This is a genomic window from Pseudomonas sp. rhizo66, assembly GCF_031931925.1.
Classification (GTDB): Bacteria; Pseudomonadota; Gammaproteobacteria; order Pseudomonadales; family Pseudomonadaceae; genus Aquipseudomonas.
The window spans coordinates 112,557-170,227 of the sequence record NZ_JAUJWZ010000011.1 but is presented as its reverse complement, the minus strand read 5'-3'; the positions used below and the strand labels follow the sequence as shown (position 1 = coordinate 170,227).

General features: G+C 59.5%; 49 protein-coding genes, 1 pseudogene and 1 riboswitch (2 of these 51 cut by a window edge). Of the genes and pseudogenes, 30 read left to right on the top strand and 20 right to left on the bottom strand.

The window, feature by feature from the left end; translation table 11 throughout:
- Positions 1 to 573: pseudogene (locus QZR14_RS15230) on the bottom strand (GlxA family transcriptional regulator); it reaches 427 nt to the left of the window's first position.
- A 207-nt stretch (positions 574 to 780) separates the two neighbouring features.
- On the opposite strand from QZR14_RS15230, the gene QZR14_RS15225 reads away from it, so the two are divergent.
- The 6 genes from QZR14_RS15225 (at position 781) to QZR14_RS15200 (ending at position 6,325) form a co-directional block, all read left to right on the top strand.
- Positions 781 to 1,725, top strand: coding sequence for a choline ABC transporter substrate-binding protein (locus QZR14_RS15225; protein ID WP_311997003.1), 945 nt, complete (start codon positions 781 to 783; stop codon positions 1,723 to 1,725).
- Between the two features lie 106 nt (positions 1,726 to 1,831).
- Entirely contained in the window at positions 1,832 to 2,719 is an 888-nt protein-coding gene (locus QZR14_RS15220) for a 3-keto-5-aminohexanoate cleavage protein (protein WP_311997002.1), read from the top strand.
- 131 nt (positions 2,720 to 2,850) lie between these two features.
- On the top strand, positions 2,851 to 3,816 hold the full coding sequence (locus QZR14_RS15215; protein ID WP_311997001.1) for an L-carnitine dehydrogenase: 966 nt from the start codon (positions 2,851 to 2,853) through the stop codon (positions 3,814 to 3,816).
- Positions 3,817 to 4,044: 228 nt separating this feature from the next.
- Positions 4,045 to 4,521 (top strand): thioesterase family protein, encoded by a 477-nt coding sequence (locus QZR14_RS15210; protein ID WP_311997000.1) that lies wholly within the window; start codon positions 4,045 to 4,047, stop codon positions 4,519 to 4,521.
- Between the two features lie 24 nt (positions 4,522 to 4,545).
- Positions 4,546 to 5,709, top strand: coding sequence for a gamma-butyrobetaine dioxygenase (locus tag QZR14_RS15205; RefSeq protein ID WP_311996999.1), 1,164 nt, complete (start codon positions 4,546 to 4,548; stop codon positions 5,707 to 5,709).
- A 352-nt stretch (positions 5,710 to 6,061) separates the two neighbouring features.
- A complete protein-coding gene (locus QZR14_RS15200) occupies positions 6,062 to 6,325 on the top strand; it encodes a hypothetical protein (RefSeq protein WP_250605865.1) in 264 nt (87 codons plus the stop codon).
- Between the two features lie 88 nt (positions 6,326 to 6,413).
- Here QZR14_RS15200 and QZR14_RS15195 read toward each other — a convergent pair whose 3' ends face one another.
- Together QZR14_RS15195 and QZR14_RS15190 are read right to left on the bottom strand one after the other, a co-directional pair.
- Positions 6,414 to 7,517, bottom strand: a complete 1,104-nt coding sequence (locus QZR14_RS15195; RefSeq protein WP_007949927.1) for a GlxA family transcriptional regulator — start codon at positions 7,515 to 7,517, stop codon at positions 6,414 to 6,416.
- A 556-nt stretch (positions 7,518 to 8,073) separates the two neighbouring features.
- Positions 8,074 to 9,450, bottom strand: coding sequence for an L-serine ammonia-lyase (locus QZR14_RS15190; RefSeq protein ID WP_250605864.1), 1,377 nt, complete (start codon positions 9,448 to 9,450; stop codon positions 8,074 to 8,076).
- Between the two features lie 436 nt (positions 9,451 to 9,886).
- Here QZR14_RS15190 and QZR14_RS15185 point away from each other — a divergent pair, with 436 nt between their 5' ends.
- The 3 genes from QZR14_RS15185 (at position 9,887) to choV (ending at position 12,918) form a co-directional block, all read left to right on the top strand.
- On the top strand, positions 9,887 to 10,831 hold the full coding sequence (locus tag QZR14_RS15185) for a choline ABC transporter substrate-binding protein (RefSeq protein WP_007918300.1): 945 nt from the start codon (positions 9,887 to 9,889) through the stop codon (positions 10,829 to 10,831).
- A gap of 66 nt (positions 10,832 to 10,897) precedes the next feature.
- A complete protein-coding gene (gene choW / locus QZR14_RS15180; RefSeq protein ID WP_095121426.1) occupies positions 10,898 to 11,743 on the top strand; it encodes a choline ABC transporter permease subunit in 846 nt (281 codons plus the stop codon).
- Complete coding sequence (gene choV / locus QZR14_RS15175) at positions 11,740 to 12,918, top strand: choline ABC transporter ATP-binding protein (protein WP_095112760.1); 1,179 nt, start codon at positions 11,740 to 11,742, stop codon at positions 12,916 to 12,918. Before choW ends, choV begins: the two co-directional genes overlap by 4 nt.
- A gap of 387 nt (positions 12,919 to 13,305) precedes the next feature.
- On the opposite strand, the gene betT is transcribed toward choV, so the two are convergent.
- The gene (gene betT, locus QZR14_RS15170; RefSeq protein WP_311996998.1) at positions 13,306 to 15,303 is read right to left on the bottom strand and encodes a choline BCCT transporter BetT; all 1,998 of its coding nucleotides are present in this window, start codon (positions 15,301 to 15,303) and stop codon (positions 13,306 to 13,308) included.
- 429 nt (positions 15,304 to 15,732) lie between these two features.
- On the opposite strand from betT, the gene betI reads away from it, so the two are divergent.
- From betI to yccS, 9 genes are all read left to right on the top strand, one after another.
- Positions 15,733 to 16,326, top strand: coding sequence for a transcriptional regulator BetI (gene betI / locus QZR14_RS15165; RefSeq protein WP_150693773.1), 594 nt, complete (start codon positions 15,733 to 15,735; stop codon positions 16,324 to 16,326).
- A 108-nt stretch (positions 16,327 to 16,434) separates the two neighbouring features.
- Positions 16,435 to 17,907 (top strand): betaine-aldehyde dehydrogenase, encoded by a 1,473-nt coding sequence (gene betB / locus QZR14_RS15160; protein ID WP_311996997.1) that lies wholly within the window; start codon positions 16,435 to 16,437, stop codon positions 17,905 to 17,907.
- A 180-nt stretch (positions 17,908 to 18,087) separates the two neighbouring features.
- Positions 18,088 to 19,791, top strand: a complete 1,704-nt coding sequence (betA, locus tag QZR14_RS15155) for a choline dehydrogenase (RefSeq protein WP_311996996.1) — start codon at positions 18,088 to 18,090, stop codon at positions 19,789 to 19,791.
- Between the two features lie 280 nt (positions 19,792 to 20,071).
- Positions 20,072 to 21,514, top strand: a complete 1,443-nt coding sequence (locus tag QZR14_RS15150) for a TldD/PmbA family protein (RefSeq protein WP_311996995.1) — start codon at positions 20,072 to 20,074, stop codon at positions 21,512 to 21,514.
- On the top strand, positions 21,514 to 22,851 hold the full coding sequence (locus QZR14_RS15145; protein ID WP_311996994.1) for a TldD/PmbA family protein: 1,338 nt from the start codon (positions 21,514 to 21,516) through the stop codon (positions 22,849 to 22,851). Before QZR14_RS15150 ends, QZR14_RS15145 begins: the two co-directional genes overlap by 1 nt.
- A gap of 141 nt (positions 22,852 to 22,992) precedes the next feature.
- Complete coding sequence (gene mdtD, locus QZR14_RS15140; RefSeq protein ID WP_311996993.1) at positions 22,993 to 24,420, top strand: multidrug transporter subunit MdtD; 1,428 nt, start codon at positions 22,993 to 22,995, stop codon at positions 24,418 to 24,420.
- A gap of 80 nt (positions 24,421 to 24,500) precedes the next feature.
- Positions 24,501 to 25,886 (top strand): ATP-dependent RNA helicase DbpA, encoded by a 1,386-nt coding sequence (dbpA, locus tag QZR14_RS15135; RefSeq protein ID WP_311996992.1) that lies wholly within the window; start codon positions 24,501 to 24,503, stop codon positions 25,884 to 25,886.
- A gap of 137 nt (positions 25,887 to 26,023) precedes the next feature.
- Positions 26,024 to 27,202, top strand: a complete 1,179-nt coding sequence (locus tag QZR14_RS15130) for an NAD(P)/FAD-dependent oxidoreductase (protein ID WP_311996991.1) — start codon at positions 26,024 to 26,026, stop codon at positions 27,200 to 27,202.
- Between the two features lie 254 nt (positions 27,203 to 27,456).
- Positions 27,457 to 29,640: a YccS family putative transporter gene (gene yccS / locus QZR14_RS15125; RefSeq protein ID WP_311996990.1), complete on the top strand. Its 2,184-nt coding sequence runs from the start codon at positions 27,457 to 27,459 to the stop codon at positions 29,638 to 29,640.
- A 148-nt stretch (positions 29,641 to 29,788) separates the two neighbouring features.
- On the opposite strand, the gene QZR14_RS15120 is transcribed toward yccS, so the two are convergent.
- Positions 29,789 to 30,526 carry a substrate-binding periplasmic protein gene (locus QZR14_RS15120; RefSeq protein WP_250605856.1) on the bottom strand — a complete coding sequence of 246 codons (738 nt, stop codon included), beginning with the start codon at positions 30,524 to 30,526 and terminating at the stop codon, positions 29,789 to 29,791.
- Between the two features lie 254 nt (positions 30,527 to 30,780).
- Here QZR14_RS15120 and QZR14_RS15115 point away from each other — a divergent pair, with 254 nt between their 5' ends.
- Entirely contained in the window at positions 30,781 to 31,233 is a 453-nt protein-coding gene (locus QZR14_RS15115) for a GNAT family N-acetyltransferase (protein ID WP_250605855.1), read from the top strand.
- A 188-nt stretch (positions 31,234 to 31,421) separates the two neighbouring features.
- Here the strand turns inward: QZR14_RS15115 and QZR14_RS15110 are convergent, their stop codons facing one another.
- From QZR14_RS15110 to QZR14_RS15100, 3 genes are read right to left on the bottom strand one after another with little or no spacing between them, the layout of a single operon-like run.
- Entirely contained in the window at positions 31,422 to 31,718 is a 297-nt protein-coding gene (locus QZR14_RS15110) for a winged helix-turn-helix domain-containing protein (RefSeq protein ID WP_007913779.1), read from the bottom strand.
- 24 nt (positions 31,719 to 31,742) lie between these two features.
- Entirely contained in the window at positions 31,743 to 32,237 is a 495-nt protein-coding gene (locus QZR14_RS15105; RefSeq protein ID WP_034153713.1) for a M48 metallopeptidase family protein, read from the bottom strand.
- A gap of 44 nt (positions 32,238 to 32,281) precedes the next feature.
- Entirely contained in the window at positions 32,282 to 34,405 is a 2,124-nt protein-coding gene (locus QZR14_RS15100; RefSeq protein ID WP_311996989.1) for a putative bifunctional diguanylate cyclase/phosphodiesterase, read from the bottom strand.
- A gap of 319 nt (positions 34,406 to 34,724) precedes the next feature.
- On the opposite strand from QZR14_RS15100, the gene QZR14_RS15095 reads away from it, so the two are divergent.
- Positions 34,725 to 35,393 (top strand): polysaccharide lyase family 7 protein, encoded by a 669-nt coding sequence (locus QZR14_RS15095; protein WP_016987239.1) that lies wholly within the window; start codon positions 34,725 to 34,727, stop codon positions 35,391 to 35,393.
- A gap of 101 nt (positions 35,394 to 35,494) precedes the next feature.
- On the opposite strand, the gene QZR14_RS15090 is transcribed toward QZR14_RS15095, so the two are convergent.
- Entirely contained in the window at positions 35,495 to 35,896 is a 402-nt protein-coding gene (locus QZR14_RS15090; RefSeq protein WP_311996988.1) for a hypothetical protein, read from the bottom strand.
- A 552-nt stretch (positions 35,897 to 36,448) separates the two neighbouring features.
- On the opposite strand from QZR14_RS15090, the gene QZR14_RS15085 reads away from it, so the two are divergent.
- Together QZR14_RS15085 and QZR14_RS15075 are read left to right on the top strand one after the other, a co-directional pair.
- Positions 36,449 to 36,811 (top strand): DUF6124 family protein, encoded by a 363-nt coding sequence (locus tag QZR14_RS15085; protein ID WP_273916221.1) that lies wholly within the window; start codon positions 36,449 to 36,451, stop codon positions 36,809 to 36,811.
- A 506-nt stretch (positions 36,812 to 37,317) separates the two neighbouring features.
- A complete protein-coding gene (locus QZR14_RS15075; RefSeq protein WP_311996987.1) occupies positions 37,318 to 37,668 on the top strand; it encodes a hypothetical protein in 351 nt (116 codons plus the stop codon).
- A gap of 215 nt (positions 37,669 to 37,883) precedes the next feature.
- On the opposite strand, the gene fba is transcribed toward QZR14_RS15075, so the two are convergent.
- From fba to tkt, 6 genes are all read right to left on the bottom strand, one after another.
- A complete protein-coding gene (fba, locus tag QZR14_RS15070) occupies positions 37,884 to 38,948 on the bottom strand; it encodes a class II fructose-bisphosphate aldolase (RefSeq protein WP_008081027.1) in 1,065 nt (354 codons plus the stop codon).
- A gap of 252 nt (positions 38,949 to 39,200) precedes the next feature.
- The gene (locus QZR14_RS15065; RefSeq protein ID WP_311996986.1) at positions 39,201 to 39,533 is read right to left on the bottom strand and encodes an MliC family protein; all 333 of its coding nucleotides are present in this window, start codon (positions 39,531 to 39,533) and stop codon (positions 39,201 to 39,203) included.
- 57 nt (positions 39,534 to 39,590) lie between these two features.
- Positions 39,591 to 39,812 carry a hypothetical protein gene (locus QZR14_RS15060; RefSeq protein ID WP_007913756.1) on the bottom strand — a complete coding sequence of 74 codons (222 nt, stop codon included), beginning with the start codon at positions 39,810 to 39,812 and terminating at the stop codon, positions 39,591 to 39,593.
- 34 nt (positions 39,813 to 39,846) lie between these two features.
- On the bottom strand, positions 39,847 to 41,010 hold the full coding sequence (locus QZR14_RS15055; protein ID WP_311996985.1) for a phosphoglycerate kinase: 1,164 nt from the start codon (positions 41,008 to 41,010) through the stop codon (positions 39,847 to 39,849).
- 12 nt (positions 41,011 to 41,022) lie between these two features.
- Positions 41,023 to 42,075: an erythrose-4-phosphate dehydrogenase gene (gene epd, locus QZR14_RS15050; RefSeq protein WP_311996984.1), complete on the bottom strand. Its 1,053-nt coding sequence runs from the start codon at positions 42,073 to 42,075 to the stop codon at positions 41,023 to 41,025.
- Between the two features lie 159 nt (positions 42,076 to 42,234).
- Positions 42,235 to 44,232, bottom strand: a complete 1,998-nt coding sequence (tkt, locus tag QZR14_RS15045; protein WP_250605850.1) for a transketolase — start codon at positions 44,230 to 44,232, stop codon at positions 42,235 to 42,237.
- A 259-nt stretch (positions 44,233 to 44,491) separates the two neighbouring features.
- Here tkt and QZR14_RS15040 point away from each other — a divergent pair, with 259 nt between their 5' ends.
- From QZR14_RS15040 to QZR14_RS15025, 4 genes are all read left to right on the top strand, one after another.
- Positions 44,492 to 45,487 carry an ArsR/SmtB family transcription factor gene (locus tag QZR14_RS15040; RefSeq protein WP_250605849.1) on the top strand — a complete coding sequence of 332 codons (996 nt, stop codon included), beginning with the start codon at positions 44,492 to 44,494 and terminating at the stop codon, positions 45,485 to 45,487.
- A gap of 18 nt (positions 45,488 to 45,505) precedes the next feature.
- Complete coding sequence (gene metK / locus QZR14_RS15035; RefSeq protein ID WP_250605848.1) at positions 45,506 to 46,696, top strand: methionine adenosyltransferase; 1,191 nt, start codon at positions 45,506 to 45,508, stop codon at positions 46,694 to 46,696.
- 216 nt (positions 46,697 to 46,912) lie between these two features.
- A complete protein-coding gene (ligB, locus tag QZR14_RS15030) occupies positions 46,913 to 48,589 on the top strand; it encodes an NAD-dependent DNA ligase LigB (protein ID WP_311996983.1) in 1,677 nt (558 codons plus the stop codon).
- Positions 48,590 to 48,686: 97 nt separating this feature from the next.
- Positions 48,687 to 49,082, top strand: coding sequence for a DUF1090 domain-containing protein (locus QZR14_RS15025; RefSeq protein WP_311996982.1), 396 nt, complete (start codon positions 48,687 to 48,689; stop codon positions 49,080 to 49,082).
- A gap of 64 nt (positions 49,083 to 49,146) precedes the next feature.
- Here the strand turns inward: QZR14_RS15025 and QZR14_RS15020 are convergent, their stop codons facing one another.
- Complete coding sequence (locus QZR14_RS15020) at positions 49,147 to 49,596, bottom strand: c-type cytochrome (RefSeq protein WP_311996981.1); 450 nt, start codon at positions 49,594 to 49,596, stop codon at positions 49,147 to 49,149.
- A gap of 128 nt (positions 49,597 to 49,724) precedes the next feature.
- Here QZR14_RS15020 and mltA point away from each other — a divergent pair, with 128 nt between their 5' ends.
- Positions 49,725 to 50,903: a murein transglycosylase A gene (gene mltA / locus QZR14_RS15015; protein WP_311996980.1), complete on the top strand. Its 1,179-nt coding sequence runs from the start codon at positions 49,725 to 49,727 to the stop codon at positions 50,901 to 50,903.
- 121 nt (positions 50,904 to 51,024) lie between these two features.
- Here the strand turns inward: mltA and QZR14_RS15010 are convergent, their stop codons facing one another.
- Together QZR14_RS15010 and QZR14_RS15005 are read right to left on the bottom strand one after the other, a co-directional pair.
- Entirely contained in the window at positions 51,025 to 51,408 is a 384-nt protein-coding gene (locus tag QZR14_RS15010) for an MAPEG family protein (RefSeq protein WP_311996979.1), read from the bottom strand.
- 38 nt (positions 51,409 to 51,446) lie between these two features.
- On the bottom strand, positions 51,447 to 52,280 hold the full coding sequence (locus QZR14_RS15005; RefSeq protein ID WP_311996978.1) for an EamA family transporter: 834 nt from the start codon (positions 52,278 to 52,280) through the stop codon (positions 51,447 to 51,449).
- Between the two features lie 301 nt (positions 52,281 to 52,581).
- On the opposite strand from QZR14_RS15005, the gene QZR14_RS15000 reads away from it, so the two are divergent.
- On the top strand, positions 52,582 to 53,751 hold the full coding sequence (locus QZR14_RS15000) for an MFS transporter (protein ID WP_311996977.1): 1,170 nt from the start codon (positions 52,582 to 52,584) through the stop codon (positions 53,749 to 53,751).
- Between the two features lie 289 nt (positions 53,752 to 54,040).
- Positions 54,041 to 55,306, top strand: a complete 1,266-nt coding sequence (locus QZR14_RS14995) for a cation:proton antiporter (protein WP_311996976.1) — start codon at positions 54,041 to 54,043, stop codon at positions 55,304 to 55,306.
- Here the strand turns inward: QZR14_RS14995 and QZR14_RS14990 are convergent, their stop codons facing one another.
- Positions 55,307 to 56,194 carry a formate/nitrite transporter family protein gene (locus tag QZR14_RS14990; protein WP_311996975.1) on the bottom strand — a complete coding sequence of 296 codons (888 nt, stop codon included), beginning with the start codon at positions 56,192 to 56,194 and terminating at the stop codon, positions 55,307 to 55,309.
- A gap of 166 nt (positions 56,195 to 56,360) precedes the next feature.
- Positions 56,361 to 56,768, bottom strand: coding sequence for an acyl-CoA thioesterase (locus QZR14_RS14985; RefSeq protein WP_123454248.1), 408 nt, complete (start codon positions 56,766 to 56,768; stop codon positions 56,361 to 56,363).
- 198 nt (positions 56,769 to 56,966) lie between these two features.
- Positions 56,967 to 57,065: riboswitch (S-adenosyl-L-homocysteine riboswitch) on the top strand.
- Positions 57,066 to 57,088: 23 nt separating this feature from the next.
- On the opposite strand from QZR14_RS14985, the gene ahcY reads away from it, so the two are divergent.
- A protein-coding gene (ahcY, locus tag QZR14_RS14980) for an adenosylhomocysteinase (RefSeq protein ID WP_250605838.1) crosses the window boundary here: on the top strand, positions 57,089 to 57,671 show its beginning. The gene runs 827 nt beyond the window's last position; the window shows 583 of its 1,410 coding nt (coding positions 1-583); the start codon lies at positions 57,089 to 57,091; its stop codon lies beyond the right edge, outside the window.

Here is a 57,671-nt window from a genome sequence, read left to right as displayed (position 1 = left end):
ACGAATGCGCCCCAGCACGAATTGTTCGCTGACCTGAATCGCCAGTTGCGGGCCATGGGCCTGGGCGATCAGATCGAGCATTAAATCGATGGAGGCCGTGCCGCCCGCTGAAGTGATGCGCCGGCGGTCGATCTCGAACAGCTCCTGGGTCACGCTGAGCTGTGGATAAGATTCCTTGAATGCGTCGATGGCTTCCCAGTGCAGGGTCAGGCGATGACCGTCAAGCAGGCCCGCTTCAGCGAGGACAAAGCTGCCGGTGTCGATGGCGCCGAGAGTCACGCCTTCGTTATCCAGCCGCCGCAACCAGTGTTCAAGGGTTGGCGTGGCGAACTTCAGCGGCTCAAACCCGGCCACCACCAGCAGCGTCGCGCCTTTCTTCAACGGCTCCAGTGCCGCATCGGCGTTGACCGACATGCCATTGCTCGCCAGCACCGCCCCGCCATCGGCGCTCAACACATGCCAACGATACAACTCGCCACGAAAGCGGTTGGCCACGCGCAGCGGTTCGATCGCAGAAATAAAGCCGATGGCGGAGAACCCCGGCATCAGCAAAAAGTAGAAGTCCTGGGACATGGGCGCACTCGATTCGCGGGTAACGAGAGGGAGGGGAGCGTGGGATGTTGATACGCCGATTGTCGTCGGCGTTCAAGCGCACAGGTCGCTACAGTGCAAATGCCAGTCGCCGCAGTGCGCTTTTACGGGGGCATAGCTGCGTAACTTGGCATCACCGGCGCATCAGACGCCGGGAACCACAATAAACGACCTGCCGAGGAACCCGACATGAAACGACTGATCAGCAGCTGTGTTCTTGCACTCAGCGGTACCGCTTTCTTGAGCGCCAGCGTCATGGCGGCCGAACCCGCCTCGTGCCAGAACGTGCGCATGGGCGTGGTCAACTGGACCGACGTGATCGCCACCAGTGCCATGACCCAGGTCCTGCTCGACGGCCTCGGCTACAACACCAAACAAACCAGCGCGTCCCAGCAGATCATCTTCGCCGGGATCCGCGATCAGCGCCTGGACCTGTTCCTCGGTTACTGGAACCCGCTGATGACCCAGACCATCACCCCGTTCGTCGACGCCAACCAGGTCAAGGTGCTTGATGCGCCGAGCCTGAAAGACGCCCGCGCCACCCTCGCCGTGCCGACTTACCTGGCGGACAAAGGCCTGAAAACCTTCGCCGACATCGCCAGGTTCGAAAAAGAGCTGGGCGGCAAGATCTACGGCATCGAACCCGGTTCCGGCGCCAACACCCAGATCAAGGCGATGATCGCCAAGAACCAGTTCGGCCTCGGCAAATTCCAGCTGGTCGAATCCAGCGAAGCCGGGATGCTCGCCGCCGTCGACCGCGCCGTGCGCCGCAAAGAGGCCGTGGTGTTCTTCGGCTGGGCGCCGCACCCGATGAACGTCAACGTGCAGATGACGTATCTGACCGGCAGCGACGACGCCCTCGGCCCGAACGAAGGCATGGCCACCGTGTGGACCGTCACTGCGCCGAAGTACGCCGAGCAGTGCCCGAACATTGGCCGTCTGTTGACCAACCTGACGTTCACCGCCGAAGACGAGAGCCGGATGATGCAACCGCTGCTCGACCACAAGGACGCCTTCGAATCGGCCAGGCAGTGGCTCAAGGATCACCCTGAAGACAAGCAGCGCTGGCTCGCAGGTGTGACCACGTTCGATGGCAAACCGGCCGCTGAAAACCTTCAACTGACCAGCAAATAACTCTCGATTGAAAAGCCCTCTCCCAGATGGGAGGGGCGCCTGACCGACGCTTCGCAGCCCGAAAAGGGCTGCGGACAGACCCATCACGCCTGAAGGAAACCGCACCATGAACCACGACGTCATCATCACCTGCGCACTCACCGGTGCTGGCGACACGACCGCCAAGAGCCCCCACGTGCCGGTCACTCCGAAACAGATCGCCGCTGCCGCCGTCGAAGCGGCCAAGGCCGGCGCCACCGTGGTGCACTGCCATGTGCGTGACCCGCATACCGGCAAGTTCAGCCGCGACGTGGCGCTGTACCGCGAAGTGATGGAGCGCATTCGCGAGGCCGACGTCGACATCATCGTCAACCTCACCGCCGGCATGGGCGGCGACCTGGAGATCGGCGCTGGCGAGAACCCGATGGAGTTCGGCCCGAACACCGATCTGGTAGGCCCGCTGACCCGCCTCGCCCACGTTGAGGAGTTGCTGCCGGAAATCTGCACCCTCGATTGCGGCACGCTGAACTTCGGCGACGGCGACACCATTTATGTCTCGACGCCAGCGCAACTGCGTGCCGGCGCCAAGCGTATTACCGAGCTGGGCGTGAAGGCCGAGCTGGAGATTTTCGACACCGGTCACCTGTGGTTCGCCAAGCAGATGATCAAGGAAGGCCTGCTCGATAACCCGCTGTTCCAGCTGTGCCTGGGCATCCCGTGGGGCGCGCCGGCAGATACCACCACCATGAAAGCCATGGTCGACAACCTGCCCGCCGATGCGGTGTGGGCCGGGTTTGGCATTGGCCGCATGCAGATGCCGATGGCCGCGCAAGCGGTGTTGCTCGGCGGCAACGTGCGGGTCGGGCTGGAAGACAACCTGTGGCTGGACAAAGGCGTGCTGGCGACCAACGGCCAATTGGTCGAACGCGCCACCGAAATCCTCAGCCGCCTCGGCGCCCGGGTGCTGACCCCGGCGGAAGGTCGCAAGAAAATGGGCCTGACCCAGCGCGGTTAAACGAGCACTCATTTCCCCCTGTAGGAGCTGCCGAAGGCTGCGATCTTTTGACTTTGATTTTTAGAAGCAAGATCAAAAGATCGCAGCCTTCGGCAGCTCCTACGGGGATCAACTTACTCGGGAAAATTCCTATGAGCTTTATCACCGAAATCAAAACCTTCGCCGCGCTGGGCAGCGGTGTCATCGGCAGCGGCTGGGTCGCGCGCGCCCTCGCCCATGGCCTCGACGTGGTGGCCTGGGACCCGGCGCCCGGCGCTGAAGCGGCGCTGCGCAAACGCGTGGCCAATGCCTGGGGCGCGCTGGAGAAAAATGGCCTGGCACCGGGGGCTTCCCAGGATCGCCTGCATTTTGTCGCGACCATCGAGGAATGCGTGCGCGATGCCGACTTCATTCAGGAAAGCGCCCCGGAACGTCTGGAACTGAAACTCGAGCTGCACAGCAAAATCAGCGCCGCCGCGAAGCCAGATGCCTTGATCGGATCGAGCACTTCCGGCCTGTTGCCGAGCGAGTTCTACGAGAGTTCGACGCACCCGGAACGTTGCGTGGTTGGCCATCCGTTCAACCCGGTTTACCTGTTGCCGCTGGTGGAAGTCGTGGGCGGCAAGAACACCGCGCCCGAGGCTGTGCAAGCCGCGATGAAAGTCTACGAATCCCTCGGCATGCGTCCGCTGCACGTGCGCAAGGAAGTGCCCGGTTTCATCGCTGACCGTTTGCTTGAAGCGCTGTGGCGCGAGGCGTTGCATCTGGTCAACGATGGCGTGGCGACCACGGGCGAAATCGACGATGCGATCCGCTTTGGCGCTGGTTTGCGCTGGTCGTTCATGGGCACCTTCCTGACGTATACCCTGGCCGGGGGTGATGCCGGCATGCGCCACTTCATGTCGCAATTCGGCCCGGCGTTGCAGTTGCCGTGGACGTACTTGCCGGCACCGGAACTGACTGACAAGTTGATTGATGACGTGGTCGATGGCACCAGTGATCAGCTCGGCCGCCACAGCATTTCGGCGCTGGAACGCTATCGTGATGATTGTTTGCTGGCGGTGCTTGAGGCGGTGAAGACCACCAAGGAAAAGCATGGGATGGCGTTCAGCGAGTGATGTGTCTGGCATGACATCGCTGCCCTCACCCTAGCCCTCTCCCGGGGGGAGAGGGGACTGACCGAGGTGTTTTTGCGAGCCACGCCGATTTGCACTACTGAGTCGAACTCAAGACTTGAAAGACTTGAAGATCTGCTCCCTTTCCCCCTCGCCCCCCTTGGGGGAGAGGGCTGGGGTGAGGGGGTAGCTCTTGATCTTAGCGACCCGCCAACTGCCGGAACCCAAACCATGCCCCACCTCACCACCTACCAAACCAGAATCATCGCCGACTGGGTCGACTACAACGGCCACCTGCGCGACGCCTTCTACCTGCTGATTTTCAGCTACGCCACCGACGCCCTGATGGACCGTCTCGGCATGGAAAGCAGCCACCGCGAAGCCAGCGGTAATTCGCTGTTCACCCTGGAACTGCACCTCAACTACCTGCACGAAGTGAAGCTCGACACTGAAGTCGAAGTGCGCACGCAAATCATCGCCCACGACAGTAAACGCCTGCACCTCTATCACAGCCTGCACAAGGTCGGTGAGGAACAGGAACTGGCCGGCAACGAACAGATGCTGTTGCACGTCGACCTCGCCGGCCCACGCTCGGCACCGTTCAGCGCGGACACCTTGAGCTGCCTGCAAAGCATCGTCGCCGAGCAGCAAGACCTGCCCGCTCCCGCTTACATCGGCCGCGTTATCGCGCTGCCACCCGCCAGGTAATCCATCGATCTATAGGAACCCGCCATGCACACCGCTGCCGTTGTTGCCGATTTCCGTACTTATCCGTTGATCAGCGCGCTCGGTGGCGTGCAGACCCTGGCGGATCGCGTTGCCATCGAATGGGCTGACGGTCGCATCAGCCCGTTTCACCATGTCTGGTTGCGGGATAACTGCCCGTGCCCGCAGTGCGTCTACAACGTCACCCGCGAGCAGGTGTTCGAGATTGTCGATGCCGCTGAAGACCTCAAGCCTGCCGCCGCCCATATCGATACCGACGGCTGCCTGCGCATCGACTGGCAGGACGGCCACCTCAGCCGCTTCGATCCGGGCTGGTTGCGCGCTCATGCCTATGACGATGAATCACGCGCCGAACGCTTGGCCGGCAAACCCAAGTCTTATCTGTGGCGCAACGATCTGCAGTTGCCGGTATTCGAATACGCGGCACTGATGAACGACAACGCCGCGCTGCTGCAATGGCTGCTCGCCGTACGCGACATCGGCCTGACGCAAGTGCGCGGTGTGCCCACTGAATCCGGTTCGTTGAAACTCATCGCGCAACGCATTTCCTTTATTCGCGAAAGCAACTTCGGTGTGCTGTTCAACGTGCAATCCAAAGCCGATGCCGACAGCAACGCCTACACCGCTTTCAACTTGCCGTTGCACACCGATCTGCCCACCCGCGAGCTGCAACCGGGGCTGCAATTTCTGCACTGTCTGGTGAATGACGCCGAGGGCGGCGAAAGCATTTTTATCGATGGTTTTGCGATTGCCGATGCGCTGCGCAGTGAAGACCCGGCATCGTTTCAGGCCCTGTGTGAAATCTCCGTAGAGTTTCTCAACAAGGATCGCCATAGCGACTATCGCTGCCTGGCGCCGATCATTGCCTTGGATGCCTTGGGTCGCGTGACCGAGATTCGCATGGCGAACTTTCTGCGCGGGGCGTTTGATACCTCGGTGGAACAAATGCCACGGTTGTACCGGGCGTATCGGCGCTTTATCGCGATGACCCGCGAACCACGGTTTCGGCTGATGCAAAGGCTCAATCCGGGGGAGCTGTGGTGCTTTGATAACCGCCGCACGTTGCATGCGCGCAATGCGTTTGACCCGGCCACCGGGGCGCGGCATTTTCAGGGCTGCTACATCGACCGGGATGAGTTGTTGTCGCGGATTCTGGTATTACAGCGCTAGACCATTCAAAGCAAAAAGATCGCAGCCTTCGGCAGCTCCTACATTGGAATGCGTTTTCCTGTAGGAGCTGCCGAAGGCTGCGATCTTTTGCCTTTCACAAAATGAAAAAAGCCCCGATACAAGCCGTGACAGGATCGGGGCAGAGGGTACTGTTGAGGAGCTGCCAAGCGAGGGTGACCAAACCTTCGTGTTGCAAGCTGAGTTCAGTGTGCCGACTCCCCTCGCCGCTGAGTTAGCCGAAAACGACCTGTTCATAGCCGTCGCAGCCACTGCGACAAATCGCCCTTGCCGTGCCCCCGCATGGCTACCAGAATCGAGCCACGACCTCCGTTATTGAAGAAGGATGCGCGTCATGATGTATGCCGATTTGATCGATCAGGAAGATTTGCTGGGCCAGCTCAAGGCGTTGGGATTTCAAGTGCCGAGCGGTTCAACGGCCGAGCAGGCTTGCGAGCATGCCGTGCGCGGCCTGGATAATGTTCGTGCGTTTGAATTGCGCAAAATGGTCAAGGACATGTACACCAGCGGCGCCAGTATCCAGCCGGCGGTGCGTCAGGCGATCGACAAACAATTACTGCCGGCATTGGCGGACTATCAGCAAAGCCATAGCGCCTGACAGCAGATCAAAAGATCGCAGCCTTCGGCAGCTCCTACATTGGAACGCATATCCCTGTAGGAGCTGCCGCAGGCTGCGATCTTTTGCCTTACAGCCTTACGCTGGCAAACGTCGACTCATTGCGCGCCTGACTCAACGCCGACATCGGCCCCGACAGCGGCGACATCACGATCGCCTGCGGCAGCGGCAGCATCGCCACTTGCTGGGTGGTGTTGGAACCTACGCGCTCGTCACGCGGCGGAATGCCGAAGTATTCGCGGTAGCACTTGGAGAAGTGCGGTGTCGAGACGAAACCACACACCGACGCCACTTCGATGATCGACATCGGCGTTTGCTTGAGCAACTGCCGGGCGCGGATCAAACGCAGCTTCAAGTAGTAACGCGACGGCGAGCAGTGCAGGTATTTCTGGAACAGCCGCTCCAGCTGTCGACGCGACACGGCGACGTACACCGCCAGTTCGTCAAGGTCGATCGGCTCTTCAAGGTTGGCTTCCATCAGCGCCACGATTTCCTGCAGTTTCGGCTGGTTGGTGCCGAGCATGTGCTTGAGCGGCACACGCTGGTGATCCTGCTCGTTGCGGATGCGTTCGTAGACAAACATCTCCGAGATCGCGGCGGACAGTTCACGGCCGTGATCGCGGCTGATCAGGTGCAGCATCATGTCCAGTGGCGCGGTGCCGCCGGAGCTGGTGAAACGGTTACGGTCGAGGGTGAACAGGCGTGTGCTCATGGCCACGCGCGGGAAAGCTTCCTGCATCGCCGCCAGACATTCCCAGTGCACGCTGCAATCGAAACCGTCGAGCAGGCCGGCGCAGGCCAGAGCCCAACTGCCGGTGCACACCGCGCCAAGACGCTTGGACTGGCGCGCCTGGCTTTGCAACCAGGAAACGTGTTCACGGGTCACGGTGCGCTGAATGCCGATACCACCGCAGACAATCACGGTGTCCAGCGGTGGCGCTTTGTGCATGGAGGCGTCTGGCGTGATTTGCAGACCGTCACTGGCCCACACCTGGCCGCCATCGACGGTGAGGGTGCTCCAGCGATACAGCTCGCGACCGGACAATTGGTTGGCCATGCGCAGCGGTTCTACTGCGGACGCCAGAGAAATCAGCGTGAAATTGTCCAGCAGCAGAAAGCCGATGGATTGAGGCGCACGGTTCTGGGGTTGGGCCCCGGAGTTGAACGACGTCATCGCGGTATCTCCTCACACAAAGCGGGTGATGGCCTCAGGCGGAGGCTCTTGTTATTGCCAGCGTTCTCGCGTGGGAGACGGGCTTTGTTATGACAGAGCAATTGCCATGCCTAAAGTTGGATGGCCGTTCAATAACTCCTGAAAACGACGTCGCGACGTGTCTACACGAACGGTCCGACCAGGGGAGTTTCGAAGTGCCATCAGCGGCGGTGAAAGCCCTGCTCCGGCAGGTGTGAGCAGATCGGTAGCACTTGTGGGAACTGGCCTGCGCACGATTGTCGGACAGTGTCACCGCAGGCACGGGTGACGGACGGTAGGGGGTGCTGAGCGCCTGTAACAGCTGGGAAAGACTCTTATCTGTTTGCGACGCGCTAAAAGGTGGCGTGATTTATTGTCCGTGTTCACTTAGCGCGCAGTTTTGACTGGTCTGGCCTCATCGCTGGCAAGTCGAATCGTCGCACCGCAGCTCCCACAGGGATTTTCAGTGTGATCAAGATATCGGTATCACCAAAGAACCTGTGGGAGCTGGCTTGCCAGCGATAGCGGCGACGCGGTCTCAGCACTCAACAGCGCTGACCGCCAAGCCACCGCGCGAAGTCTCTTTATATTTGTCATGCATGTCGGCGCCGGTATCGCGCATGGTGCGGATCACCCGATCCAGCGAGATAAAGTGCTGACCATCGCCACGCAATGCCATCTGCGCCGCGTTGATCGCCTTCACCGCGGCAATCGCATTACGCTCGATGCACGGCACCTGCACCAGGCCACCGACCGGATCGCAGGTCAGCCCGAGGTTATGCTCCAGTCCAATCTCCGCCGCGTTGCACAATTGCTCCGGCGTGGCGCCAAGAATCTCCGCCAGCCCTGCCGCCGCCATGGCGCACGCCGAGCCGACCTCACCCTGACAACCCACTTCGGCGCCCGAGATCGAAGCATTCTTTTTGCACAGAATGCCCACCGCCGCTGCACCGAGGAAGTAATCGACCACGTTGGCGTCCGTCACCGCCTCGCTGAACTTCATGAAGTAGTGCAACACCGCCGGAATGATCCCTGCGGCACCATTGGTCGGCGCCGTGACCATCCGTCCGCCCGCCGCATTTTCTTCATTAACCGCCAGGGCGAACAGGTTGACCCACTCCATCGCGCTCAGCGTCGAGCCGATCACGTTGGGCTTGTTCAATTCCTGAAGACTGCGATGCAACTTCGCCGCGCGCCGACGCACATTCAATCCACCAGGCAGGATGCCTTCGTGCTTGAGGCCCTGCTCGACGCAATCCTGCATGGCCCGCCACAGTTTCATCAGCCCGGCGCGGATTTCTTCCTCGCTGCGCCAGACCTTTTCGTTGGCCATCATCAATTCGGCGACACGCAGATTGTTGCGTTTGCACAGTTCCAGCAACTCGACCGCGCTGGAAAAGTCGTAGGGCAATTCAGTGCGATCCAGATCGACCACTCCGCTGGAGGCCTGCGCCTGATCCACCACAAAACCGCCACCCACCGAATAGTAGGTGTCGCGATGCAGTTCGCCGTGATCGCCCTCGGCAACAATCGTCATGGCATTGGGGTGGAACGGCAGGTTCTCATCAATGAGGCGCATGTCCCGTGCCCAGACAAACGGCACCGACAGACGACCATCCAATAGCAGGGTATGCGTTTCGCGCAGCGCCTGAATGCGGGGACCGATCTGCGACGGGTCGATTGCGTCCGGCCACTCGCCCATCAAACCCATGATCACCGCGTTGTCGCTGCCGTGACCAATGCCCGTGGCCGACAGCGATCCGAACAATTGCACTTCTATACGGCGCACCTGTTCCAACTGGTGCTTGTCCCGTAGCGACTCGACGAACAACGCCGCGGCGCGCATCGGCCCGACGGTGTGGGAACTGGAAGGGCCGATGCCGATTTTGAACAGGTCGAAAACGCTGATAGCCATTGCTGCAGAGCTCCTGAGGATGCCGGTCCGGGGCGTGAAGCGCCCGCTGGCGGAGCTGCTACGCTCAAGCTGCGTTCCGCCGGAATGCCCGCATCATCAGGCTTTTGTCGGAGCGCACGGCGTCTGACACCGACGCACTCATGTCCACCAGCGCCGCGCCGTTTTTGCCCCGGTTTTTCGCCGTTTTTGTGCGGTTCAGATGGCCATTCGGGGCTGAAAAAAGCTGTAAACGACGTCACTGACACTGGATGCGACCATCCCTGTACTGGATACGACCCCCCCTGTAGGCGTCAGATTTTCACTGGTACATGATCGTTATGACTCGATTGCAAGGCGCCGTGACAGAGCTGTCTCCAGAACGCCATCCAACCGCAACCTATAAGTGCGGTGGTCCACAGTCGGAACACTGCCAAAAAAAACACCAAGGAGTCCATCCATGAAAGGTTCCCCGTCGTTGTTGTTGGCCGCCATGCTGAGTCTGCCGTTACTGGCGCAAGCTGCAGAACCGGCACAGTGCAGTACCGTTAACTTCTCCGATGTCGGCTGGACCGACATCACCGCTACCACCGCTACCACCTCCGTTGTACTCAACGCCCTCGGCTACAAGACCAAGACCACCATGATCTCCGTGCCCGTGACCTACAAGTCGCTGGCCGACGGCAAGAACATGGACGTGTTCCTCGGCAACTGGATGCCGACCATGGAAAACGACATCAAGGCCTATCGCGACGCCGGCACCGTGGAAACCGTGCGCACCAACCTCAAGGGCGCCAAGTACACCCTCGCCGTGCCACAAGCCCTGTATGACAAAGGTCTGCATGACTTCGCCGACATCGCCAAATTCAAGAAAGAACTCGACGGCAAGATCTACGGCATCGAGCCTGGCAACGACGGCAACCGTCTGATCCAGAGCATGATCGACAAGGACGCCTTCGGCCTGAAAACCGCCGGTTTCAAAGTGGTTGAATCATCGGAAGCGGGCATGCTCTCGCAGGTGGATCGCGCGCAAAAACGCGACACCGCCGTGGTCTTCCTCGGCTGGGCGCCGCACCCGATGAACAAGCGCTTCAAGATTCAATACCTGACCGGTGGCGATGATTTCTTCGGCCCCGATTTCGGTGCTGCAACCGTGGCCACCAACACCCGCAAGGGTTATGCCGAGGAATGCAGCAACGTCGGTCAGTTGCTGAAGAACCTGGAGTTCACCGTCGACATGGAAAGCGAACTGATGGGCAACATCCTCGACGACAAGATGAAGCCTGACGCGGCCGCCAAGGCCTGGCTGAAAAAGAATCCACAAGTGCTCGATACCTGGCTCGCTGGCGTAACCACCATTGACGGTAAACCTGGCCTGGAGGCCGTGAAAGCCAAGCTTCAGTAATCGCTTATGCCGGGTGGGCTCGCCCACCCGGGCTGTTTATTTCCTTGCATGCGGAAGTTCACTACCATGCTGATTGATCAGAAAATACCTTTAGGCCAGTACATCGCGGGCTTCGTTGAATGGTTGACGCAACACGGCGCCAACACCTTCGACGCAATCGCCGTGACACTGGAAACGATGATCCACGGCGTGACGTTTGCGCTGACCTGGTTCAACCCACTGGTCTTGATTGGCCTGATTGCAATCATCGCCCATCTGATTCAACGCAAATGGGGCCTGACCGCGTTTGTGGTCGCCTCCTTCCTGCTGATCCTCAATCTGGGGTACTGGCAGGAGACCATGGAAACCCTCGCCCAGGTCATGTTCGCGACCCTGGTCTGCGTGGTCATCGGCGTGCCGTTGGGCATCGTCGCCGCGCACAAACCGATGTTCTACACAGTAATGCGTCCGGTGCTCGATCTGATGCAGACCGTACCGACCTTCGTTTACCTCATTCCTACCCTGACCCTCTTCGGGCTGGGTGTGGTGCCGGGCCTGATCTCCACGGTGGTGTTCGCCATCGCCGCGCCGATCCGCCTGACCTACCTGGGCATCCGCGATGTCCCGCAAGAACTGATGGACGCTGGCAAGGCCTTCGGCTGCTCGCGTCGCCAACTGCTCTCACGGATCGAACTGCCTCACGCCATGCCAAGCATCGCGGCCGGCATCACCCAGTGCATCATGCTGTCGCTGTCGATGGTGGTGATCGCCGCACTGGTAGGCGCCGACGGACTCGGCAAACCGGTGGTCAACGCACTGAACACTGCTGATATCGCCCTGGGCTTCGAAGCGGGCCTGGCGATCGTACTGCTGGCGATCATGCTCGACCGTATCTGCAAACAACCCGACGCCAAAGTAGGGGGTGACGCATGAGCATAATTCGCTTCGAAGACGTCGACGTAATCTTCTCCAAAGATCCACGCGAGGCACTCAAGCTGCTGGATCAGGGCATGACCCGCAACGAGATCCTGAAAAAGACCGGGCAGATCGTCGGCGTGGAAAAGGCCTCGCTGGACATCAACAAAGGCGAAATCTGCGTGCTGATGGGCTTGTCCGGCTCGGGCAAGTCGAGCCTGCTGCGCTGCATCAACGGCCTCAACACCGTGAGCCGCGGCAAGCTGTTCGTCGAGCATGAAAACCGCCAGATCGACATCGCCTCCTGCACCCCGGCCGAGCTGAAAATGATGCGCACCAAACGCATCGCCATGGTGTTCCAGAAGTTCGCCCTGATGCCGTGGCTGACGGTGCGCGAGAACATCAGTTTCGGTCTGGAAATGCAGGGTCGACCGGAGAAGGAACGCAAGAAGCTCGTCGACGAGAAACTGGAACTGGTTGGCCTGACCCAATGGCGCAACAAGAAGCCGGACGAACTCTCCGGCGGCATGCAGCAACGTGTCGGTCTGGCGCGGGCGCTGGCGATGGACGCCGATATTCTGCTGATGGACGAACCGTTCTCGGCCCTCGACCCGCTGATCCGTCAGGGTCTGCAGGATGAACTGCTGGAACTGCAACGCAAGCTGAGCAAGACCATCGTGTTTGTGAGCCACGACCTCGACGAGGCGCTGAAACTCGGTAGCCGCATCGCGATCATGAAAGACGGCCGGATCATCCAGTACAGCGTGCCGGAAGAGATCGTGCTGAACCCGGCGGACGACTATGTGCGCACCTTCGTCGCGCACACCAACCCGCTCAACGTCCTCTGCGGCCGCAGCCTGATGCGCACGCTGGACAAGTGCAAACGCATCAACGGTTCGGTGTGTCTCGATCCGGGCGGCGATTCGTGGCTCGACCTGGCCGAAGGCAACACCATCAAAGGCGCGCGGCAGAATGGTTCGGTGCTTAACCTGCAGAACTGGGCACCAGGGCAAGCGGTTGAGGGACTGGAGCGCAAGCCAACGCTGGTGGATTCGAATATCGGCATGCGTGACGCGCTGCAGATTCGTTATCAGACCGGCAACAAGCTGGTGCTGCACGATAACAATCATGTGGTGGGGATCTTGGGCGACAGCGAGTTGTATCACGCGTTGCTGGGCAAGAACCTCGGTTAAGGCGGGGTAAAAAAAGGGATCGCGGTGAGCGATCCCTTTTTTATTGGGTCAGGAAAAAAAGCCCCTCACCCTAGCCCTCTCCCAGAGGGAGAGGGGACTGACCGAGTTGTATTTTCGAACTACGCCGACCTGAATGACCGAGTGGAACTAAGATTTGGAGAAGCTCGCAACCTGCTGCAGCCAATCCATAATCGACTCGATCTTTCAGGTCGATGTACGACGCCAGACACCTCGGTCAGCTCCCTCTCCCTTCGGGAGAGGGTTGGGGTGAGGGGCTTTTGACTGGCATTGAAATATCGAGTCGAACTCAGGCTTTGAAAAGCCCCCGATCTGCTCCCTTTCCCCCTCTCCCTTGGGGAGAGGGTTGGGGTGAGGGGGCTTTTGACTTTAGCTGTACACCCGGCCAAGGAGCTGCCGATGGCTTTCAAACTGATCGAGCACATCGCGCGTGATCTGATCCTGTGTGAAGCCCATCAGGTCGTAATCCTGGCTGCCGTTGTGCAAATACACTTCAGCGCGGTAGTAACGCTGGCGCGCTTCATCGGACTGGGCCGATTCGGTCGGGGTCGCCAGATAGCCGTCCAGGCTGACTTCGTAGACGAAAGGGTTGCCCTCTTCCATCTCGATACGCACGCCCATGCAACGCTTGGATTTACCCAGCAGCGTCTGCACTTCCAGACCCTGCGCACGCATCTGCGCCGCAGCATCCTCCAGCGCCGGGCTGACCTGCTTGTCCATGAAACGCTGCACCACCGATTGGCTCGGTTGCAGGTCCAGTTGCGTCAGACGCTCGCTGAAACCACGACGACCGCGCTCCGCCAGTTGCGCCTGCTCCTGTTCGATCTGCACGTCCTGACGCATCGCCTTGTGCAGGCCAAACATGAAGAACACCAACACCACCGAGAACGGCAGACCAGCCAGCACGACCATGGTTTGCATGGCTTCGAAGTTACCGGCAAACAGCAGACCGATGGTCACCAGCGTGATCACCACCGACCAGAAGATCCGCAGCCAGTGCGGCGCATCTTCATCGACGTTGCCACCCTTGCAGGACAGATTCGCCATCATCACCGCGCCAGAGTCGGCCGGGGTCAGGAACAGCACAAAACCGACAAAGATCGACACACCGATGACGACTTTCGACGCAGGGTAGTGCTCAAGCAATTGATAGATCGCCATCGACGGCTGTTCCAGCGCCGTCTTGCCCAACTCAACCGCCCCCTGATTCATCACCAGATCCAGCGCCGAGTTACCGAAGATCGACAGCCAGGCCAAGGTGAAGCCCAGCGGAATCAGCAGCACACCCGCCACCAGTTCACGCACGGTACGACCACGGGAAATACGCGCGATGAACATGCCTACGAATGGTGCCCAGGAAATCCACCAGGCCCAGTAGAACAGGGTCCACAGGCCCAGCCAGCGGTCAGACTTGGCGTTGTCGCCTTCATAGACGTACAGGTCGAAAGTCTTCAGCACCACGCCGTTGAGATAGTCGCCGATGTTCTGCACGAAGCCGTTGAGCAGGTGCAAAGTCGGACCGAACAACAGCACGAAAATCAGCAGACCGCTGAACAGCACGATGTTCAGGTTGGACAAACGACGAATGCCGTTTTCCACGCCGGACACGGCAGCGATGGTCGCCACGGTGCTCATCACGATGATCACGATCAGCAGGTTGGTGTTGCTGTGCTCCATGCCGAACAGGTTTTCCAGGCCCGACGACACTTGCAGCGAGCCGATCCCCAGGTTGGTCACCAGCCCCAGCAGGGTCACGAACATGCCAAAGCCGTCCACCGCGTGACCGGCCGCGCCTTTGACCCAGCGCTCGCCAACCAGCGGATACAGCGCCGAACGCAGGGCCAGCGGCTGGTTATGCCGGTAAGCAAAGTACGCCACGGCCAGACCGACCAGTGCATAGATCGCCCAGCCGTGAAGGCCCCAGTGCAGGAACGTCAGTTGCACCGCCTGACGCGCGGCCATGTTGGTGGCCGCAGCGCCTTCCGGCGGATTGAAGTAGTGGTCCAGTGGCTCGGACGCGCCGAAGTACAGCAGAGAAATACCGATACCCGACGAGAACAGCATCCCCGCCCAGGCGCCGTAACTGAAATCCGGGGTGTCGTCCTTGCTGCCCAGTTTGAGTTTGCCGTACGAGGAAAACGCCAGGCCCACAACAAATACCAGGTAGGCGGCGATCACCACCATGTAGTACCAGCCAAAGCTGCGCGACAACCAGGCCTGAGCGATACCCAACAGTCTGCCGGCCTCTTGCGGGGCGATGATCAGAATGGCGGTCAACAACAGAATCAGCGCGGTAGAGGTGTAAAACACCCAACCGTTGACCGTCACCTTCTCGGGCGGGGTCTTTATTAGCGAGGCAGAACTCATGGCACAAATGCTCCAGGCAGTGCGAGAGAAGAACACAAGGCAACACGGAACCCGACCAATCGGTTAGTTGGCAGCCGACCGGCGGGTGATATAAAGACACCCCGAAAAAAGCCCGAACCTGCCGAAATGGCGCTGCGAATCGCAATCGTGGCCGAAGGTGTACGGACGTTCATCCGAAACCTGGCCCTGAGCGTCTTGCCCTTTCAACACGTCCATCGAATCGCGAACCGCGCCATGCCCCACGCAGGTTTCGAGCATTTTCGGATGTCGGTTTTATCGCCACTTACACGTAGGAAAAATCTGTAGGCAGCGACGATTTGTCGCAGATCTTATTCTTTGTTGATTGAACGTTCAATCAAAACAAAATAGACTGGCCCTCAATCCGATAAGCGTTATTCGCCCGTCGGAAGGCCTAAGGAGATGTGCAAGATGCCCAAGGTCGGTATGCAACCCATCCGCCGCCAACAACTGATCGAAGCCACATTGCAGGCGGTCGATCAGGTCGGAATGGGGGACGCCAGCATTGCGCTGATCGCCCGTTTGGCAGGTGTCTCGAATGGCATCATCAGTCATTACTTTCAGGACAAGAACGGCCTGATTGCCGCCACGATGCGGTATCTGATGAACGTCCTCAGCGAGAACGTCACCGCGCGCCGGCAGGCGCTGGCAGATGACAGCCCACGGGCGCATCTGCAGGTGATCATCGAAGGCAACTTCGACGCCAGCCAGGTCAATGGCCCGGCAATGAAAACCTGGCTGGCCTTCTGGGCCACCAGCATGCACCAACCGTCTTTGCACAGGTTGCAGCGGATCAACGATCACCGTCTGTATTCCAACCTGTGCTGCCAGTTCCGCCGTGTGCTGTCGCTCGAAGATGCACGCAGCGCAGCACGAGGACTGGCAGCGTTGATTGACGGCTTGTGGTTGCGCGGCGCGCTGTCGGGAGATGCTTTCGACACGGCGCAGGCGCAACAGATCGCTTACGAATACATGGATTTCCAATTGGCCAAGAAGGTGAGCTAGAGCACAAAGAAAACGCTCGGCCCCTGAACTGTCACCGACCAGCGATGCCACAGTTACATGGCTCACCCGGTGACCAACGCCAACCACTTATGCACTTGCGAGGACACTATGGCCCGTTTCGAACTGCAAAAACTTTACATCGATGGCGCGTACTCCGACGCCGGCAGCGATGCCACCTTCGAAGCCATTAACCCGGCTAACGGTGAAGTCCTCGCACTGGTGCAACGTGCGACCAAGGAAGACGTCGAGCGTGCTGTGGTCAGCGCTGAAAAGGGCCAGAAAATCTGGGCCGCGATGACCGCCATGGAACGATCGCGCATCCTGCGTCGCGCCGTCGACATCCTGCGCGAGCGCAACGATGAGCTGGCCGCACTGGAAACCCTGGACACCGGTAAAGCCTTCTCGGAAACCAAGTACGTCGACATCGTCACCGGCGCCGACGTGCTGGAATACTACGCAGGCCTGGTGCCAGCGATCGAAGGCGAGCAGATCCCGCTGCGTGACACATCGTTCGTCTACACCCGTCGCGAGCCGCTGGGCGTGGTCGCCGGTATCGGCGCGTGGAACTACCCGATCCAGATCGCACTGTGGAAATCCGCGCCAGCCCTGGCTGCCGGTAACGCGATGATCTTCAAGCCAAGCGAAGTGACCTCGCTGACCACCCTGAAACTGGCCGAGATCTACACCGAAGCCGGCGTTCCAAACGGCGTGTTCAACGTATTGACCGGTAGCGGCCGTGAAGTCGGCACCTGGCTGACCGAGCACCCGCGCATCGAAAAAATCTCCTTCACCGGCGGCACCGACACCGGCAAGAAGGTCATGGCCAGCGCTTCGGCTTCGTCGCTGAAAGACGTAACCATGGAACTGGGCGGCAAATCCCCGCTGATCATCTGCGACGACGCCGATCTGGATCGCGCTGCCGACACCGCGATGATGGCCAACTTCTACAGCTCCGGTCAGGTCTGCACCAACGGCACTCGCGTGTTCGTTCCGGCGCACCTCAAAGCCGCTTTCGAAGCCAAGATCGTCGAGCGTGTTGCACGCATCCGCGTCGGCAACCCGGAAGACGAGAACACCAACTTCGGCCCGCTGGTCAGCTTCCCGCACATGGAAAGCGTGTTGGGTTACATCGCCAAGGGTAAAGAAGAAGGTGCCCGCGTCCTGTGCGGCGGCGAGCGTCTGACCGACGGCGAATTCGCCAAAGGCGCATTCGTGGCTCCGACCGTGTTCACCGATTGCACCGACGACATGACCATCGTCCGTGAAGAAATCTTTGGCCCGGTGATGGCGATCCTCTCCTACGAGACCGAAGAAGAAGTGGTCCGCCGCGCCAACGACACCGACTTCGGCCTGGCCGCCGGTATCGTCACCAAAGACCTGAACCGCGCGCACCGCGTGATTCATCAGCTGGAAGCCGGTATCTGCTGGATCAACGCCTGGGGCGAGTCCGACGCAAAAATGCCGGTCGGCGGCTACAAGCAGTCGGGTGTCGGCCGTGAAAACGGCATCAGCTCGCTGAACAACTTCACCCGCATCAAATCGGTACAGGTCGAACTGGGCGATTACGTCTCGGTGTTCTAAGACCCGAGTCTTGTATTGCCCGCGAGGGCCTCTTCGCGGGCAAGCCCGCTCCCACAGGTTTGGAGTTGTCCATCAAATCTGTGGCAGCCCCCAATCCTTGTGGGAGCTGGCTTGCCAGCGATTCGAGTGCACAGCACTCGCCGAGGTCTGACCTGACCACTATCAAAGAGGGTGCATTCAATGTCCCAAGAATTCGATTACATCATCATCGGTGCCGGCTCGGCCGGTAACACACTTGCGACCCGTCTGACTGAAGACGAAGGCGTCACCGTTCTGCTGCTCGAAGCCGGCGGCCCGGATTACCGTCTCGACTTCCGCACGCAAATGCCGGCCGCGCTGGCGTTCCCGCTGCAGGGTCGTCGTTACAACTGGGCGTACGAAACCGATCCAGAGCCACACATGGACGGTCGCCGAATGGAATGCGGTCGCGGCAAAGGCCTCGGCGGTTCTTCGCTGATCAACGGCATGTGCTACATCCGTGGTAACGCGATGGACTACGACGGCTGGGCAAAACTGCCAGGCCTGGAAGACTGGTCGTACCTCGACTGCCTGCCGTACTTCCGCAAAGCGGAAACCCGTGATATCGGCCCGAACGACTACCACGGTGGCGACGGCCCGGTCAGCGTGACCACGCCAAAGGCGGGCAACAACCCGCTGTTCCACGCCATGGTTGAAGCTGGCGTGCAGGCCGGTTACCCGCGCACCGAAGACTTGAACGGCTACCAGCAGGAAGGCTTCGGCCCGATGGACCGCACCGTGACGCCAAACGGCCGCCGTGCATCCACCGCCCGTGGCTACCTCGACGTCGCCAAGAAGCGCTCGACCCTGACCATCGTCACTCACGCCCTGACCGACAAGATCCTGTTCGAAGGCAAGCGTGCCGTTGGCGTGCGTTACCTGATCGGCGACGCCGAAGAGCGTGTTGAAGCCAAAGCGCGCAAAGAAGTGCTGCTGTGCTCCGGCGCCATCGCTTCGCCGCAGATTCTGCAGCGTTCCGGTGTCGGTCCTGCCGAACTGCTGAAATCCCTCGACATCCCGGTCGTTCACGACCTGCCGGGCGTCGGTGAAAACCTGCAGGATCACCTCGAGCTGTACCTGCAATACGCCTGCACCCAACCGGTTTCGCTGTACCCGTCGCTGCTCTGGTACAACCAGCCGGCGATCGGTGCCGAGTGGCTGTTCAACGGCACCGGCATCGGCGCCAGCAACCAGTTCGAAGCCGGCGGTTTCATCCGTTCGCGCCCGGAATTCGAATGGCCGAACATCCAGTACCACTTCCTGCCGGTGGCGATTAACTACAACGGCAGCAACGGTGTGAAAGAACATGGTTTCCAGGCGCACATGGGCTCCATGCGTTCGCCGAGCCGCGGTCGCATCCAGGCCAAGTCGAAAGATCCGCGCCAGCACCCGAGCATCCTGTTCAACTACATGGCCACCGAGCAGGACTGGCAGGAATTCCGCGACGGTATTCGCCTGACCCGCGAGATCATGCAGCAGCCGGCCCTCGACGCGTTCCGTGGCCGCGAAATCAGCCCGGGCATCGACGTGCAAACCGATGAGCAACTGGACAAGTTCATCCGCGAACACGCCGAAACCGCGTTCCACCCGTCCTGCTCGTGCAAGATGGGCACCGACGAGATGGCCGTAGTGGATGGCGAAGGTCGCGTGCACGGCATGCAGAGCCTGCGTGTGGTCGATGCCTCGATCATGCCGATCATCACCACCGGCAACCTCAACGCGCCGACGATCATGATCGCCGAGAAAATCGCCGACAAGATCCGTGGTCGCAAACCACTGCCGCGCAGCAATGCTGCTTACTACGTGGCTGGCGATGCGCCGGTGAAGGGCAAGCCGATGCGTGATATCACCCCGGCGGCTCAGTAAGACGTAATACCGCGTCACGGCTAATCGCTGGCAAGCCAGCTCCCACAGGGTTTTGCGTCGTTCACACATATTGTGTTCACCAAAAAACCTGTGGGAGCCTGGCTTGCCAGCGATGGGGCCCTCAGATTCAGCACAAATTCCCTCGCTGCACAGTAAATCCCCATACACCCCCTCTACACTTGATCCTACCCCCACGCAGGCCTACTCTAGACCTCGCGCAACCGTTTCACCCCCTCCCCGCCGCTGCTCTACCGCTTCCCTCTGACAAGGAGGTTCCCGAATGTTCGATTTCCACCCCCAGCTCAAGCAGCGCTTCGCTGCCTTGCGCACGGGCGCTGAGTTTTTTTCCCTGCGGTATGTACGCGAATCCGGCCAGTACTTGTCGGTGCGCAAGAACGTTGCCGAGCCGCCGAGCCTGAGCCGCGACGAAGGCGCGATGCTCACCGTGCGCGTCAATGGCGTTGAGGCCTATGCCGCGACCAACGACCTGTCGCAGCAAGGCCTGCAAGCCGCCCTCGAACGCGCCGAGCAGCAAGCCCGCCGCCTCAAGCCGCACACCTTGCTCGACCTGCGCGATCAGCCGGTGTCCAGCGATCGCGCTGATTACTTTTCGCCCAATCTCGAACAAGCTTTCCCGTCCCTGAGCGAGTGCTTCGAGTTGCTCGGCGCGGAATCCGCCTCGGTGCCAAAGGATGAGCGCCTGGTGAATTGGCAAGTGAGCATCGGCATTACCCACGTCGAACAGATCTACCTGAGCAGCGCCGGGGCCGAATTACGCCAGGCGCAGCGCTTCGTCTACCCGGGCCTCGACGTCACCGCTTACGACGGCAACGACAGCCAGACCCGCAGCCTCGGCCGCGAGAACTTCGGCCAACAGGGCGGCGCTGACGTGATCAGCCGCTGCGGTCTGATCGGTGCCGGCCCGCAAATCGCCGATCAGGCCTTGCAACTGCTGCTCGCGCCGAACACCCCGCAAGGCCCGCGCGACCTGCTGTTGATGCCCGATCAGATGATGCTGCAGATCCACGAATCCATCGGCCACCCGCTGGAACTCGACCGCATCCTCGGTGACGAGCGCAATTACGCCGGCACCAGTTTCGTCAAAACCAGCGACTTCGGCAGCCTGCAATACGGCTCGAAACTGCTCAACGTGACGTTCGATCCGGGCATTCCCGAAGAACTCGCCAGCTACGGTCATGACGATGACGGCAGCAAGGCCAGCAAACAATTCCTGATCCGCGATGGCCTGTTGTTGCGCCCGCTGGGCGGTGCGCTGTCGCAGTTCCGCGCCGGTCTCGATGGCGTCGCCAACAGCCGCGCCTGTGGCTGGAATCGCCCGCCGATCGACCGCATGGCCAACCTCAATATAGAACCGGGCGATCAGCCTCTGAACAAACTGATCGAAGGCATCGAGCACGGCATCCTGATGAGCACCAACCGCTCATGGTCGATCGACGATGCGCGCAACAAATTCCAGTTCGGCTGCGAATGGGGCCAGTTGATCGAAAACGGTGAACTCAAAGGCGTGGTGAAAAACCCCAACTATCGGGCGATTTCCGCGCACTTCTGGAAAAGCCTGCGCGCTGTCGGCGACGCCAACACCGTTAAGGTGCTGGGCACGCCGAACTGCGGCAAGGGCGAACCGAACCAGGTGATCCGCGTCGGCCACGCTTCGCCGGCATGCGTATTCAGCAACGTTGATGTATTTGGGGGAGACGCCTGATGAGCATTTCGAAGAGTCAGTCCGACGCCTTCAAGGTCATGGTCGAGTGGCTGCGCGACAGCGTGCGCGAGCCGGAACAGTTCACCCTCAGCTTTGCCGCCGAATCCTCGGCGTTCGTGCGATTCAATCACGCCAAGGTGCGTCAGGCCGGGCAAGTGCAGCAGGCCAACGTCGTTCTGAAACTGATCAACGACGGGCGTCATGCCGACCTGCAAGTCACCCTGTCCGGTGATCAGGAAGGCGATCTGCAACGGCTTGCCGAAGGTCTGCAACAACTGCGCGAAACCCTGCCGTTGCTGCCGCAGGATCCGTACCTACTGCTCAATCACAACGGCTGGCAGAGTCAGAACGTGCAGGAACATCCGCTGCCGGACACTGAACAGGTAGTCGATGAAATCTGTGCTGCCGCTGAGGGTCTGGACTTGGTTGGCTTCTATGCCGCCGGCCCGATCAGTCGTGGCTTCGCCAGTTCTTCGGGAGCGTTTGGCTGGCATCAGGCCAACAGCTTCAACTTCGATTTCAGCCTGTTCCACGAGAACGGCGAAGCGGTGAAAGCCAGCTACGCCGGGCACGACTGGAGCAGTGAGGGCTTCGCAAAGCGCTTCGGCCAGGCCCGCGAGCAACTGGAGTTTCTCGGCCGACCGCTGCGCACCTTGGCGCCGGGGCAGTACCGCGCGTACCTGGCACCGGCGGCGCTGGAAGAAATCATGGGCATGCTGAGCTGGGGCGGTTTCTCGGCGCAGTCAATCGCGAGCAAGAGCAGCCCGTTGCAGAAGTTGTATGTCGGCGATCAGGCGTTCAGTCCGCTGCTGTCGCTGGATGAGAAAGTCAGCGAATCGCTGAGCCCGGCGTTTTCCGGCGAAGGTTATCCACGCAGTGATTTGCGCCTGATCGTCGAAGGCAAGGCCGGTGATCAACTGGTTGGATCGCGCAGTGCCGCCGAATACGGTCTGACCGCCAACGGCGCCGGCGGCGGTGAAATGCCCAGTGCGTTGAACATGGCGGCGGGTGATCTGTCGCAAGCAGAGATCCTCAAGCAGTTGGGCACCGGGCTGTACATCAGCAACCTGTGGTACCTGAACTACTCGGATCAACCGGCCGCGCGCATGACCGGCATGACGCGGTTCGCGACCTTCTGGGTCGAGAACGGCGAGATCCAGGCGCCGGTCAGCACCATGCGTTTCGACGACAGCGCCTACAGCCTGCTCGGTTCGCAGCTGGAAGCGTTGACCGCCGAGCGTGAGTTGTTGCTGTCGGCGAGTACATACAGCCAGCGCAATACCTCGTCAGCGTTGCTGCCGGGGGCGTTAGTTAGCCGCCTGACCCTTACGCTGTAACACCGCAAAAACCTGTGGGAGCTGGCTTGCCAGCGATGGCGGACTTTCAGACGAAAACGATGTTGAATCTGCCGTCCTCATCGCTGGCAAGCCAGCTCCCACAGGATTGTGTTCCGTCTGCCACACATTTTCAGAGGTTCCATGCCCAACCGCCCGCCTCTCGACGCCATCACCGCACGCTGGTTGCCGTGGGTCGTCGCCATTGCGTTCTTCATGCAGTCCCTCGACGGGACCATCCTCAACACCGCCCTGCCCGCCATGGCCCGCGATCTGGCCGAAGATCCGTTGCGCATGCAAGGCGTGATCATCGCCTACATGCTCACCGTGGCCTTGCTGATACCGGCCTCGGGCTGGATCGCCGACCGTTTCGGCACCAAGAAAATCTTCTTCGGCGCGATCCTGTTGTTCAGCTTCGGCTCGCTGCTCTGCGCGTTGTCGAGCACCCTGAGCATGCTGATCGGCGCCCGGGTGATTCAGGGACTCGGCGGTGCGCTGATGCTGCCGGTCGGGCGACTCGTCGTACTACGCGCCTATCCGCGATCCGAACTGGTGCGGATCATGGGTTTCATCACCATCCCCGGCCTGCTCGGCCCGCTGATCGGCCCGACCATGGGCGGCTGGATGGTCGAATACCTGACGTGGCACTGGATCTTCCTGATCAACCTGCCGGTCGGCGTGATTGGTTGCTACGCGGTGTGGAAATTCATCCCGGACCTGCGCGGCACCGAACGCACGCGTTTCGATAGTCTGGGTTTCCTGCTGTTCGGCGCGGCGATGATCCTGATCACCATCGCCATGGAAGGCCTCGGCGAGCTGCACTTGCCGCACCTGCGGGTGATGTTGCTGCTGTTCGGCGGCATGGCCTGTCTGGCGGCGTACTGGTTGCGCGCCGGGCACATCGAAAACCCGCTGTTCGCCCCGTCGCTGTTCAAGACCCGCACATTTGCCGTCGGCATTCTCGGCAATCTCTTTGCCCGACTGGGCAGCGGCGCCTTGCCGTTTCTGGTGCCGTTGTTGCTGCAAGTGGCGCTGGGCTATTCGCCGTCGCAAGCGGGGATGAGCATGCTGCCGCTGGCAGCGGCGGCGATGTTTGCCAAGTGGATGGCGCGGCCGCTGATCGAACGCTTCGGCTATCGCATCGTCCTTACCGGCAACACCCTGGCCCTGGGGATCATGCTGGCGAGCATGGGTCTGGTCAGCGAGCAAACGCCGTACTGGCTGCTGCTGTGCCTGCTGGCGATTCTCGGCGCGATCAACTCGCTGCAATTCACCGCGATGAACACCGTCACGCTGATCGACCTCGACGACGCCAGCGCCAGCAGCGGCAACAGCTTGCTGTCGGTGGTGGCGCAGTTGTCGTTGAGTCTGGGTGTGGCGTGCGCCGGTGCATTGCTCGGTGGCTTTACGGCAGAGATCGGCAACGATGGCGTGGAAACCGTGCTCGGCGCGTTCCAGCTGACCTTCGTCACCGTCGGGATCATGGCGATGCTCGCCGCGACAATCTTCTCGCAACTGTCGAAAGAAGACGGCCGGCGGGCCAAACGCCCGGAAGAACACATCGAACATTAACCACTGTTCGTCCAGAACTTTCGAAGAAAGTGGCACGGGGCTGCTACACTGCGCGACATTTTGTTTTGCAGGCCAGTCCCGTGACCACCATCGCCACCGCTTTTAATACTCTGCCGCTGTCCGCCGCCATGCTGGCTAACCTCGAATCCCTCGGTTATGCCCAGATGACGCCGATCCAGGCGCAGAGCTTGCCGGTGATCCTCAAGGGGATGGACCTGATCGCCCAGGCCAAGACCGGCAGCGGCAAGACCGCCGCGTTCGGCATTGGCCTGCTCAACCCGATCAACCCGCGCTACTTCGGTTGCCAGGCACTGGTGATTTGCCCGACGCGCGAACTGGCCGACCAGGTCGCCAAGGAAATCCGTCGTCTGGCCCGTGCCGAAGACAACATCAAGGTCCTGACCCTGTGCGGCGGCGTGTCGTTCGGCCCGCAGATCGCTTCGCTGGAGCACGGCGCGCACATCATCGTCGGCACCCCGGGGCGCATCCAGCAGCACCTGCGCAAGGGTTCGCTGGTCCTCGACGGCCTGAACACGCTGATTCTCGACGAAGCCGACCGCATGCTCGACATGGGTTTCTACGACGCCATCGAAGACATCATCGTCAAGACTCCAGAGCGTCGTCAGACCCTGCTGTTCTCCGCGACTTACCCGGTGGGCATCAAGCAACTGGCCTCGAAATTCATGCGTGATCCGCAAACGGTCAAGGCCGAAGCGTTCCACGACGACACGCAGATCGAACAGCGCTTCTACGAAATTTCCCCGGAAGATCGCATGGGCGTGGTGACGAAAGTCCTGCACCACTTCCGTCCGGCGTCCTGCGTGGCGTTCTGCTTCACCAAGCAGCAAGTGCAGGAAACCGTTGATCACCTGACCGCCAAAGGCATTTCCGCCGTCGGCCTGCACGGCGATCTGGAACAGCGTGACCGCGATCAGGTACTGGCGATGTTCGCCAACCGCAGTACCTCGGTACTGGTCGCCACCGACGTCGCCGCCCGTGGTCTGGACATCGATGCACTGGACATGGTGATCAACGTCGAACTGGCGCGCGATTCGGAAATCCACATTCACCGCGTTGGCCGTACCGGTCGCGCCGGCGAAAAAGGTATCGCAATCAGTCTGGTTGCACCGGGCGAAGCGCACCGCGCGCAAGCCATCGAACAACTGCAGAAATCGCCGTTGAACTGGGATCAGGTCGATAACCTCAAGTCCCAGGGCCTCGCACCGCTGCAACCGCCGATGACCACGCTGTGCATCGGTGCTGGCCGCAAAGATAAAGTGCGTCCGGGCGACATTCTGGGTGCATTGACTGGCGATGCCGGCATTGCGGGGGCGCAGGTTGGCAAGATCGCGATTTTCGACTTCCAGGCTTATGTAGCCGTTGACCGCACCGTGGCCATGCAGGCCTTGCAGCGTTTGAACGACGGCAAGATCAAGGGCCGCTCGCTGCGCGTACGCATCCTGTAAGAACAACGTAACTCCCCTGTAGGAGCTGCCGCAGGCTGCGATCTTTTGACTTTGTTTTTTAAGAGCAAGATCAAAAGATCGCAGCCTGCGGCAGCTCCTACAGTTCGTTTTGTGGTGATATTTCAGAGGACACCGTTTTGCGCTCTACCGAAGTCGTGATCATTGGCGCTGGCGCCGCTGGGTTGATGTGTGCACTGACCGCCGCCGGGCGCGGGCGTCAGGTGTTGCTGCTCGACCATGCGAACAAGGCCGGCAAGAAAATCCTGATGTCGGGCGGTGGCCGCTGCAACTTCACCAACATGTACACAGAACCGAGCAATTTTCTCTCGCAGAACCCACACTTCTGCAAATCCGCGCTGGCGCGCTACACCCAGTGGGACTTCATCGGCATGGTCGGCAAACACGCCGTGCCGTATCACGAGAAAAAACTCGGCCAGTTGTTCTGCGATAACAAATCCAGCGACATCCTCGGCATGCTCCTCGACGAATGCGATCAAGTCGGCGTCGAGCTGCATCTGGACACCTCTATTCAAACGATCGAGAAAGTCGAAAGCGGTTACCTGCTCGACACCACCCTCGGCCAGATCCAGTGCCAGTCGCTGGTGATCGCCACCGGCGGGTTGTCGATCCCGACGCTGGGCGCCACCGGTTTCGGTTACCAAGTGGCCAAACAGTTCGGCCATGAACTGCTGCCAACCCGCGCCGGGCTGGTGCCGTTTACCATCACCGATCAGCTCAAGGAACTCTGCACCGAATTGTCCGGGACGTCGGTGGATTGTCTGGTCAGCTGCAACGACCAGAGCTTTCGCGAGAACATCCTGTTCACTCACCGTGGTCTCAGCGGCCCGGCGATTCTGCAGATTTCCTCGTTCTGGGAATCTGGCGATACGGTTGAGATCAACCTGCTGCCGGATCACGACGCGGCGAGCTGGTTGCAGCAGCAAGTCGCCGACCGCCCGAACAGTGAGCTGAAAACCCTGCTGGGTGAAATCTTCACCAAGAAAATGGCCAACCTACTGGCGGACAACTGGTTCGTGTCCAAGCCGATGAAGCAGTACACCCACGCGGAACTGGCGGAAATCGCCGAGAAGCTGGGCAGCTGGAAAGTCGTGCCGGCGGGGACTGAAGGCTATCGCACCGCTGAGGTTACACTCGGTGGCGTTGATACCCGCGAAGTGTCGTCCAAGACCATGGAATCGCTGAAAAGCCCGGGCCTGTACTTCATTGGCGAAGTGCTCGACGTCACCGGTCATCTGGGCGGTTTCAACTTCCAGTGGGCGTGGGCCTCGGGCTACGCGGCTGCGCAGTACGCTTAATTCAAAGCTAAATACAAAAACCTGTGGGAGCTGGCTTGCCAGCGATGAGGCAGGCAGATCCAACATCATTGTTGACTGTCATGCAGCCATCGCTGGCAAGCCAGCTCCCACAGGGTTCCGTGCCCAATTCAAGATTTAGTTCTACACAAGATCTCAAAGGAACACTTTTTGCTGTCAGATGTGATCGGCGCCATTGCGTCGGCGTCATTACTGGCTCAATTTAGCGGCATCGCCTCGGAAGGCCTTCGCACTTCATGTCCTCGACCTCGTTTCGTCAGTCTTTGCGGCGCCTGTGGGCGCTGGATAAATTCAGCTACAGCGTGCGGGTATTCATCGCCCTGACCGGCAGCATGGCGCTGTGTTGGTATCAGGATGAAATGGGCCTGCTGATCCCGTTGTTCCTGGGGATTATCGCCAGCGCCCTGGCCGAGACCGACGACAGTTGGCAGGGCCGCCTCAACGCCCTCGCCGTGACACTGGTGTGTTTCAGCATCGCCGCGCTGTCGGTGGAATTGCTCTTCCCCTACCCCATCGTGTTTGCCATTGCATTGGCGCTGGCCAGTTTCGGTCTGACCATGCTCGGGGCGCTCGGCGAGCGTTATGGGGCGATTGCTTCGGCGACGTTGATTCTGTCCGTATACACGATGATCGGCGTTGATCAGCGCGGTGGCGCGGTCACCGATTTCTGGCACGAGCCGATGCTGCTGGTCGCCGGCGCCGCTTGGTACGGCTTGCTCTCGGTGTTGTGGCAGGCAATGTTTTCCAACCAGCCGGTGCAGCAGAGTCTGGCGCGGCTGTTCCGCGAACTGGGTTTTTACCTGAAGCTGAAATCGTCGCTGTTCGAGCCGATCCGGCAGATGGACGTCGAGGCCCGTCGCCTGGAACTGGCCCAACAAAACGGTCGGGTGGTGGCGGCGCTGAACAGTGCCAAGGAAATCATTCTGCACCGCGTCGGCAATGGCCGCCCCGGCTCGAAAGTCAGCCGTTACCTGAAGTTGTATTTCCTCGCTCAGGACATCCACGAACGCGCCAGCTCTTCGCACTATCCGTACAACGCCCTCGCTGATGCGTTTTTTCACAGTGACGTGCTGTTTCGCTGCCAGCGCCTGTTGCGCCAGCAAGGCAAAGCCTGCCGCGCACTGGCCGAATCGATTCAGATGCGCCAGCCGTTCATTTACGACGCCAGTTTCGCCGAAGCCCTGAGCGACCTCGACGCTTCGCTCGAACACCTGCGCATCCAGAGCAACCCGGCCTGGCGCGGATTGCTGCGTTCGCTGCGCGCACTGGCGGCCAACCTCGGCACCCTCGATCGTTTGCTCAGCGACGCGAGTAATCCGGATGCCTTGGCCGACGCGACCGACAGCAGCCTGCTCGACCGTTCGCCGCGCAACCTCAAGGACGTCTGGATTCGCCTGCGCACGCAACTGACGCCGACTTCTCTGTTGTTCCGTCATGCCCTGCGCCTGCCCTTGGCCCTGAGTATCGGCTACGGCATGGTGCACCTGATTCACCCGTCGCAAGGCTACTGGATCATCCTCACCACGCTGTTCGTCTGCCAGCCGAACTACGGCGCCACCCGGCGCAAACTCGGTCAGCGGATCCTTGGCACCGCCATCGGCCTGACCGTGGCGTGGGCGCTGTTCGATTTGTTCCCGAGCCCCTTGGTCCAGTCGTGCTTCGCCATTGCCGCCGGCGTGGTGTTCTTTATCAACCGCACCACCCGCTACACTCTGGCGACGGCGGCGATCACCATCATGGTGCTGTTCTGCTTCAACCAGGTCGGTGACGGTTACGGGCTGTTCCTGCCGCGGTTGTTCGATACTTTGCTCGGCAGCCTGATTGCCGGCCTGACGGTGTTCCTGTTCCTGCCGGACTGGCAGGGCCGACGCCTGAACAAAGTGCTGGCCAACACCCTGACCTGCAACAGCATCTATCTGCGTCAGATCATGCAGCAATACGCCGCCGGCAAGAGTGATGACCTCGCCTATCGGCTGGCCCGCCGCAATGCGCACAACGCCGATGCCGCGCTGTCGACAACGCTGGCGAACATGCTCATGGAACCGGGGCATTTCCGTAAGGAAGCCGATGTCGGCTTCCGCTTTCTGGTGCTGTCGCACACGTTGTTGAGTTATCTGTCAGGGCTGGGCGCGCATCGCGAGACGCAGTTGCCGGCGGATGTGCGCGAGCATCTGATTGATGGCGCCGGGGTGAAACTGGCGACGAGCATCGACGAAATCGCCCAAGGGCTGGCAAACAAGCAGCCAGTGGCGATTCAGAGTGATGAGGAAGAAGCACTGGCCAATGAGCTGGAGCAGATGCCTGATGAGATTGATGAAGGGCAGCGGCTGGTGCAGACGCAACTGGCGTTGATCTGTCGGCAGTTGGGGCCGTTGCGTACATTGGCGGCGCATTTGATCAAGGACACCGCTGAAGTTTGAGGTGGCCGGACTGGCCCCATCGCTGGCAAGCCAGCTCCCACAGTGGGTAGGGTTGATTCACAAAATTGTGCATCACCAAAGAACCCTGTGGGAGCTGGCTTGCCAGCGATGAGACCCTCAGCAACAACACAACTCCGGGACCAGAAACTCACATCCCATGCTGGCGAAGCAACTTTTCATAACTCCCATCCGCTTTCATCTCCGCTATGGCTTTATCAAACCCCGCGACAATCTGCTCATGCTGCGGATTCTTCAGGCTTACCAGAATGTGCAGGCTGTTCTCACTCAACGGTTTGGGAAGAAACTCCACCGAATTGCGCACCTTGGCGGATTCCCGCGCCAGGTAATACTTCGCCACATATTCATCCTCCAGCGTCAACTTGACCCGATCCGCCGCGAGCATGCGCACGGCCATGGCGAAGTTATGCACAGGGACTTTCTGCAACGCCGTGTCGGCATCGAACGGCGCCGAATAGGCGTAGCCACGCACCACCGCAATCGGATAGGTGTGCAATTGCTGCAGATTGCTGTAATCGAGTGGTGTGTCTTTGCGCTTGAGAAAGCGGATACGGTTGAGCAGGTATTCCCCGGAAAACTGGCCAAGCCTGGTTCGTTCGTCGTTGTACCAAGCGTTGACCAGCACATCGTAGCGACCCTCACCGACGCCAAGCAGCGCCCGCGCCCACGGCACCTGCTCATAACCGCTGGCATAGCCGGCCCGGGCGAGTGCGGTGGTGACAATGTCGGTAGCCAGACCGCCGTTGACTAGCGTCTCGTCGGTAAAGGGTGGCCAGATATCAAACACCAGTCGCAGCTTCTCCGCTGCAGCGGTCTGAGCCAGCAAGAGCAATCCGATCAAAGCAAAGGCTCGATGCAAACGCGGCATGCTTGAAATCCTTAGCGGGCACATTGCCCAGCATGTTTTCAGCCAAAACCCCAAGGCCCCTTACCGGCAAAACCCAGGCCCTAACATTAGCTCATTGCAGCCAGTGCACCGGGCTCTCCAGCAGATTACACAAAGTCGCCGAGGCTGCGAGAAAGGAATGATGGCATTTTGACCTTTGTCACAGACTCTTACGCCATACAGACATCTTTGCCGTGGGCGCTTAGTATCGGGCGACACGTTCAAGGAATCGGCAAATGACAATCGAATGGGTCTGCAAACATCACAGTGATCTGGGCAAGGAACAGCTATACGCGCTGTTGAAGCTGCGCTCGGACGTGTTCGTCGTCGAGCAGAAATGCGCCTATCCGGACCTCGATGGCCAGGATCTGGAAGGCGATACCTATCACCTGATGGGTTGGGAAGATGACCAGTTGATGGCGTACCTGCGCCTGCTGGATCCGGAATCCCAGGGTGGCGACGTGGTGATTGGCCGGGTGGTTACCGCACCGCAAGGGCGCGGCAAAGGGCTGGGGCACGAAATGATGGAGCAAGCACTGAAACAGGCCGAGAAGCATTGGCCGCAAGTGCCGATCTATCTGTCAGCGCAGGCGCATTTGCAGGGGTATTACGGCAAGTACGGGTTTGTTGTGGCGGGTGAAGAGTATCTGGAGGATGACATTCCACACATTGGCATGCGTCGCTCCTGAACAACCCTCACCCTAGCCCTCTCCCAGAGGGAGAGGGGACTGACCGAGTTGTCTTGCGTCAGACATCGACCTGAAAAGCCGAGTCGATTATGGATTCACAGCAACACTTTCAGGTCGGCGTACCTCTCCAATATCCCCCAATCGGCTCCCTCTCCCTCCGGGAGAGGGCTGGGGTGAGGGGCTCTTTTTCAGGGATACTCCAGAACTGCCTTGATCTGCCGCAAATTACGCTCGATCCACCCGCGATCAATCGCCCCCCACTCGCGAATCCGATAGCGCCCGGCGTGATTACGCGCGCCCTCCTCCTGCTCGAATTCACAGACGATATCCAGATCCGCCAACGCGGCAATCGTGTCCTGCGCCGTGCGCCGGGGCATGCCGGTCACTTCGGTCAGCGTCGGCACACTCGGCGCCAGACCGCTGTCGATCAGGTACGCCACATACAAGCGGCGATAGAAACTGCTTTTGGTCTTGCTGACGTCCATCCACACCTTCCTGGTTGCGTACTGTTAAGCCTGCATATCGCGCCATGTCAGGTACACGCGCAGATCAAACTCGACCTGGTGATACCCCGGCAGCATGTGCTCGCACAATTTATAGAACGCCTTGTTGTGATCCGACTCCTTGAAGTGCGCCAGTTCGTGCACCACGATCATTTTCAGAAAGTCCGGCGCGGCATCCTTGAACAACGAGGCGATACGAATCTCTTTCTTGGCCTTGAGCTTGCCGCCCTGCACCCGTGAAACCGTGGTGTGCAGACCAAGGGCGCGATGGGTCAGGTCAAGACGGTTGTCGAACAGCACTTTGTCGATGGCCGGGGCGTTGCGCAGGTATTCCTGTTTCAGATCCAGCGCGTAGCTGTACAAGGCCTTGTCGCTCTGCACGTCGTGTCGCCCTGAATAGCGTTGATTCAGGTATTCACCCAGACGCCCTTCGGCAATCAATTGGCGCACCTGATCCTGCAATTGCGCGGGATAGGCCTGGAGGTACTTCAACACTGTCATGGACGAGCGACACGGTTCGAAAAAGGTCTGCCAGTGTAGCGAATTCAACCGGGTAGCGCGCTCCAGTCAAACGGTTCGGCGAAGCTGACCGCATCCTCGGCCATCAATGGCCGCGCGACGAGAAAACCCTGCACGTATTCGCAGCCGTGGGCTTGCAGCCATTGGTATTGCTCGATGGTTTCCACCCCTTCGGCAATCACCAGCAAGCCGTATTGCTTGCACAGACTGATCACCGTACTGACCAGCGAGGCGTCGCGTTTGGAGTCCGGCAACCGCGCAATAAGATGGCGATCGAGCTTGAGGGTATCGAGCTCCAGATCGCGCAGATGCGCCAGCGAACACGGCCCGGAACCGAAGTCATCCAGCGCCACACGCACGCCCAGATTGCGCAGCAAACGCAGCTGTTTGCGGGTTTCGTCGGGATTCTGCATCAGCGCTTCTTCGGTGACCTCGACCTCCAGTTGCCGTGGCTGCAAGGCGTGCCGCTCCATGACCTGGCGCAACTCGGTGACCAGATTCGGCAGGCTGAACTGGGTATTGCTCAAACTCACGCCGAGCACCAGATCTTCGGCAAACAGAGTTTCCCAGGCTTTACGCTGGCCGGCGCCGCGATGATAAATCCAGCTGCCGAGGCGACTGATCAGCCGCGCCTCTTCCAGCAGTGGCAAGAACAGCCCCGGCGGCACATCGCCGACACTCGGGTGCTGCCAGCGCAACAACGCCTCGAAGCCACGAATCTGGCCCGTGTCGATGGCCACTTGCGGCTGATAGACCAGATTGAAATCGCGATTCTCGATGGCCGCACGCACGCTCTCTTCGAGCATCAGTCGCGAACGTGCCCGGCCGTTCATTTCATGATCGTAGAAACGATATTGCTGGCGCCCGGCGCGCTTGGCCTCGTACATGGCGATGTCGGAGGCACGCAGCAATCCGTCGAGGTTCGAGCCGCAATCCGGATAAGTGGCGATGCCGATACTGGCGCCGAGGGCGATGTCCAAGCCTTCGATCTGCTGACAGATCGACACCCGTTCGATGAGTTTCTCGGCAATCTTCGCCGCTTGTTCGGGAAATTCAAGATCCAGCAGCGCGGTGAATTCATCGCCACCCATACGCGCGAGAATATCGAACGGCCGCAGGCAGGTCTTCAATTGCTCGGAGACCCAGCGCAACACCCGATCGCCGGCATCGTGGCCTAGCGAATCGTTGACCCGTTTGAAGCCGTCGAGGTCCAGATACAGCAACACCCAACTGCTGTCGCTGCGCTCGCCCCGCAGCAGGAGGTTTTCAACGGTCTGGTAAAACCCGCGCCGGTTGAGCAACCCGGTCAGTGGATCAGTCACCGCTTGAAATTCCAGTTGCTGGTGCAAGTGCCGCACCACCGACATATCGAGTACGGTCACCACCATTGCGTGTTGCTCGGAGGGCAGCGCGGCGCAGGACAACGCAACCGGCACTTGCTGGCCCGGTGCGGTGCGCAGCAAGGCGTCGTGCAGCCTCAACGTCTCGCCACGCTTGTAGCTGGCATAAAACTCGGAATCGGCCCACAGCGGGATGTGCGGCTTCTGTAGAAAATCGAGAAATTCCTTACCTTCCAGTTCCTTCACCGGCGCATTCAGCAAGCGTGAAATCGCCGGGTTGGCGAAGCGGATCAAACCGTCCTCACCCACCACCAATATCCCTTCGGCAGCGTTATCCAGCACCGAAGCATTGAAGGCGCGCGCTACTTCCAGGTCATGACTCAGGCGCTGCAACGCGCGGCGATTGCGCTGGTGTTCCAGCAACGCTTGCACTTTGGGCTTGAGGATCTGCGGATCGAACGGCTTGAACAGGTAATCCACCGCGCCACTGGCATAGCCCTTGATCACGGCGTCCTGGGATTGCTCGTTGGCGGTCAGAAAGATAATCGGCGTCAGGCGCGTGCGTTGGCTGCCGCGCATCAACCGCGCCACTTCAAAGCCGTCCATGCCCGGCATCTGCACATCCAGCAGCACCAGATCGACGTCGTGAGAGAGCAGAATATTCAGCGCTTCGAAACCGGAAGCTGCGGTGAGGACGTGCCAATCCTGACGCTGCAGCAACGCGCGCATGCTGATCAGATTTTCAGGGTAATCATCAACGATCAAAAGGACAGAGCTGCCTTCACCTGGCGGGGGTTGCGCGCATTCCATGCTGCTTCTCTTGTCGGGACTTCAGGGCGATTCCGGTAAAACCGTACACACATCGAGCCTTCACTCTAGTCGTGGATCCGAAAAAGCAGAAGCTGTCATCAGGCCATCATTTAACCAAAGCGTGAGTTTGCCGACTAACGGTCACCGCTGAAGCCCCCGGAAACCGGCAGAGATGGCATTTCGACAGGATGTTGACGTCAATCATCTGCCAAACGGGCATTAACAAAAAATCCCTCTACGCTTATAAAGGCCGCCCCAAAACGTGCGGGCTAGAGCTTCTGGCACGTACGTGCAGTGAAACTTGAGTGGAAGAACCGACATGATCGATCTCGCAACCTGGAACCTCAGCGTTCCCGTTGGCAGCCCGCCATACACCGTCGAAACCTCCAAACTGGTGAACGGCTTCAAAGATCAGTACTTCCATTCCGACACCGGCACCTTGTTCTTCTGGTCACCGGTTACCGGGTCAAAAACCGAAAACGCCATCTACCCGCGCACCGAACTGCGCGAAACCTACAGCAACGGCACCCTGCGCAACTGGTACTACCCGGACGCCGACAACCTGCTGCGCGCGACCCTCACGGTGAACAAAGTGCCGAGTTCGGGCAAGATCGTCATCGGCCAGATTCATGCTTATGAAAGCCAGAAGCCGATGGTCAAACTCGAGTACCAGTACAAGACCAAAACCGAAACCGGCAACCTGGTGATCAAAGTACGCATGCACCCGGATGATGACGAAAGCCGCGTCATCACCCTGGCCACCGGAATCAAACTGGATCGCGAGTTCAACTACCTCATCCACTTAAGCCCCGGCGGCGCACTCGGCATCAGTGCGGCGGGTTATCAGTGGGACTCACAGATCAGCGCGACATGGCGCAACAAGCCGTTGTACTTCAAGGCTGGGGTTTATGTGCAGGACAACACCGGGTATACGAGTGAAGGCGGGCAAGTGACCTTCAGCAAGCTGGATATTGATCATGATAAATAACAGGGCACTGACCTGAGCATCAATTATCGATGACTTAAAATCAAAATCGGCAGACTTCCTCAAGTCTGCCGCATGACATTGATATCGCAGCAAAGATGAAATTAGCTACTTTTAAAATCAAACATCGCAATCAAAGAAAATGCTTTTTCTTCAGCACAATAGATCACACCCTTCGGATAATCTCCGCCTCGCTCCAAACAAACAAAGCCCTTGGCACTCCTTGAGTTATCAATCCCGTCCAACTCCAGCTGCACGTGGGCAGCTGTGCCGGGGGCACCCAAATTGTGCGGTTCGTCAAGCGGAAGGTTTTTGCGGAAGGAGGAACCAATATAGAACTCATTCCTGCCTACATACTGAAAAAATTTGAAATTAAAATATTCTCCACTGTGTTGCAAAAACTCTCTACCACGAATTGAGACGGTAAAGCTTTCCCCCCCGGGAATCGCCAGAAACATTTGAACGTCGCCAACACCAACACTGGTAACTCTTTTGTCCTTTTGCATTTTTTCCATCCTGAAAGATAACTGAGCGCCCACGATAGATCGCCAATAAACTTTCCACACCTGTAAGATCTGACAGGTTTTTATACCTAAAAAATATAGCCAGTGTCTTTTTAGAAGCTTAATCAACAAACCTGATCAGTTGTCCAGCCAAAAACTGGATACTTGGTTTGAACGCTCTCGAATTCGGATTAAACCCAGGCGACGCTTTATTTAAACGACACGTTTAGTTTTCTCGGCCGTCACTTCCGGATGCCTACAACAGCTTGCGCCGTTGCCTACCACTACGCCAGAATCCGCCGGCTTGTGCGCCTGGCGGGCCATCGGTAACTTGATTCGCGTCACTGATTTCCAGTGATCGGGTTTAGTAGCCCGTGGTTACGCGATGCGCATTGGCACCATTCAGTCGGGCATAACCCGCGCTTGATGGTAGCTGTTCGCAGGGCGCCTTCGGGTGCGCCGGTCGCGTCTCCCCGGTCTACTAACCTGCGTTCAGCTGCCACCCTCTTCGTTTAGTAGCGATCCGGTGTCGGCTCCATTTACCGGAGACGAAACATGATCAAATCAACGCCTCACCCGCCAGAAACAGATCCCGCATCCCCCTACGAATCCCTCGACTCAAAAAAACTCAGCGACGCCGCAGAACGCGCCCTCGACCATTACCTAAAACCGTCCGCCTTCATCATGGCCAGCACGCATAAACCCGAACCCATGTACCTCGCCAACCCGAAGTACAACACCGAATCCCTGCTGGCCAACGCCAGCGAAACTCTGGGTTCAGCCAGCGAAATGCTCAACAACTTCGCCGCCATGCTCGACACCTCACACCGCAAGACAGCGCTGGGCATTGCGCAAGTGGTCATGCTCGGTGAACTGGCGGTAAATCAGGCGCTGGATCATGTTGAGTTGAAGGAATAGTCGCCCACAAAAAAAACCCGCTTCACTGCGGGTTTCTTAAGCCAAATGGACTAAATGTTCCGCATTCGCAACATCGACATCAAAATGTGACGGTAGCGCAACATGGAATGACTCTCCTTTAATCACCCGTCTCGGTATTCAACTACACGAAAAACGTATAAATCGTGGCCTGACGCAGGCGCAGCTTGCCAATCTAGCGGGACTGACACGATACAAGCGAATAAAGGGGGGACAAAGACACAAAAAAGGGGACGGAATCGTGATAAATAAATCCGCCACTTTTTTTGCGATTTCACCGAGATCTCAATCAAACAAATCCGGCCAATTTGACATTGCCTCCTTTGCCACTCCCTTATTTATTCAAAAACCAAAATCCTTATAGCGAAACAATATTAAAACCTGTCATTTATTACAGGTTACCTGGAACAACTTCTCGCCTAATCTCATCGACGTAATACGAGACAACCTATTTGACTTCAATACTGAATACACAGAAGGTAAATATCATGAAAAATTACAATGGCTTCGTATTTAACGCCGCCGGCGAGGAACATGCCGCTACACTCAGATTTGACGATCCAGCCCAACCAACTGGCAACATAAGTAACGGCTACATGGACTATTGCGGACTTGACTTCGTCGTCACTGGCACCTGCACAAAGTCCACTTGGACTTATAAGCTTCAAGCGAAATCAGATGCCAAAAATAGAGATGAGCTAAACCATGGCCCAAGTACTCTCAGTATTGATATGAAATCAACTGATGGAACCGACAAGAAATTGGAAGGTACAGTTATCGTTAGAGCAGGCGGGCCGTATGTAGGCCAAACCTTTGGAATCAGATTCACAAAAGGCTGACATCCTTCATTACCTATGAGACAGGATGAATCAGTTAACCTTACACTCAGCTGACCCTTCAGATAACGCTGATATATAGCCTCCAGCGAGATCGGCTTAATCTTCGAAGCATTATGGGTTACTCTTACTTTTAGATGACTTCGTCAGGCGACATAATCGCCCACAAAAAACCCGCCTCACGGCGGGTTTCTTTTAAAGCAGTCTAACGCTCAGGCTCAGTTAACCTTGGCGTTCAACTCACCCTTCAGATAACGCTGGTACATCGCTTCCAGCGAAATCGGTTTGATCTTCGAAGCATTACCGGCAGTACCAAACGCTTCATAACGAGCGATACACACATCACGCATCGCGGTCACGGTGGCGCCGAAGAATTTACGTGGGTCGAATTCGCTCGGGTTGGTGGCCATCAGGCGACGCATCGCACCGGTGGATGCCAGGCGCAGGTCGGTGTCGATGTTGACCTTGCGCACGCCGTGCTTGATGCCTTCGACGATTTCTTCAACCGGTACGCCGTAGGTTTCTTTGATGTCGCCGCCGTACTGGTTGATGATCGCCAGCCACTCTTGTGGCACCGACGAGGAACCGTGCATCACCAGGTGGGTGTTCGGGATGCGCTTGTGGATTTCCTTGATGCGGTCGATCGCCAGCACGTCACCGGTAGGTGGCTTGGTGAACTTGTAAGCGCCGTGGCTGGTGCCGATGGCGATGGCCAGGGCGTCGACCTGAGTGCGCTTGACGAAGTCAGCGGCTTCTTCCGGGTCGGTCAGCATTTGGCTGTGATCCAGAACGCCTTCGGCGCCGATGCCGTCTTCTTCACCGGCCATGCCGGTTTCCAGCGAACCCAGGCAGCCCAGCTCGCCTTCTACCGAGACGCCGCAGGCATGAGCCATGGCCACGGTTTGTTGGGTAACGCGGACGTTGTAGTCGTAGTCGGTCGGGGTCTTGCCGTCTTCGCCCAGCGAGCCGTCCATCATCACCGAGCTGAAGCCCAGTTGGATCGAGCGCTGGCAGACGTCAGGGCTGGTGCCGTGATCCTGGTGCATGCACACCGGGATGTGCGGGAATTCTTCGATCGCGGCCAGGATCAGGTGACGCAGGAAAGGTGCGCCGGCGTATTTACGGGCGCCGGCCGAGGCCTGGACGATCACCGGGGAGTCAGTCTTGTCAGCGGCTTCCATGATGGCGCGCATCTGCTCAAGGTTGTTGACGTTGAAAGCTGGAACGCCGTAGCCGAATTCGGCTGCGTGGTCCAACATCTGGCGCATGCTGATAAGTGCCATTGTGTGTGTCTCTCCCGGTTGAGGGTCGTTAATCGTGCCAGCCTGCCGGAGCGGCGGCGGCTATTCAAGTGATTGCAGATCGGGGGTTGAGGCCCGGTCTGGTGATTCGATAAAGCAAAATCCTGAGAGCTACACAGAACCCCTGTGGGAGCGAGCCTGCTCGCGAAAGCAATCTTGCAGTCGCTGATGCAGTGCCTGTCAGACCGCTTTCGCGAGCAGGCTCGCTCCCACATTAGAACTGTGGTGTGTCAATTACTGCGCTTTGCAGCCGCGGCCGATCAGGTCATTGGTGGCGACCCAGTACACCAGGCCTTCGTCACCCTTGACGTGAAACGCCAGCATACCGTCGCTGTACAGCGTGCCCGAGGCGCCCGGCTCTTCTTTCAGGCGATAGACCTGATCATCGCCACCCAGTCGAACGTCGACTTCCTTCTGGCCGGCATCGGCGTAACGCCACAGCACTTTGGCCTGGCTGTCGCAGGTCCAGGTCGTCCAGTGATCCGCCGGGGCGGACGACTGAAACAGGTTCAACTGCGCGCAACCGCCCAACAATGCCAACGCCGCAATGGCGATCAAGCCTTTCATCCGTGTTCCTCGACTGACGGCGCACGCCGCCAGCCCTGAGTTAAAGAGTCAGACCCGTCAAGGACAACCATGTTCCTTGGCCGGGGTTTGCGTCTCGTATTTGTCCAGACCGTCCGGCCCCGAACGCTTGTTCAGCACCGGGTTGGTTTCGGCCTGCCAGTCGGCCTGATAGCAGCCCTTCTGCGACTCGCTCGGCGCCGGCGTGGCTTCGGCCTTCGGGTTACTCCCGCAGGCCGCCAGCGTTCCGGTCAGCAACAACAGCGCTAACGACTTGACCATGTAAACACTCCTTTGCCTGGCCAAACGGGCGGCCTCAGGCCTTGGCCCGGCTTTCCAGGACTTCAACGGCTGGCAGCACTTTGCCCTCGACGAATTCGAGGAACGCGCCGCCACCGGTGGAAATGTAGGAGATTTGCTCAGCCACGCCATATTTATCGATCGCGGCCAGGGTGTCGCCACCGCCGGCAATGGAGAACGCCGCGCTGTCAGCGATGGCCTGGGCCAGCACTTTGGTGCCGTTGCCGAACTGGTCGAATTCGAACACGCCGACCGGGCCATTCCACAGAATGGTTTTCGACGATTTCAGCAGTTCGGCGAAGTTGGCCGCAGTTTGCGGGCCGATGTCCAGAATCATGTCGTCGGCAGCAACGTCAGCGATCAGCTTGACGGTGGCTTCTGCAGTTTCGGCGAATTCCTTGGCAACCACCACGTCGACCGGCAGTGGCACGCTGACTTTGGCAGCGATGGCGCGCGCAGTGTCGAGCAGATCCGGTTCGTAAAGCGATTTGCCAACCGGGTGACCGGCCGCCGCGAGGAAGGTGTTGGCGATGCCGCCGCCGACGATCAGTTGATCGCAGATCTGGCTCAGGCTGTTCAGCACGTCGAGTTTGGTCGACACCTTGGAGCCGGCAACGATGGCCGCCATTGGCTTGGCCGGCGCACCGAGGGCTTTGCCCAGTGCGTCCAGTTCAGCGGCCAGCAACGGGCCAGCAGCCGCAACCTTGGCGAATTTGGCCACGCCGTGGGTCGAACCTTCGGCGCGGTGAGCGGTGCCGAACGCGTCCATCACGAACACGTCGCACAGGGCGGCGTATTGCTGAGCCAGTTCGTCAGCGTTCTTTTTCTCGCCTTTGTTGAAGCGCACGTTTTCGAACAGCACGATGTCGCCGGCCTTGACGTCCACGCCGCCCAGGTAGTCAGCCACCAGCGGCACTTCACGGCCCAAGGCCTTGCTCAGGTAGTCAGCGACTGGCTTGAGGCTGTTCTCGGCGGAGAATTCGCCTTCGGTCGGACGGCCAAGGTGCGAGCAGACCATCACGGCCGCACCTTTTTCCAGGGCCAGCTTGATGGTCGGCAGCGAAGCCAGGATACGCGCATCGCTGGTGACAACACCGTCCTTGACTGGGACGTTGAGGTCTTCGCGGATCAATACGCGCTTACCTTGCAGATCGAGGTCGGACATCTTCAACACGGTCATGGGTCGCACTTCCTACGGTTTTTTTGAAGTTGCTGTTTGCAGATAGTGTTCTGCAACGTCCAGCATTCGGTTGGCAAAACCCCACTCGTTGTCGAACCAGGCCAGGATGTTCACCAGTTTGGGGCCGGAGACACGGGTCTGACTGGCATCGACGATGGCCGAATGTGGGTCATGATTAAAATCACAGCTGGCGTGGGGCAACTCGGTGTAGGCCAGCAGGCCTTTGAGCGGGCCGTTGGTGGCGGCTTCGCGCAGGATCCGGTTGACCTCATTGGCATCGGTCGCCGTGGCGGTCTGCATCGTGATGTCGAGGCAGGACACGTTGACCGTGGGCACGCGTACGGCTTTGGCCTGAATTCGCCCGGCAAGTTCCGGCAGCAGGCGCTCGATACCGCGCGCCAGACCAGTGGACACCGGGATCACCGACTGGAACGCCGAACGCGTGCGGCGCAGGTCTTCGTGGTGATAGGCGTCGATCACCGGCTGATCGTTCATCGCCGAGTGAATCGTGGTGATCGACACGTAATCGAGGCCGATCGCCTTGTCGAGCAGGCGCAACAGCGGCACGCCGCAGTTAGTGGTGCAGGAGGCGTTGGACACCAGCAGTTCGTCGCCGGTCAGGCAATCCTGATTGACGCCGTAAACGATGGTGGCGTCGACATCCGCCTCGCTGGCCATCGGCTGCGAGAACAGCACGCGCGGCGCGCCGGCGTTGAGGAAACGCTGGCCGTCTTCACGGGTGTTGTAGGCGCCGGAGCATTCGAGCACCAGATCGACGCCCAGCGACGCCCAATCGATGCCTTCGGGGGTGGCACTGCGCAGGACCTTCACGCAGTCGCCATTAATATGCAGACAATCGCCTTCTACTCGCACTTCGCCCGGAAAGCGGCCGTGGGTGGAGTCGAAGCGTGTCAGGTATTCGATGCTGGCCATGTCGGCCAGATCGTTGATTGCGACAATTTCAAACCCGGCCTGCTCGCCTCGCTCAAACAACGCACGCAAGACGCAACGACCAATGCGGCCGTAGCCGTTGAGTGCAACTTTGTAAGGACGCGGTTGAGGCATGGGGTTCTCGATAATATTCGCTACAACACAACCTCATGTAGGAGCTGCCGAAGGCTGCGATCTTTTGATCCTGTTTTTTAAGATCAAGATCAAAAGATCGCAGCCTTCGGCAGCTCCTACAGGGGAACGCGGTGGCCGGGGCCACCGCATTCGTACTGCTTAGTCTTCCAGCAGCTCTTCAGCCTGACCCAGGATGTTTTCCAGGGTGAAGCCGAACTCTTCGAACAGTGCCGAAGCCGGCGCCGATTCGCCGTAGGTGGTCATGCCGATCACGCGACCTTCCAGACCCACGTACTTGAACCAGAAGTCGGCGTGAGCCGCTTCGATCGCGATACGCGCGCTGACCTGCAACGGCAGAACCGATTGCTTGTAGCCTGCGTCCTGAGCGTCGAACACGCTGGTGCACGGCATGGACACCACACGCACCTTGCGACCTTGCTCGGTCAGTTTGTCGAAAGCCTGAACCGCCAGGCCGACTTCCGAACCGGTGGCAATCAGGATCAGCTCAGGCTCGCCTGCGCAGTCCTTCAGCACGTAACCGCCACGGCTGATGTCGGCAATCTGGCCGGCATCGCGTTCCTGGTGCTGCAGGTTCTGACGCGAGAAGATCAGCGCCGATGGGCCGTCCTTGCGCTCCAGAGCGTTTTTCCAGGCCACGGCCGATTCCACGGCATCGGCTGGACGCCAAGTGTCGAGGTTCGGGGTAGTGCGCAGGCTGGTCAGTTGCTCGATCGGCTGGTGCGTCGGGCCGTCTTCGCCCAGACCGATGGAGTCGTGGGTGTAGACATGGATCACGCGCTGCTTCATCAGTGCGGACATGCGCACCGCGTTGCGGGCGTATTCCATGAACATCAGGAAGGTCGCGCCGTAAGGCACCAGACCGCCGTGCAGGGTTACGCCGTTCATGATCGCGGTCATGCCGAATTCGCGCACGCCGTAGTACATGTAGTTGCCGCTGGCGTCTTCAGCGCTGACGCCTTTGCAACCTTTCCACAGGGTCAGGTTGGAACCGGCCAGGTCAGCGGAGCCGCCAAGCAGTTCCGGCAGCAGCGGGCCGAACGCGTTCAGGGTGTTCTGGCTGGCTTTACGGCTGGCGATGGTTTCGCCTTTGGCCGCGACTTCAGCGATGTAGGCCGAAGCTTTTTCCGAAAAGTCGGCCGGCAGCTCACCGCTCAGACGACGTACCAACTCGTTGGCTTCGGTCGGGAACGCAGCGGAGTAGGCGGCGAAACGCTGATCCCACTCGGCTTCGGCCGCGCGACCTTTTTCCTTGGCATCCCACTCGGCATAAATGTCGGCCGGGATTTCGAACGGGCCGTGGTTCCAGTTCAGCGCCTGGCGGGTCAGGGCGATTTCCGCGTCACCCAATGGCGCGCCGTGGCAGTCTTCCTTGCCTTGCTTGTTCGGCGAACCGAAACCGATGGTGGTCTTGCAGCAGATCAGCGTCGGCAGCGGGCTTTTGCGCGCGGTTTCGATGGCGGTCTTGATCTCTTCCGGGTCGTGACCGTCAACGTTGCGGATCACTTGCCAGTTGTAGGATTCAAAACGCTTCGGGGTGTCATCGGTGAACCAGCCTTCGACTTCGCCGTCGATGGAGATGCCGTTGTCATCGTAGAAAGCGATCAGTTTGCCCAGACCCAGCGTACCGGCCAGGGAAGCGACTTCGTGGGAAATGCCTTCCATCATGCAGCCATCACCCAGGAACACGTAGGTGTGGTGGTCAACAATGTCGTGGCCAGGACGGTTGAACTGCGCGCCCAGTACCTTTTCAGCCAGGGCGAAGCCCACTGCGTTGGCCAGGCCCTGACCCAATGGGCCGGTAGTGGTTTCAACGCCCGGGGTGTAACCGAATTCCGGGTGGCCCGGGGTGCGGCTGTGCAGTTGACGGAACTGCTTGAGGTCGTCGATCGACAGGTCGTAACCGGTCAGGTGCAGCAGCGAGTAGATCAACATCGAGCCGTGACCGTTGGACAGCACGAAGCGGTCACGGTCGGCGAACGATGGGTTGCTCGGGTTGTGCTTGAGGTAGTCGCGCCAAAGCACTTCGGCGATATCTGCCATACCCATAGGGGCACCGGGATGGCCGCTGTTGGCTTTTTGCACGGCATCCATGCTGAGGGCACGAATGGCGTTGGCACGCTCACGACGGCTAGGCATCGCTGATCTCCTGGGTTCTGGTAAGTCGAAACGGAAAAAAGGAGGGCATTTTCCCTCACCGGAGCGCCTCGGGGCAATGACAGATAGTCATCGGGGGGCGTTTTTCCAATGGATAGCGGCGCTTTCTGTTGGTGAAACCTTTCCGCTAGTCGTTTGTAGAGTTAACCGTCTCGTGAGAAGTGCCATTTATCGAGCAATATCAAAACTTTTTGATATTGGCCTTGCGATGATTTGCCCCCCTCTCTAGACTGCCAGCCCTATGAACTTACCCATGCCTTCCATTCGCCCTGACGATTGCGACGAGCTGGCGGCCCTGTGCAAGGCCGGCGGCGATCCGTTGCGGCTGAATGTATTGCGCGCGCTGGCCAACGATTCGTTCGGTGTTCTGGAGCTGGCGCAGATTTTCGGCATTGGCCAGTCGGGCATGAGTCATCACCTCAAGGTGCTGGCCCAGGCTGGTCTGGTGGCGACGCGCCGCGAAGGCAACGCGATTTTTTATCGCCGCGCCCTGCCCCACACCGAACTGCTGGGTGGCAAGTTGCACGCGGCATTGTTAGAAGAAGTCGACCATCTGGCACTGCCTGACGACGTGCAAGCGCGCATCGAACAGGTTCACGGCCAACGTGCCGCCGCCAGCCAGGACTTTTTCGCTCGGGTCGCGGAGAAATTCCGTGCCCAGCAAGACTTGATCGCAGGCCTGCCGCAGTACCGTGACAGCGTGCTGGCCCTGCTCGACAAACTGAACTTCAATGGCGAAGCCACGGCCATTGAAGTCGGCCCCGGCGATGGTGCTTTTCTGCCGGAACTGGCCCGTCGCTTCGGCACCGTAACCGCGCTGGACAACAGCCCGGCGATGCTCGAACTGGCGCGTCAGGTATGTGAACGTGAACAGCTGGCTAACGTCAGCCTGCAATTGGCCGATGCATTGAATGGCACAAGCCTTACGGCCGATTGCGTGGTGTTGAATATGGTGTTGCACCATTTCGCCGCGCCGGCCGATGCGCTCAAGCATATGGCCAAGCTGCTACAACCGGGCGGTAGCTTGCTCGTGACAGAGTTATGTAGCCACAACCAGAGTTGGGCCAGGGAGGCCTGCGGTGATCTGTGGTTGGGGTTTGAACAGGACGATTTGGCCCGTTGGGCCACCGCTGCGGGACTCGTTCCCGGGGACAGCCTCTATGTAGGCTTACGTAATGGTTTCCAGATCCAGGTTCGCCACTTTCAGCGACCGGCTGGCGACACTCACCATCGGTAAATTCAGGAAAACATCGAGATGAGCGAATACTCCCTCTTCACCTCCGAGTCCGTGTCCGAAGGGCATCCGGATAAAATCGCCGACCAGATTTCCGATGCGGTGCTGGACGCCATTATTGCCCAGGACAAACACGCACGCGTTGCCGTGGAAACCCTGGTCAAGACCGGCGTGGCCATCGTTGCCGGTGAAGTGACCACCAGCGCCTGGGTCGACCTGGAGCAGATCGTTCGTGATGTGATTTGCGACATCGGCTACACCAGCTCCGAAGTCGGTTTCGACGGCGCGACCTGCGGCGTGATGAACATCATCGGCAAGCAATCCCCAGACATCAACCAGGGTGTTGACCGTGCCAAGCCTGAAGATCAGGGCGCCGGCGACCAGGGCCTGATGTTCGGCTACGCCAGCAACGAAACCGACGTTTTGATGCCAGCGCCGATCACCTTCTCGCACCAACTGGTGCAGCGCCAGGCCGAAGCCCGTAAATCGGGTCTGCTGCCTTGGCTGCGTCCGGACGCCAAGTCGCAAGTGACTTGCCGTTACGAAGGCGGCAAGGTTGTCGGTATCGACGCGGTTGTCCTGTCGACCCAGCACAACCCTGAAGTGTCGTACAAAGACCTGCGCGAAGGCGTGATGGAGCTGATCGTCAAGCACGTGCTGCCTGCCGAACTGCTGAGCAAAGACACCCAGTTCCATATCAACCCGACCGGCCAGTTCATCATTGGCGGCCCGGTAGGTGACTGCGGTCTGACCGGTCGCAAGATCATCGTCGACAGCTACGGCGGCATGGCCCGTCACGGCGGCGGCGCGTTCTCCGGTAAAGATCCATCGAAGGTTGACCGTTCGGCGGCCTACGCTGGCCGTTACGTGGCCAAGAACATCGTCGCTGCCGGCCTGGCCGAGCGTTGCGAGATCCAGGTTTCCTACGCGATCGGTGTGGCTCAGCCGACCTCGATCTCGCTGAACACCTTCGGCACCGGCAAGATCAGCGATGACAAGATCATCAAACTGGTCCGCGAAGTGTTCGACCTGCGCCCATACGCAATCACCACCATGCTCGACCTGCTGCACCCGATGTACCAGGAAACTGCAGCCTACGGCCACTTCGGTCGGGCGTCACAGACCAAGACCGTTGGCGAAGACACCTTCACCACGTTCACCTGGGAAAAAACCGACCGCGCCGACGCCCTGCGTTCTGCTGCTGGTCTGTAAGACTCCCTGGCGGTACAAAAAAGCCCCGCACGGTTCGCGCCGTGCGGGGCTTTTTCATGCCTGAAATACCTCCCTGTGGGAGCGAGCCTGCTCGCGAAGAGGCCAGCCGGACCAACATCACTTCCCGACCAGACACACCCCGCAAAACACCCCACCTGCCAAGCCCCCAATCGTCTTCTAACCTTCAAGCATTCCCCCTGAGCAAGGACGCTCACAATGCTTGTCACGCTGCGCCTGTTGTTGGTTTTCTTCACCGCCTGTACGGCCCTCAACACCCACGCCGACTGCCCGAAATGGCCGGCCACTCAAGCAAAAAGCGAAATCGCCGCCCTGCAAAAACAGATCAACCAATGGGACGACGCCTATCACCGCGAAGGCCGCTCACTGATCGCCGACGAACTCTACGACCAGTCACTCCAACGCCTGAACGCATGGCGTGAATGCTTCAGGCTACCCTCGCCCGTCGAACCTTTGCGCACGGCTTCAGGCACAGTCACCCACCCCATCGCCCATACCGGTCTGGATAAAATCCATAAAGCCGAGGCCGTGCAAGCATGGCTACGAGATCGTCAGGACGTCTGGGTTCAACCCAAAATCGATGGCGTGGCAGTGACGCTGGTTTATCGCCAAGGGATGTTGCAACAAGCCATCAGTCGCGGTGACGGGATCAGCGGACAGGACTGGACGACTTCAGCGCAAAGAATCAACGCCATACCTCAACGCCTGACGCAGCCGCTGGATCTGCTGGTTCAAGGGGAGCTCTATTGGCGCTTGAATGAACACGTGCAAGCCCGATCCGGCAGCGTCAACGCCCGTGCCGCCGTTGCCGGACTGATGAACCGCAAATCCTTCACGGCAGAACAGGCTGCCGGGATCGGACTGTTCGTTTGGGACTGGCCGCAAGGGCCTTTGGATTTGCCCGAACGAATTTCACGATTGGCAGCGCTGGGCTTTGCCAAGACTGAACCGTATAGCCAGCCCGCCAGCGATTTCGCAGAGGCACAAAAATGGCGCGACCATTGGTATCGCTCGCCTTTACCCTTTGCCACCGACGGCGTGGTGTTGCGCCAGAGTCAGCGCCCGCCCGCCGAACGCTGGCAAGCTCGCGCACCGTACTGGGCCATCGCCTGGAAATACCCGTTCGCGCAGGCATTGGCCGAAGTCCGCAGGATCAATTTCAAGATCGGGCGCACCGGGCGCATCACCCCGGTGATCGAGTTGAACCCGGTCATGCTGGATGACCGAGAGATCAAACGGGTCAGTGCCAGCTCGTTGAAACGCTGGCAAGCGCTGGATATTCGTCCCGGCGATCAGGTGGCTATCAGCCTCGCCGGCCTGACCATTCCCCGACTCGACGGCGTTGTACTGCGGGCCGCCGAGCGGGCAGATATCGACATCCCCAACGCCGACGACTTCCATGCTTTGAGTTGCTGGCAACCGACTCCCGGCTGTGAAAGCCAGTTTCTCGCCCGCTTGACCTGGCTCAGTGGCAAACAAGGGCTGGCGATGCAGCATGTCGGTCGCGGCACCTGGGAGAAACTTTTCGAAACAGGCCGCCTGAATAACCTGCTGGATTGGCTGACCCTCGATGGGCCGGAGCTTGCTAACATTGCCGGCTTTGGCGAACGCAGCAGCGCCCGTCTGATGCACAGTTTTCACAGCGCCCGCCAACGGCCCTTCGCGCAGTGGCTCAAAGCCTTGGGCATACCGCCAACCGGTCAGGCACAACTGCCTGATTCGTGGCAGGCGCTGGCACAGCGTGACACCGAACAATGGCAGGCAGAACCCGGTATCGGCCCCGGTCGCGCAGCGCAATTGAGCGCCTTCTTCCGCGACCCGCAGGTGTTAGCCTTGAGCGATACCTTGCGTACCGCTGGCATCGGCGGTTTCTGAGCACGCAATCCCGGTACGCCGGGAACCCAACCACTACCCAGGCGCTCCAACAGCGCAGTGCCGCCCCGACCCGATTGCCTTTGCACATGGAGCTTTTATGAAATTTCTCGCACCGCTCGCCATGCTGACCCTTTGCGGCGTGATGGCCGCCCCTGTGATGGCCGACGAAGACGCCCCGGGTCTGACCGGTTGCGCTGCCAAGAAGCAGGGCATCATGAATCAGATCGAACAGGCCAGGTCCCGCGGCAATGCCGATCAACAGGCCGGCCTGGAAACTGCCCTGCGTGAAGTGACCGAACACTGCACCGACGCTGGCCTTAAGAAAGAACGCGAAAACAAGGTACTCGAAGCCCAGCACGAAGTCAGACAGCGTCAGGCTGATCTCGACAAGGCGATGAAGAAAGGCGACCCGGACAAGATCAACAAGCGCAAAGACAAACTCGCCGAGTCGCGCAAAGAACTGCAGGACGCGCTGGACGCAATCGATAAGTAATTGATGACCCCTGCGGCGAGGGGGCTTGCTCACTCGCCACAGGGTTACTCAGCGCCCTCAAGAATCAATGATCGCGAAACTGTTTATGGCAAGCGCTGCAGGCATCTTCAACTTTCTGCACCGCAGGCCCGAGATTGCTGGCCTTGTAAGGCTGAACCTGACTGGCGACTACCAATTCACCGGTGGCGGCTTCAAGGTTGCGGGCCATTTCCTGAAAACGTGCCTGTTGTTTCCAGACGTCGTCCTTGGCGCTGGTGTGATCCTCTTCACGCACCTGCGGGAAATGCTTCCACGGTTCATGGGACAACGCATCGAGCTTGACCGCGCCCTCGGCGAATTTCGCCCCGTCGAACGGAATGCGCCCACGCAACATGCCACCCAGGTCTTCGCCGGTCTTGAGCATTTGCTTGAAGATGGCCTTGCGCTGGCCCAGCGGAGAATTCGGGTCGACACCGCCACAGGCGGACAAGGTCAGACAGGCCAGCAATACAACAGCAATGCGTTTAAGAGTCATGGTGGCTTCAGGTCACGGAATTCGGCGGCCAGTATCCTCGCGTCACCGGCAAACACCAATAGCCCTATTAAAAATACGGGTTGTTCGAGCGCATGGAGCACTCAGGCAACCGGCACAGGAATTACTCCATGAACAGCCCTTTCAAGGCCTGGCGTCACCCGTTGATTGCAACCCTGCCTCTAGTGGCGATTCTCGCTGGGTGCACGGGTGGTGACAGCGCCAAACCGAAAACCCATGCACTGGCCACTTATTCCAGCGCCACCTGGGAAGCATTGCCGGCTGTGTCCGACAGCGATCTGGTCGCCGGCTTCGGCTCGTGGCGCAGCGCCTGCACACGGCTAAAGGCTGATCCGGTCTGGGGCACGACCTGCGCAGCAGCGGCCAATGTGCCGCAGAGTGCCAGCGAGATTCGCGCCTTCCTCAAGCAGAACCTCGACGTGTTTGGCCTGCGCGCTGAAAACGACAACCCCAACGGCTTGATCACCGGCTACTACGAACCGGTCTACCCTGGCAGCCTGACGCCTACCGAAGTGGCGAACGTGCCGGTGTATGGCGTGCCGGAAGACATGATCATCGTTTCGCTGGACAGCATTTACCCCGAGCTGAAAGGCAAACGCCTGCGCGGTCGGCTTGAAGGTCGCGTACTCAAACCTTATGACGATGCTGCCACCATTGAAGCCAAAGGCGTGAAAGCCCCTGTGGTGGCCTACCTGACCGACCCGATGAACCTGCAGTTTCTGCAGATCCAGGGTTCCGGGCGAATTCAGATCGAGGACGGCAAACAGCTGCGCATCGCCTACGCCGACCAGAACGGCCATCCGTATCGACCTATCGGCCGCTGGCTGGTCGAGCAAGGCGAGCTGAAGAAAGAAGACGTGACCATGAGCGCGATCAGCAACTGGGCCAAGGCCAATCCATCACGCATCCCGGAGCTGCTGGGCAGCAACCCGAGCTATGTGTTCTTCACCCGCAACCCCGACAGCAATGAAGGCCCCCGTGGTTCGCTGAACGTGCCGTTGACTGCCGGTTATAGCGCGGCGGTGGATCGCAAGGTGATTCCGTTGGGCAGCCTGTTGTGGCTGTCGACGACAAAACCGGATGGCACGGCACTGGTGCGCCCGGTGGCGGCGCAAGATACCGGCGGCGCGATTGCCGGCGAAGTGCGGGCGGATCTGTTCTGGGGCACCGGTGATGCGGCCGGGCAACTGGCCGGGGACATGAAACAGCAGGGACAGATCTGGATGCTTTGGCCCAAAGGCGCGGCATTGCCACAAGTGCCGCAGGTGGCTGATACAGAGAAGAAGTAACCCTTAGGATCTTTGTCGTCTGAACGATGGCTTTCGCGAGCAGGCTCGCTCCCACAGTTGGAATGCATATCCATGTGAGAGCGAGCCTGCTCGCGAATAGGCCATCGGCAACACCCAATAATCAGACCGATACAAAGAAGAACGAAGCAATCAACCCCATCCCCACAAACCACACCAGCGACCGCAGGATCGCCCAATCCGCCAGGTAGCAAATGATGTACAGCAGGCGACTGGTGATAAACAGCACCGCCAGCACATTGACCGTCACCAACTGCGCCGTCCCGACCAGATGCGCGACGATCACCGCCGCGGCAAACGCCGGCATCACTTCAAAGCTGTTCAGTTGCGCCGCGTGCGCCCGCCGGGCCACACCACCCACACTGTCGAGAAAATCCCGCGGATCATGATTATCCTGCAGCCTGAAACCGCCCGAGGCCTTGGCCACAATCGTGCACACATACGGCAGAAAAATCGCGATCAACACACACCACAGAGCCACCGTCATAACGCCGTCCTTTTTCGAGTCATAGAATTCGCGAGCGGTCAGAACTTCATCACCAGCATGCCGATCAGCACCAGCCCACAGGCTAAGAGCCGCGGGCGGCCGAAAGGTTCTTTCAAGTAGCGCATGCCAAACAGCACCACCAGAATCACGCTGATTTCACGCAACGCCGCCGCTTCTGCAATCGAGCCCAACTGCATCGCCCACAGCACCAGAGCGTAGCTGAACAACACGCAGAACCCGACGGCCAGCCCCAGCTTCCATTGCTCGCGCCAGAACTGCATGAACGCCGGACGCTTGGCGACCCACGCCAGCAACGGAAACGGCCAGGCGCTGAGCAGCGTGACCCAGACCAGATAATCGAGCGGGTGCGACCAGCGCCGCAACGCCTGGCCATCGATGTAGGTGTAGCAGCCGATGCACAAGCCAATCAGCGCCACCACCGGCAGCATCGACCACGGCAAGTGCTTGCCACCGCCACCCTGCCAAAGCAGGCAAGCCATGCCGAACGGAATCAGCATGATCCCGAAAATCTGCTGCGTGGTGAGCACTTCTCCGGCGAAGATCAACGTCAGCGCCAGCACCACCAATGGCGACAGTCCGCGCATCAGTGGATAGACCAAGCCGAGATCGCCGACGCGGTAAGCCTGAATCAGCAGATAGCGATAAAGCAGTTCGAACGCTGCCGAGGCGAGAATCCATGGCCAGATTTCCATGGGGGGCAAGCTCACGAATGGAAACGCGATGGCAACGACCAGCAGCGCCACGGTGTCCATGCACGCCACCACCAGCAGCCGTTCGGCGCTGAACTTGATTAACGTATTCCACGTCGCATGCAACAGCGCCGCCATCAATACCAAAGCTGTCGCCAGCACGTCTTACCCCTTATTTTTATGAGTCCCCATGTAGGAGCTGCCGCAGGCTGCGATCTTTTGATTTTTAACAGCAAGATCAAAAGATCGCAGCCTGCGGCAGCTCCTACAGTGAATCGTCGAATAGTCAGATTATTGATTCGCGATGTGTCAGCAGCTGTTTATACTGCAAGCGACCACGCCGCACTCAGTTGCGCACAGAAAAAAACCAATAACTCCTGCCTGCACCGCCCTCCTTCGAGATCGGTCGTCGGCCTGCGTATGCCTGATCAAAGCGTCAAGACTACCGACAGAGACCTTGCGCATGCCACTCGCCTTGCTTGCACTTGCTGTTGCCGCATTCGGCATCGGCACCACCGAATTCGTCATCATGGGCCTGCTGCCCGATGTCGCCCGCGATCTTTCTGTGAGCATTCCCCACGCGGGCCTGCTGATCACCGGTTACGCCCTGGGCGTGGTGTTCGGTGCGCCGATCCTGGCGATCGGCACTGCGAACATGCCGCGTAAAGCGACGCTGCTGGGCATGACGCTGATGTTCATCCTCGGCAACGTACTTTGTGCACTGGCGCCAAACTACGCGACGCTGATGGCCGCTCGCGTGGTCACGGCGCTGTGCCACGGCGCGTTCTTCGGCATTGGCTCGGTGGTTGCCGCCGGGCTGGTTGCGCCGAACAAGCGCGCGCAGGCGATTGCGATGATGTTCACTGGCCTGACCCTGGCCAACGTTCTCGGCGTGCCGCTGGGCACGGCGCTCGGGCAGTACGCCGGTTGGCGCTCGACGTTCTGGGCGGTCTCGGTGATTGGTGTGATCGCCGCCCTGGCGCAGTGGCTGTGGCTGCCAAAACACATCCCGATGGACAAGGCCAACCTCGCCAGCGAGTTCAAAGTGTTGGGCAAGGTCAACGTGTTGCTGGCGCTGGGCATGAGTGTGCTGGCGTCGACCAGCCTGTTCAGTGTGTTCACCTACATTGCGCCGATCCTGCAGGACATCACCGGCGTCAGCCCGCACGGCGTGACGGTGATGTTGCTGTTGTTCGGCGTCGGCCTGACCGGTGGCAGCATGCTCGGCGGGCGCCTGGCCGATAGCCGCTTGCTGCCTTCGTTGGTCGGCGTGGCTCTGGCGGTGGTGGTGATTCTGGCGGCATTCAGTCAGACCAGCCGTTCGGTGGTGCCGGCGGCGATCACGCTGGTGCTGTGGGGGGTTTTCGCTTTTGCGCTGTGCCCGATCCTGCAATTGCTGATCATCGATCAGGCGCATGAAGCGCCGAACCTTGGCTCGACGTTGAACCAGAGTGCTTTCAACCTCGGTAACGCGGCGGGTGCTTGGATCGGTGGGCTGGTGGTGGCCAGTGGCGCGGATCTGGCGGACTTGCCGTGGACCGGTGCGCTGGTCGGTGTATTGACGGTGCTGACGGCGCTGTTTTTCATCTATCTGCAACGTCGCGGTGCGGCTGCGGTCAATGTGTCCGGCTAATCGGGTTTAGCCTGCAAGAGCCCTCACCCTAGCCCTCTCCCAGTGGGAGAGGGGACTGACCGTGTTGAGTGTTCGAGTTACATCGACCTGAAATTTCGAGCCGAACTCAGGCCCTGAAAGACTTGAAGATCGGCTCCCTTTCCCCCTCTCCCTAAGGGAGAGGGCTGGGGTGAGGGGGCTCTTGATCTCATCACACCATCAACTGTGTCCCGATCCTGACTCAACCCATCCAACCCCTGCACCAACGATTCGGTGCGCTATCTTTCCACCCTCATCCAAAGGACCCCGGATGCTTGAACTTGTCGCCGCTTTCATCTGCCTCACCACCCTCCTGACCTTCGTCAACTTCCGCTTCATCGGCCTGCCACCGACCATCGGCGTGATGGTTACCGCTCTGCTGTTCTCGCTGATTCTGCAAGGCCTGAGCGTGCTCGGCTTCCCCGGTCTCGAAGAACGCGTGCAGCAACTGATCGGCCAGATCGACTTCGGCGATCTGCTGATGAACTGGATGCTCTCATTCCTGCTGTTCGCCGGCGCCCTGCACGTCAACCTGAATGACCTGCGCAGCTATCGCTGGCCCATCGGCCTGCTGGCGACCTTCGGTGTGTTGATTGCCACCACAGTGATCGGCAGCCTCGCCTATTACATTTTTGCCCTGTTCGGCTGGCACGTGAGCTTCCTTTACTGCCTGCTGTTCGGCGCGCTGATTTCGCCGACCGACCCGATCGCCGTGCTCGGTGTGTTGCGTACGGCCAATGCTTCGAAGCCGCTGAAAACCACCATCGTCGGCGAATCGCTGTTCAACGACGGTACGGCCGTAGTGGTGTTCACCGTATTGCTGGGCATCGCCCAACTCGGCGAAACCCCGACCGTCAGCGCTACCGCAATGCTGTTCGTTCACGAAGCGATTGGCGGTGTGCTGTTTGGCGGGCTGATCGGTTATCTGGTCTATCGGATGATCAAGAGCGTCGAGCAGCACCAGATCACCGTGATGCTGACCCTGGCGCTGGTCATCGGTGGCTCGGCCATGGCCACCGAGATTCATGTTTCCGCGCCGATCGCGATGGTGGTCGCCGGTCTGATCATCGGCAACGTCGGGCGTAATCTGGCGATGAATGACATGACCCGCCGCTATCTCGACGGCTTCTGGGAATTGCTCGATGACATGCTTAACGCGCTGCTGTTCGCGCTGATCGGCATGGAGCTGTTGCTGCTGCCCTTCAACTGGCTGCACATGGCTGCGGCAGGTTTGCTGGCGGTGGCGATTCTGCTCTCGCGCCTGCTCACCGTGGCACCGGCCATTGTCCTGCTGCGACGTTGGCGGACGGTGCCGGCCGGCACCATCCGGATTCTGACCTGGGGCGGTTTGCGCGGTGGTGTCTCGGTGGCACTGGCGCTGGCCCTGCCGTTGGGCCCGGAGCGTGATCTGCTGCTGAGCATCACTTACATTGTGGTGCTGTCGTCGATCCTGTTGCAGGGCCTGACCATCGGCAAACTGGTCAAGTTCGCGACTCGCAATGAGCCCGCAACCATCAACGAAGCCACTCACCACTGATCACTTTTTGATCTTCTGCGGGTCAGGTTTCTCGGCCTGATCCGCAGGCTCCTTCGGCGCACCGCTTTCGCTGCGGATCTGCGCATGGCTGATCAGCGCAAAGATAAAGCTGCCGCCAATGATATTCCCCGCCAGCGTGGGACCTGCGAAGACCATCCAGAAGTCACTCCACGGCAGCTCGCCGGCAAACACCAGATACGACACCTCCGCCGATCCCACCACGATGTGGGTAAAGTCGCCGAGCGCCATCAGATAAGTGATGAGGATGATGATCCACATCTTCGCGCTCTCCATGGACGGGATCATCCAGACCATGGTGGCAATCATCCAGCCGGAAACGATGCCTTTGGCGAACATCTGACTGGCATGGTTTTCCATGACCTTGCGGCCGATTTCGAGGAAGGCATGGTCAGTCTTGGTGTCGAAGATCGGCAGTTCAAGCATCACGTACGCCACCAGAATCGTGCCGCACAGGTTACCGAACAGCACCACACCCCAGAGCCGGATCAGCCGGCCGAAGTTTTTCAAGGTCGGCTTGGTCATGACCGGCAGTACGGCGGTCAGGGTGTTTTCGGTGAACAGTTGCTGGCGGGCGAGGATCACTGCGAGAAAACCTGCGCAGTAACCGAAACTGGCGATCACCTTGAATTCGTCGCCGTCGGGCAACCGCGAAGTGAGCAGCCCCATACCCATCAGTGACAGGCCCATGGTCAGGCCGGCGGCAAGTGCCGACCACCACAGCGCGGCGATGCTGCGCTCCAGTTCCTGATCGCCTTGGGTACGGATGATTTCATGCAGAACGGCCGCGCGGGGCGGCTGGTTTTTCTCGACTTCGTGTTGCTCATCAGCCGAGAGGTCAGGGGTCTTGCCGTCGGTGGGAGTGGTCATGGCGTGGGAACCGGTGGGGGGGTGTCGTTTACCTACGACATTCGCACCATGAAATACGTTCTGTAGGCGCCGAGCAAATCTTTGGGCGTACGCGGAAAATGTAGGAGCTGCCGAAGGCTGCTCCTACAGGGTCAGCGTTATGCTTGCGAAGTTAGCGCCGCCGATCTCAATCAGCGATCGCCGCGTTGTCCTGAAACTGGTCTTTGACGTACTTGATCTCGGTCCGTCCGTGCGGCGCCGGCAGGCCGTCTTCACCGAGGTTTACGAACACCATTTTCTCGACGGTGAGAATGCTCTTGCGGGTGATCTTGTTGCGCACTTCGCAGGTCAGGGTGATCGAGGTGCGGCCGAATTCGGTGGCGGTGATGCCCAGTTCGATGATGTCGCCCTGGCGCGAGGCACTGACGAAGTTGATTTCGGAAATGTACTTGGTCACCACGCGCTGATTGCCCAACTGGACGATCGCGTAAATCGCCGCTTCTTCGTCGATCCAGCGCAACAGGCTGCCACCGAACAGGGTGCCGTTGGGGTTGAGGTCTTCGGGTTTTACCCATTTGCGGGTGTGGAAATTCATCTTCACTCCTGAGTGTCTTGCCGAACGATGGACGGTATCTTGGCAGACTGAGCGGTCATGCTCCATGCGGCTTCGACTATGGTCGCCATTAACGATCTTCATCTGGCCGACAGAAACCCTTTGGAAGATCAGTCTAGACGGCTATAATCGCCCCCGTTTCAAAACGGTAACGTTCACTTGCTACCGTTTTCCCGCCACCTGTCCGAGGGGCGCTGCAGCAGGTTCAACCTGTCAGGCTCGGATGGGGCGTTGACTGGCTCAGGCCAGACACTAAACGCACAACGGCGCCCATTCGCATACATTACGAATGGAGGCTCTTCATGAGCGCTGTTATCACGCCTGCAGATTTTAACGATTACAAAGTTGCCGACATGTCCCTGGCTGCCTGGGGCCGTCGCGAAACCATCATCGCCGAATCGGAAATGCCGGCTCTGATGGGTCTGCGTCGCAAGTACTCCGGCGAACAGCCGTTGAAAGGCGCCAAGATCCTCGGCTGCATCCACATGACCATTCAGACCGCCGTGCTGATCGAAACCCTGGTTGCCCTGGGTGCCGAAGTACGTTGGTCGTCCTGCAACATTTTCTCCACTCAGGATCAGGCTGCTGCCGCTATCGCTGCTGCCGGCATCCCGGTTTTCGCCTGGAAAGGCGAAACTGAAGAAGAGTACGAGTGGTGCCTGGAGCAGACCATCCTGAAGGATGGCCAGCCATGGGACGCCAACATGATCCTCGACGACGGCGGCGACCTGACCGAACTGCTGCACAAGAAATACCCGGCCGTTCTGGACCGCGTTCACGGCGTGACCGAAGAAACCACCACCGGCGTACACCGTCTGCTGGACATGCTGGCCAAGGGCGAGCTGAAAATCCCGGCCATCAACGTCAACGACTCGGTGACCAAGT

Coding starts and splice junctions, on each gene's coding strand:
- QZR14_RS15225 (WP_311997003.1), top strand. CDS start 781: ATGAAACGACTGATCAGCAGCTGTGTTCTTGCACTCAGCGGTACCGCT.
- QZR14_RS15220 (WP_311997002.1), top strand. CDS start 1,832: ATGAACCACGACGTCATCATCACCTGCGCACTCACCGGTGCTGGCGAC.
- QZR14_RS15215 (WP_311997001.1), top strand. CDS start 2,851: ATGAGCTTTATCACCGAAATCAAAACCTTCGCCGCGCTGGGCAGCGGT.
- QZR14_RS15210 (WP_311997000.1), top strand. CDS start 4,045: ATGCCCCACCTCACCACCTACCAAACCAGAATCATCGCCGACTGGGTC.
- QZR14_RS15205 (WP_311996999.1), top strand. CDS start 4,546: ATGCACACCGCTGCCGTTGTTGCCGATTTCCGTACTTATCCGTTGATC.
- QZR14_RS15200 (WP_250605865.1), top strand. CDS start 6,062: ATGATGTATGCCGATTTGATCGATCAGGAAGATTTGCTGGGCCAGCTC.
- QZR14_RS15195 (WP_007949927.1), bottom strand. CDS start 7,517: ATGACGTCGTTCAACTCCGGGGCCCAACCCCAGAACCGTGCGCCTCAA.
- QZR14_RS15190 (WP_250605864.1), bottom strand. CDS start 9,450: ATGGCTATCAGCGTTTTCGACCTGTTCAAAATCGGCATCGGCCCTTCC.
- QZR14_RS15185 (WP_007918300.1), top strand. CDS start 9,887: ATGAAAGGTTCCCCGTCGTTGTTGTTGGCCGCCATGCTGAGTCTGCCG.
- choW (WP_095121426.1), top strand. CDS start 10,898: ATGCTGATTGATCAGAAAATACCTTTAGGCCAGTACATCGCGGGCTTC.
- choV (WP_095112760.1), top strand. CDS start 11,740: ATGAGCATAATTCGCTTCGAAGACGTCGACGTAATCTTCTCCAAAGAT.
- betT (WP_311996998.1), bottom strand. CDS start 15,303: ATGAGTTCTGCCTCGCTAATAAAGACCCCGCCCGAGAAGGTGACGGTC.
- betI (WP_150693773.1), top strand. CDS start 15,733: ATGCCCAAGGTCGGTATGCAACCCATCCGCCGCCAACAACTGATCGAA.
- betB (WP_311996997.1), top strand. CDS start 16,435: ATGGCCCGTTTCGAACTGCAAAAACTTTACATCGATGGCGCGTACTCC.
- betA (WP_311996996.1), top strand. CDS start 18,088: ATGTCCCAAGAATTCGATTACATCATCATCGGTGCCGGCTCGGCCGGT.
- QZR14_RS15150 (WP_311996995.1), top strand. CDS start 20,072: ATGTTCGATTTCCACCCCCAGCTCAAGCAGCGCTTCGCTGCCTTGCGC.
- QZR14_RS15145 (WP_311996994.1), top strand. CDS start 21,514: ATGAGCATTTCGAAGAGTCAGTCCGACGCCTTCAAGGTCATGGTCGAG.
- mdtD (WP_311996993.1), top strand. CDS start 22,993: ATGCCCAACCGCCCGCCTCTCGACGCCATCACCGCACGCTGGTTGCCG.
- yccS (WP_311996990.1), top strand. CDS start 27,457: ATGTCCTCGACCTCGTTTCGTCAGTCTTTGCGGCGCCTGTGGGCGCTG.
- QZR14_RS15120 (WP_250605856.1), bottom strand. CDS start 30,526: ATGCCGCGTTTGCATCGAGCCTTTGCTTTGATCGGATTGCTCTTGCTG.
- QZR14_RS15115 (WP_250605855.1), top strand. CDS start 30,781: ATGACAATCGAATGGGTCTGCAAACATCACAGTGATCTGGGCAAGGAA.
- QZR14_RS15110 (WP_007913779.1), bottom strand. CDS start 31,718: ATGGACGTCAGCAAGACCAAAAGCAGTTTCTATCGCCGCTTGTATGTG.
- QZR14_RS15105 (WP_034153713.1), bottom strand. CDS start 32,237: ATGACAGTGTTGAAGTACCTCCAGGCCTATCCCGCGCAATTGCAGGAT.
- QZR14_RS15100 (WP_311996989.1), bottom strand. CDS start 34,405: ATGGAATGCGCGCAACCCCCGCCAGGTGAAGGCAGCTCTGTCCTTTTG.
- QZR14_RS15095 (WP_016987239.1), top strand. CDS start 34,725: ATGATCGATCTCGCAACCTGGAACCTCAGCGTTCCCGTTGGCAGCCCG.
- QZR14_RS15090 (WP_311996988.1), bottom strand. CDS start 35,896: ATGCAAAAGGACAAAAGAGTTACCAGTGTTGGTGTTGGCGACGTTCAA.
- QZR14_RS15085 (WP_273916221.1), top strand. CDS start 36,449: ATGATCAAATCAACGCCTCACCCGCCAGAAACAGATCCCGCATCCCCC.
- QZR14_RS15075 (WP_311996987.1), top strand. CDS start 37,318: ATGAAAAATTACAATGGCTTCGTATTTAACGCCGCCGGCGAGGAACAT.
- fba (WP_008081027.1), bottom strand. CDS start 38,948: ATGGCACTTATCAGCATGCGCCAGATGTTGGACCACGCAGCCGAATTC.
- QZR14_RS15065 (WP_311996986.1), bottom strand. CDS start 39,533: ATGAAAGGCTTGATCGCCATTGCGGCGTTGGCATTGTTGGGCGGTTGC.
- QZR14_RS15060 (WP_007913756.1), bottom strand. CDS start 39,812: ATGGTCAAGTCGTTAGCGCTGTTGTTGCTGACCGGAACGCTGGCGGCC.
- QZR14_RS15055 (WP_311996985.1), bottom strand. CDS start 41,010: ATGACCGTGTTGAAGATGTCCGACCTCGATCTGCAAGGTAAGCGCGTA.
- epd (WP_311996984.1), bottom strand. CDS start 42,075: ATGCCTCAACCGCGTCCTTACAAAGTTGCACTCAACGGCTACGGCCGC.
- tkt (WP_250605850.1), bottom strand. CDS start 44,232: ATGCCTAGCCGTCGTGAGCGTGCCAACGCCATTCGTGCCCTCAGCATG.
- QZR14_RS15040 (WP_250605849.1), top strand. CDS start 44,492: ATGAACTTACCCATGCCTTCCATTCGCCCTGACGATTGCGACGAGCTG.
- metK (WP_250605848.1), top strand. CDS start 45,506: ATGAGCGAATACTCCCTCTTCACCTCCGAGTCCGTGTCCGAAGGGCAT.
- ligB (WP_311996983.1), top strand. CDS start 46,913: ATGCTTGTCACGCTGCGCCTGTTGTTGGTTTTCTTCACCGCCTGTACG.
- QZR14_RS15025 (WP_311996982.1), top strand. CDS start 48,687: ATGAAATTTCTCGCACCGCTCGCCATGCTGACCCTTTGCGGCGTGATG.
- QZR14_RS15020 (WP_311996981.1), bottom strand. CDS start 49,596: ATGACTCTTAAACGCATTGCTGTTGTATTGCTGGCCTGTCTGACCTTG.
- mltA (WP_311996980.1), top strand. CDS start 49,725: ATGAACAGCCCTTTCAAGGCCTGGCGTCACCCGTTGATTGCAACCCTG.
- QZR14_RS15010 (WP_311996979.1), bottom strand. CDS start 51,408: ATGACGGTGGCTCTGTGGTGTGTGTTGATCGCGATTTTTCTGCCGTAT.
- QZR14_RS15000 (WP_311996977.1), top strand. CDS start 52,582: ATGCCACTCGCCTTGCTTGCACTTGCTGTTGCCGCATTCGGCATCGGC.
- QZR14_RS14995 (WP_311996976.1), top strand. CDS start 54,041: ATGCTTGAACTTGTCGCCGCTTTCATCTGCCTCACCACCCTCCTGACC.
- QZR14_RS14990 (WP_311996975.1), bottom strand. CDS start 56,194: ATGACCACTCCCACCGACGGCAAGACCCCTGACCTCTCGGCTGATGAG.
- QZR14_RS14985 (WP_123454248.1), bottom strand. CDS start 56,768: ATGAATTTCCACACCCGCAAATGGGTAAAACCCGAAGACCTCAACCCC.